Origin of the sequence: Pseudomonas peradeniyensis, from assembly GCF_014268935.2 — a bacterium.
In the GTDB taxonomy this organism is placed as follows: Bacteria; Pseudomonadota; Gammaproteobacteria; order Pseudomonadales; family Pseudomonadaceae; genus Aquipseudomonas; species Aquipseudomonas peradeniyensis.
In genome coordinates, this window is the sequence record NZ_JABWRJ020000001.1 from 1,756,182 (window position 1) to 1,812,627 (window position 56,446).

Genomic DNA, 56,446 nt, shown 5'->3' on the forward strand with positions numbered 1-56,446 from the left:
CGGCGCGGTCACCACCTGCAGGACATTGAGCCGGTAGTACAGGTCCTCGCGAAAGCGCGCCAGCGCGATGGCCTTCTCAAGGTCCACATGGGTTGCCGCCAAAACCCTGACGTCCACGGCGATCGGCTGATTACCCCCTACCCGCTCGATGTGCTTCTCCTGGAGAAAACGCAGCAGGTTGGCCTGCAACTCCAACGGCAGGTCACCGATCTCATCGAGGAACAAGGTGCCGCCATTGGCCGCCTCGATACGCCCCACCTTGCGCTGGTGCGCCCCGGTGAACGCGCCTTTTTCGTGGCCGAACAGCTCGGACTGGATCAGGTGCTCGGGGATGGCGCCGCAGTTGATGGCGATGAACGGTTTGTCGCGCCGCTGCGATTGCCGATGCAGGGTACGCGCCACCAACTCCTTGCCCGTGCCGCTTTCGCCACGGATCAGCACCGGCGACTCGGTCGGCGCCAGCTTGCCCAGCAATTTGCGCAGTTCACGGATCGGCCGGCTCTCGCCCAGCAGTTCGTGTTCAGGCTCATCCACCCGCACCGGGCCCTTGCCGCGCAACCGCGCCATGCCGAAGGCGCGCCCCAGGGTGACCTGTACCCGCGAGACGTCGAACGGCAGGGTGTGGAAATCGAAAAACCATTCGCAGACGAAATCGCCGACATTCTGCAGGCGCAATTCTTCGGCGCTGAGCACGGCAATCCATTCGGTATTGCTGCGCTTGATCAGGTCCTTGACCGCCTCGGGGTGCAGCAGGTGCGAAGCCTGCAGACGCACCAGGCCGACATCGCAGGGCTGCTCCATGGCCGCCTCCAGCGTGCAACTTCGTACATCCCAGCCAACGCTGCGCAGGCCCGGCAAAAGGCGGTGGCAATCGTCGCAGGGGTCGACGATCAGCAAGCGGCGGAGGGATGCGGTATCGAGCATGACCTTTCCTTGGCGCCAGATTATGGTTTTTTAACTGTAAACAGACAGTTGCGACGCCCGAATTAACAGTAGCAATGAACTTGACGCCCCCCACTACCGTTGGTCAGCCCGCCGTGAAAGCCGTACGACCCGCCGGGAATTTTTCAATTCAATTGCCGTCTTAGGCGCGCAGGACAGGTAGGAAAACTTCGCCGATATAAAAAATTTTCAACAGTCATGTGACTTGAACCCTGATCTGGAGCATCAGTACAAATAACCCCGCGCTGTACACTTTTGTGGAATAACACCGCGGCACCTTATTTCGCTGTTTGGGACCATGAGAGAGACCGAACCATGAACGCCCCGCTCCGTGTCAACGAAGCACTGCTGATCGCCGACCACGCCTTCGAACCCTTCCAGTGCGTAGCCTGGGATGCACCCAACGGTACTGGTGAACTGAGCCTGGCAGTGATCGACCGGACCAGCACCCGTATCGGCAGCAAGCAAGTGTCCTCGCGCGTCTATTCCGACCCCGCGCAATGGGCCAGCCTGATCGAGGAAGTGCGCGCCGAACTGTCCGGCAAAGGTTACGACCTGCAACCCTGGTCGATGCCGAAGTAAAAGAGCACGCCGCCACAAGTGCGTGATTGCCACGCACTTGTGCAAGTTTCCCCACTTTCGGGGACAACTTTTTCAATTGCGACATCCTGTCGCAGTTACATCCTTATTTGACCACCGCGAACTGCTCGATATGCCGATAGTCGGCCTGCAGTTGTTCGGCAAGTTGGCGTGCCCGGCCCACGCGCACCGCCGCTGTTTCCATATCCACCAGCAACGTCACGCAAGGTAGCGGCTGCAACGCAGGGCCCTGTTGCAGACGGCCATCGGTCAACACCAGGCAGCGCTGTACCTCATGGGGCAAGCGCTTGCCCCGGGCCAACAACCACTGACGCGCCTCTTCCAGCGCCGCCGGCAACGGTGTACCGCCGCCCGCCCCCAGCGCCTGCAACCAGGGCTGCAACGCCGCCGAGGCTTTCAGGCCATGGCGTTGCCATTGCGGCCGGTTGCCGCTGGCCGTGAGCAAGGCCAGGCGCGCGCGTTGACGGTAAGCCTCATCGAACAAACCGGTCAGCAGCCCCTTGGCCTGGGCCAGCGCCTGATTGCGTCGGGTCGACGCCGAAGCATCGACGATCACCAGCCACAGTTCCGGCGCCTGGGCCTGGCGTTGCTGCCAGCACAGGTCGCGGCGCTGGCGTGGCCGCCCTTTGAGCAAGGTCGCCAGCCAGGCGATGCGCCCGCTATCACTGGTGCGTGGGCGGCCCCGGGAAGTCCCCGTCAAATGACCGACGCGAGGCCTGGCATCCGCCACCCGATCATGGCGCGAGCGGATGCTCAGGGCTTTTTTGCCCAGTTCGGTACCTCACGCCGAGCACCCGTGGCCACCGGCTGGGCGGGCAATGCACCCCAGTCGCCCTGACCGCCCGGCGTATCCTGCGGACTCGCCTGCCCGCCCGCCGAGGTGGCCTGGGGTGGCGGTGCCTCGGTACGACGCCGATGGCGCAAAGCGTACTCGGCAACCGCCTGCACATCCGCCTCCTCGATCACCGCGTTACCCCGCCAGGCGGCATGGGCCCGCGCCGCGCGCAGCCAGACCAGGTCGGCACGCAAGCCGTCCACGCCAGCGGCGAAGCAGCGTTCGGTGATCCAGGCCAGGGCCTGGTCGTCCAGGGCAATCGACGCCAACCGCTCGCGTGCCGAGCGGCAGCGCTCGCGCAACACAGCCTGCTCGTCGGCCCACTGTTCGCAAAACGCCTGTGGATCGCTGTCGAAGGCCAGCCGGCGACGAATGATCTGCTGACGCGCCTCCGGCGCCGGCAAACCCTCCAGAGCCACGTTGAGGCCGAAGCGGTCGAGCAACTGCGGACGCAGTTCGCCCTCCTCCGGGTTCATGGTGCCGATCAGCACGAAACGGGCGGCGTGGCGATGGGAAATACCGTCGCGCTCGATGCGGTTGGTGCCGCTGGCGGCCACGTCGAGCAGCAGGTCCACCAGCGGGTCGGGCAACAGGTTGACTTCATCGACGTACAGCACGCCACCGTCGGCATGGGCCAGAACCCCCGGCGAGAACCGTGCCTGGCCCTGGCCAAGGGCGGCATCCAGGTCGAGGGTGCCGACCAGGCGCTCCTCGGTCGCCCCCAGCGGCAGGGTCACGAACGGGCCGTCGCCAAGCAGGTCGGCCAAGCCCCGGGCCAAGGTGCTCTTGGCCATGCCCCGCGGGCCTTCGATCAGCACACCGCCGATCTTCGGGTCGATCGCCGTCAGGCACAGGGCCAGCTTGAGGTCGTCGGCGCCGACCACGGCGGCCAGGGGGAATTGTACGGGTTCGCTCATGTTCAGCAGTCTTCCTCGCCGGCGAGCAATTGTTGCTCGAGGCTTTCACGATAGTCGCCCGGTTCCTGCCACAACCCGCGCTGCTGGGCTTCCAGCAGGCGCTCGGTAAGGTCGCGCAGGGCTTCGGGGTTGTGCTCGCGCATGAAATCACGAGTGGCCGGGTCGAGCACATAGGCATCGGCCAGGCCCTGGTAATGATGGTCGTCAATCAGGTGGGTGGTGGCGTCGAAGGCGAACAGGTTATCGACCGTGGCCGCCAGCTCGAACGCGCCTTTATAGCCATGGCGCTTGGCGCCGTCGATCCACTTGGGGTTGAGCGCCCGGGCACGGATCACTCGATTGAGTTCTTCCTTGAGGGTGCGCACTCGCGGCCGATCGGCCTGGCTGTGATCGCCGTGGTAGCTGGCTCGCGACGTACCGGCCAGGGTTTCGGCGGCCGCCAGCATGCCGCCCTGGAACTGGTAGTAATCGTTGGAGTCGAGCAGGTCGTGCTCGTGGTTGTCCTGGTTCTGCAGCACCGCCTGCACCTGCGCCAGGCGCTGGGCGAACGCGGCGCGGGCCGGGGTGCCCTCGTCGGCTGCGCCATAGGCGTAGCCGCCATGGTTGAGGTAGACCTCGGCCAGATCGTCGCGGCTGTGCCACAGGCGTCCGTCAATGGCGTTTTGCACTCCGGCCCCGTAGGCGCCGGGCTTGGCGCCGAACACCCGCCAGCCGGCCTGCCGCGCCGCCTGCTCGGGCTCGACGCCAGCGCCGAGCAACGCTTCACGCTCGGCGCGCACCCGCGCGGCCAGGGGGTTCAGGTCGTCCGGTTCGTCCAGCGTCGCCACCGCCTGCACGGCGGCGTCGAACAGGCGGATCAGGTTGCCGAAGGCGTCGCGGAAGAAACCTGACACCCGCAGCGTCACATCCACTCGTGGCCGGTCGAGCAGGCTCAGCGGCAGGATCTCGAAATCATCGACCCGCTGGCTGCCGGTGGCCCACACCGGGCGCACGCCCATCAACGCCATGGCCTGGGCGATATCGTCGCCACCGGTGCGCATGGTCGCCGTGCCCCACACCGACAGCCCCAGCTGGCGCAGGTGATCGCCGTGATCCTGCAGGTGCCGCTCAAGGATCAGGTTGGCCGAGGCGAACCCCAGGCGCCAGGCCGTGGCGGTCGGCAGGTTGCGCACATCGACGGTATAGAAGTTGCGCCCGGTGGGCAGCACGTCAAGACGCCCACGGCTGGGCGCGCCGCTGGGCCCGGCCGGGACGAAACGCCCGGCCAGGGCAGCCAGCAGGCCATCAATCTCGGCAGCGCCGCAGGCATCCAGATCGGGGGCGACCTGCTCGACCAGCGTGTGCAGCACTTCGCGCACCGCGTCCCATTCGAGCCCGTCCTGTAGCGCGAGAGTACCCAGCAGGGCCTGCTCGATCAGTGACAATGCCAGCAACTCCAGGCGCTCGCGGGTATCGCCACAGGTTCGCCAGAGGCTGGCGTCGAGTTGTGCCAACAGGTCCGGGCGTGGCCCATCCCAGGCCTGCCCCAGGTCACAGTCCAGCGGATCGAAGCCCAGCACCAGCGCCTTGGCCAGCACGCGGATCAGGCTGGCGTTACCGCCCTTGCCATCGCCCCGCGCCACCCGCAGCAACGCCAGCAACGTATCGCTGCGCAAACGTCCCTGCGGCGATTGGCCGAACACGTGCAGGCCGTCGCGAATCTGCGATTCCTTCAGGTCGCACAGGTAGGTGTCCAGCCGCGGCAGCCACACCGCCGCGTCCTCCATCTGCCCTTCGAGCTGCAACTCGCGATCGATATGGTGGGTCTTGACCAGTTCGAGGATGTCCCGTTGCAGCTCGCGGGCACGGCGCGGATCGAGTAACTGCGCCTCGTAGTACTCGTCGGCCAGTTGCTCCAGGTGGCGCAGCGGGCCGTAGGTCTCGGCGCGGGTCAGCGGCGGCATCAGGTGGTCGATGATCACCGCCTGGGTGCGGCGCTTGGCCTGGGCGCCCTCGCCCGGGTCGTTGACGATGAACGGGTAGATGTTGGGCAACGGGCCGAGCAAGGCATCCGGCCAGCACTCGGCGGACAGGCCCACGCCCTTGCCCGGCAGCCATTCCAGGTTGCCGTGCTTGCCCACATGGATCACCGCGTCGGCGGCATAGCCGTTGCGCAGCCAGAAGTGGAACGCCAGGTAGCCATGGGGCGGCACCAGGTCCGGGTCGTGGTACACCGCGCTGTGATCCACCTGATAGCCCCGCGCCGGCTGTATGCCGACGAAGGTCAGGCCGTAGCGCAGGCCGGCAACCATCATGCGTCCACTGCGGAACATCGGATCCTGCTCGGGCGGCCCCCAGCGCTCCAGCACGGCGCGCCGGTTGCCCTCGGGCAATGCGGCAAAGGCGCGCTGGTAGTCGGCCAGGGCCAGGCTCTGGGCGCAGGGGCGCTGGTCGAGGTGATCAAGGTCGTTGGTCACACCGCCGAGCAACTGGTGAATCAGCTCGGTACCGCTGTCGGGCAGGCCGGCCACCGGGTAACCCTGCGCTTGCAGGGCCTCGAGGATATTGAGCGCCGCGCCCGGCGTGTCCAGGCCGACGCCATTGCCGATACGCCCGTCGCGGGTCGGGTAGTTGGCCAGCACCAGGGCCACGCGCTTTTCCTGGTTGTCCAGGCGCGCCAGGGTCACCCAGCGCCGTGCCAGTTCGGCGACGAAGTCCATGCGTTCGGGATGGGCCCGGTAGCAGACCACATCGGACTGGCTGCGCTCGCTGCGCCAGGCCAGGTCCTTGAAACTCACCGGCCGGGTGATGATGCGCCCGTCCAGTTCCGGCAGGGCGATGTGCATCGCCAGGTCGCGCGCGCCCAGGCCCTGCTCGCTCTGCTCCCAGCCGGGCTGGTTGTCCTGGGCGCAGATGGCCTGCAGCACCGGTACATCGCGGCGCAGCGGGCGCAGGTTGGGTTGCTCGGGGCTGGACAGGGCGAAACCGGTAGTGTTGATCACCACTTCGGCCTGCACCTCGTCGAGCCAGGCCTCGACCTGGTCCAGGCAGGCGCGCTCCTTCAGGCTGGCCACGGCGATGGGCAATGGGTTCAGCCCGCAGGCCTGCAGGCGCTGGCAGAACACATCGATGAACGCCGTGTTGGCCGCCTGCAGGTGCGAACGGTAGAACAGCAACGGCGCCACCGGATGCTCCGGGTGCCACTCGGCATACCAGTCCTCGAGACGCGCCGTGGCCTTGGCCGGATGGTAAACCGCCGTGCGCGGCAAGGGCTGCGGTTCATCCCACGGGTAATCGCGCCCCAGCCACTGGCTGGCCAGGCAGTTGAACAGGTTCACCGCGTTGGCCTTGCCGCCCTGGCGCAGGAAGTGCCAGAGGCGTTCGGCCTGTTCGCCGCGCACCGTGCCCAGGTCGGTGAGCTCCGGGTCCGGGCGGTCATCGCCGGGCACCAGGATCAGCTCGACCCCACGCCCCGCCAGCTCGACCAGTTGCTCGACACCATAGCGCCAGTAGCCGACGCCGCCATGCAGCGACACCAGGATCACCTTGGCGTGGCGCAGCACCTGGTCGACATACAGGTCGACCGAGGCATGGTTCTGCACCTGCATCGGGTTGGCCAGGCGCACGCTGGGGAAATCGACCGGCAACTGCTCGGCGGTTTCGGCGAGCAGCGCCAGGTGTGAATCACCGCTGCAGAGGATCACCAGGTCGGCGGGGGTCTGGCCGAGGTCGGCGATGCTGTCGTCCGGCACGAAGCCGCCGGGTTGGGTCCGCAGCAGGTGCATGGATCAGGCGCCCAGGACCTGGCGCAGACGCGCTTCCAGCTGTGCGGCGTCCAGCGCCTGGCCGATCAGCACCAGGCGGGTGATTCGTGGTTCATCGCTGCGCCAGGCGCGGTCGAAATGCTTGTCGAAGCGGGTGCCCACGCCCTGGATCAGCAGGCGCATCGGCTTGCCGGGGATGGCGGCGAAGCCCTTGGCGCGCAGGATGCCGAACTCGGTGACCAGCTGGGTCAGGGCGTCGAGCAGCAGGCTCTCGTCGGCCTCGGGCAAATCAATGGAGATCGAGTCGAAGGCGTCGTGGTCATGGTCGTCATGGTCATCGCCGTCGTGATGCGAGTCGTGATGGGTACGACGACCATCGATATGCGCCTCGGATTCGGCGCCCACGCCCAGCAATACTTCCAGCGGCAAGCGACCGCTGCTGGCCTCGATCACCTTGACCGCCGGCGGCAGTTCTTCGGCCACCTCGGCGCGGACCTTGGCCAGGCCCTCGGCGTCGATCAGGTCGGCCTTGTTCAGTACCACCAGGTCGGCGCTGGCCAGCTGGTCGGCGAACAGCTCGTGCAGCGGCGACTCGTGGTCGAGGTTGGGGTCGAGCTTGCGCTGGGCGTCGACCTGGTCCGGATAGGCGGCGAAGGTGCCGGCGGCCACGGCCGGGCTGTCGACCACGGTGATCACCGCGTCGACAGTGCAGGCGTTGCGGATTTCCGGCCACTGGAAGGCCTGTACCAGCGGTTTGGGCAAGGCCAGGCCACTGGTTTCGATAAGAATGTGATCGAGATCGCCGCGACGGGCCACCAGCTCGCGCATCACCGGGAAGAACTCTTCCTGCACGGTGCAACACAGGCAACCGTTGGCCAGCTCGTAGACGCGGCCGTTGGCCTCTTCCTCGGTGCAGCCGATACTGCACTGCTTGAGGATCTCGCCATCGATGCCCAGCTCGCCGAATTCGTTGACGATCACCGCGATGCGGCGGCCCTGGGCGTTGTCGAGCATATGGCGCAGCAAGGTGGTCTTGCCCGAGCCGAGGAAGCCGGTGACGATGGTGACGGGAAGCTTGGCCAGTGTTTTCATGTCGCGATACCCTTGGCAGCAATGGCGCGGGCATGCAGGACGACAGCCACGGCCATGCCGGCCTGGCGCGTTCGCCACCGGATCACCCCGCCCGGTTGAAAGTCGAAAACGTCACGAGGCAGGTCTCCTGGCTTGCACCGCTGCGGCACGCTGGCCGGCGGGTCGGCGCCTTCCCGCGCGCCTGCGCAGTGGCTGTGCCGAACCCTTCAGTGCTTACAGTTGCGGGGGCAGCCGCGGCTTGTACCGCGTTCCCGTCTTAGCTCGGGCCAACGCCCGAGAACCTCGAACCGGCAAGGCTACGCAGTGCCTGCCTGGCGGTCAACCGCTGCGGCGATTGACGCGGGCCCGGCCCCGTGATTTGCTAGTGCATTGCGTTCAGGTGCCCCCGACGGGGGTGAAACGGGAAACCGGTGCGTCGTGCCTCCATTCAAAGGAGCCGACAAGGCCGGTGCTGCCCCCGCAACGGTAAGCGAGAGAAGCGTCCAGACCACTGTGCCAGCCTCAAGGCATGGGAAGGTGACGCCATCGTAGGGTTTGTACGAAAAGTCGCCGAGCGGCGATCAGGCAAGGCGAAAACAGGCGAGGAAGCGGAGTTTGCTGGTTGCAAATGAGCATTCCGAGCCTGTTTTCAACGCAGCATGATCGTCGCGCAGGCACTTTTCGTACAAAGCCTAGGAGTCCTGCTCCACCTCGCCAGCCCGGAGACCGGCCTAACGTGCTCACAGTACACCCCGCGGTGGGCGGGCGTCGTCGTATCACCTGGGCCAGCCGTGCCCGGGGTCGTCGCGCATGCCCGTTGCCACAACAAAAGCAGCAGAGGAACGCGTCATGCCCATCACCAGCGCCAAACACAGTATCGCCACCCCCGTCAGCCTCAGCCAGCGCCTGATCGTCGCGGTCGGCGCCAGCCTGCTGGGCCTGTGCCTGGTGTACTTCGCCGGTTTCTCGCATATCGAGGCGGTGCACAATGCCGCTCACGACACCCGCCACAGCGCCGCCTTCCCTTGCCACTGAGTAAATCCGCATGATTACGCGCATCGCCCGTACTGCGGGTTTCAGCGGCCTGCTCGCGGCCCTGTTGCTGACCCTGCTGCAAAGTTTCTGGGTCGCCCCACTGATTCTCCAGGCGGAAACCTACGAATCCGCCGCCCCGGCCGCCGAACACCATGAGCACGGCGACGCCGCCTCCCACGAACATGAACACAGCGCCGAGGCCTGGGCGCCGGAAGATGGCTGGCAGCGCGTGCTGTCCACCACCGGCGGCAACCTGGTGGTCGCCGTCGGTTTCGCCCTGATCCTGGTCGCCCTCTACAGCCTGCGCGAACCGAACCGCGTAGCCACCGGCGCGCTGTGGGGCCTGGCCGGTTTCGCCGTGTTCTGCCTGGCGCCGACCCTGGGCCTGCCACCTGAGCTGCCCGGCACCGCCGCCGCCGACCTTGGCCAGCGCCAGACCTGGTGGATCGGCACCGCTGCCGCCACCGCCGCCGGCCTGGCATTGCTGGTGTTCGCCCGACACTGGCTGTTCAAGGCACTGGGCGTCGCCCTGCTGGTAATCCCGCACCTGATCGGCGCGCCACAGCCTGCGGTGCATGAAAGCCTGGCGCCGGAAGCCCTCGAGACTCAGTTCAAGATCGCTTCGTGGCTGACCAACGCCGCGTTCTGGCTGGCCCTGGGCCTGCTCAGCGCCTGGCTGTACCGTCGCTCCAGCCAGGCCTGATGCACGACCTGCCTGCCCAGCCGGCGTTGTACGCCGGCTTTGGCTGCCGCCGTGGCTGCCCGGTCGAGACGCTGGCGGTGCTGCTGCGCCAGACGCTCAACCGCCACGCCCTGCCCCTCTCGGCCCTGCGCGGCATTGCCAGCATCGAGCCCAAGGCCCGCGAGCCCGGCCTGCTGGCACTGGCCGAACGCCTCGGGCTGCCGTACATCTGTTTCGATGCCGCGCATTTACTGGTCTTCGAACCACAGCTCAGCCAGCGTTCGCCCACGGCCTACGCGCAGACCGGCTGCTGGGGTGTCGCCGAGAGCGCCGCCCTGGCCCTGGCCGGCGACAACGGCCGCCTGCACGTGCCAAGACAGGTCCTCGGCAGCGCTACCCTGGCCCTGGCCATCGGCGGATAATCCGCCACTCTCTCTACAAGGAATACCCATGACGGTCTATTTCATCGGCGCCGGCCCCGGCGATCCCGAGCTGATCACGGTCAAGGGCCAGCGCCTGATCCGCCAGTGCCCGGTGATCATCTACGCAGGCTCCCTGGTCCCCGCCGCTGTACTGGAAGGTCACCAGGCGCACACCGTGATCAACAGCGCCGAACTCCACCTGGAACAGATCGTCGAGGTGATGCGCCAGGCCCACGCCAAAGGCGAGGATGTGGCCCGGGTGCACAGCGGCGACCCCAGCCTGTACGGCGCCATCGGCGAACAGATCCGCCACTTGCGCGAACTGGACATCGACTACCAGATCGTCCCCGGCGTCACCGCCACCGCCGCCAGTGCCGCGCTGCTCGGTTGCGAGCTGACCTTGCCCGATGTGGCACAGACCGTGATTCTCACCCGCTTCGGCGACAGTTCGCCGATGCCGGCCGGTGAGCAACTGGCCGACCTCGCCCGCCACGGCAGTACCCTGGCCATCCACCTGGGCGTGCGCCATCTGGCCCGCATCGTCGAGGAGCTGCTGCCACACTATGGCGTCGACTGCCCGATCGCGGTGGTCCATCGTGCCACCTGGCCGGACCAGGACTGGGTCAAGGGCACCCTGGCGGATATCGGCAAGCGCGTGGCCGCCAAAGGCTTCCGGCGCACGGCGCTGATCCTGGTCGGCCATGTGCTGGGGGACGCGCCGTTCGCCGACTCGGCCCTGTACCGTGCCGGTCATGCCCACCTCTATCGCCCAGGCTCCTGAAACGATTGCCGACCGGGGCGCGGCGTAGCACACTGGTTTTTCCAACTGGACGGAAACCAAGCCCATGCTCGAACTGCGCCCCAACTGCGAATGCTGCGACACCAACCTGCCCGCCGAAAGTCCGGATGCGCTGATCTGTTCATTCGAATGCACCTTCTGCCGCGCCTGCAACGACCGGCACTTCCACAACCGCTGCCCGAACTGCGGCGGCCAGCTGGTGGCCCGTCCCACCCGCGTCGGCAAGGTGCTGGACAACAATCCCGCCTCGACACAGCGTGTGCACAAGCCGCACGCCCTCTGCACCTGAACCTCGCTTGTAGGACTTTTCTACAGGTTGGTGTGGGTATTTCAACACACCTATACTCGCCTATTACCAAGGCTCCTGAATATCCGTAAGGTGCGCGCTGCCCAGCAAGTCCGCGGCCCAGCGCCTGCAATGCAAGGCTGGAAGCGGGCTGCACTTTGACAGGAGTTACCTGAATGACATCCGTGCTGTTGGTTGATGACCACCACATTGTTCGACTCGCCGTACGCATGCTGCTCGAACGCGAACGCTTCACCGTCGTGGGGGAAACCGGTAAAGGCAAGGAAGCTGCCCGCCTGGCCGAGCAGACCAAGGCGGACGTGGTCATCCTCGATATCGGCCTTCCAGACCTCGACGGCATGGAGGTGATCAAGCGCCTCAAGCTGATCGACCCGCCGCCGCGGATCATGGCCCTCACCGGCCAGCCCGCCGACCTTTATGTGCGCCGCTGCATGGACGCCGGCATCTCGGCTTTCGTCAACAAGGACGAAGATCTCGACGCCCTGGTCTTCGCCCTCAAGGCTCTGGTCAAGGGTTACTCGACCTTCCCGCAGATGGCAGTCAACAGCAATACCCTGGAAAGCGAGACCGAGCGCCTGGCACTGCTGTCCAACCGGGAGATGGAGGTGCTGCGCCGGCTCAGCGCCGGCCAGAGCAACAAGTTGATCGGCGAGCAGATGAACCTCAGCGCCAAGACCATCAGCACCTACCGCGGCCGGATCATGGAGAAACTCAAGGTCGAGTCGCTGGTGGAAATGGTCGACCTGGCCAAACGCAACAACGTGGCCTGAGCCATGCACAAGGGGACATCGCTTTGCCTGCTGCTGGTCGCAATGCTGTCGCTGCCCGCCAACGCCGAAGTGCACAGCGAGCCCCGCCACCTGCTGGCCCGCGCCCTGAGCGCGGCGCCACCGCTGGCGGTGGCCGCTTCCGACCGACAATGGCTCAATGAGCGCGGGCGCCTGGTACTGGGCAGCTCGCACCCGGATTACCCGCCCTTCGACATCAACATCAGCCAGGCCGACTACGAGGGCCTGAGCGCCGACTACGCCGGCCTGATCGCCGAACAACTGGGTGTGCCGATCGAGGTGCGTCGTTTTACCAGCCGCGCCCAGGCCCTCGACGCGCTGCGTGCGGGCGAAATCGACCTGCTGGGCAGCTCCAATGCCTTCGAAGCCAGTGATGCCGAACTGGTCCTGAGCGCGCCCTATGCCGACGACCTGCCAGTGATCGTGTCGCGACAGAACCAGAGCCTGCCCGAGGGTGATGACCTGCAAGGCCTGCGCCTGGCCATGGTCGACCACTACCTGCCCATCCACACGGTGCAGCAGTTCTATCCACGCGCGCAGTTGAAACTTTTCCGTTCCACCCTCGCCGGTGTCGCCGCAGTAGCGCTGGGGCAGGCCGATGTCTACCTGGGCGATGCGATCAGCGCCGACTACGCGATCGCCAAGGGTTTCCAGGAACAGGTCAAGGTCGATCACTTCGTCAAGGCGCCACCCAGCACGTTCGCCTTTGCCCTGGCCCGCGGCAACCAACGCCTGCTGCAACTGGTCAATCTCGCCCTGGGACGCATCGCCGACAGTGAGCGACTGAACATCCTGCGACGCTGGACGGGTGGCAGCACCAGCGTCCTGCTCGACCGCCGTCTTGACGCACTGACGTCCGAGGAGCGTGACTGGATCGCCGGGCACCGGCAGATCAAGGTAATGATCAACACTTCCCTCGCGCCGTTGAGTTTCACCGACGCCCAACAGCAGCCACGGGGCATCGCCCTGGATCTACTGGAGCGCATCGGTTTGCGCACCGGCCTGCGTTTCCAGGTCGTCGAGTCGGAATCGTTCGAGGACATGGTCGAGCAGGTTGCCCAGGGCAAGGCCGACATGATCGGTGCCATCGGTTTCGGCGTGCTCCGTGCCCAGCGCCTGCGCTACAGCCGCCCCTACATGATCAGCCCGCGGGTCCTGGTCACCCGCCAGGACGCGCCAGCGCTGGACGCCGTGCAACCTCTGCAAGGCCAACGCGTGGCCTTGCTGCGCGGCTCGCCCTCGCTCGAAGGGCTTGAACGCCAGTATCCCGACCTGCGCACCGTCGAACTGGAAAACCCCCTGCAACTGATGGAGGCCGTGGCAAACGGCGACGCCGATGTCGCCCTGAGCTCGCAGATCAATGCTACCTACTTCATCAACCAGGTGTTCAACGGCCGGCTCAAGATCGCCGGGCTGCAGGGCAACGAGCCTGCGCTGGCGACCTTCGCGGTAAGCCCGGCGGAACATCAGTTGCAGGCAATCCTCGACAAGGCGTTGCTGAGCATCCCACCCGACGAGTTGGAGCAACTGGTCAATCGCTGGCGTACCAACACCGTGGTCAGCGACAGTCCCTGGCGCAACTACCGCGCCCTGGCCCTGCAGGTCCTGGTGCTGGCCGCCCTCCTACTGACTGGCGTGGTGTTCTGGAACACCTACCTGCGCAAGTTGATTCACCAGCGCAGCGAGGCCCAGCGTGCCCTGCAGGCGCAACTGGCACTCAGTCGCGGCCTGCTCGAACAGTTGCGCCAGGCCAAGGACGATGCCGAACAGGCCAGCCGGGCGAAGAGCACCTTCCTGGCGGTCATGAGCCATGAGATCCGTACGCCGATGAACGCCGTCATCGGCCTGCTGGAAATGGCCCTGGAGGACAGCCGGCACGGTCATAGCGACCGCCAGGCCCTGGAGGCGGCCCACGACTCGGCGATCGGCCTGCTCGAGCTGATCGGCGATGTACTGGACATCTCACGCATCGAGTCCGGCCACATGACCCTGCAACCGGTGGCCATCGACCTGGTCGAGCTGATCCGCTCCACCCTGCGGATCTTCGAGGGCAGCGCCCGCCTCAAGGGGCTTGCCCTGCGTGCGGTGCTGCCTGCCGCCCCGGCCTGGGTGCTGGCCGACCCGCTACGCCTCAAGCAGGTGCTGTCGAACCTGCTGAGCAATGCCATCAAGTTCACCGACCACGGTCAGGTCGACGTGTCGTTGCTGATGACTTCGCTCGATGCCGGCCTGCAGCAGGCCAGCTTGCAGATCAAGGACAGCGGCGTAGGCATCGGTGCCAGCGACCAGGCGCGCCTGTTCACCACCTTTTCCCAGGTCGATGGTCGACAGGCGCGCCAGGGTGCCGGCCTGGGGCTGGTGATCAGCCGCGAGCTGTGCGAACTCATGGGGGGCGAGCTGACCCTGCACAGCATCGAGGGCCTGGGCACCCAGGTCGATGTCCGCCTCACCCTGCCCGGCGCCGAGCCCAACACCGACGCGAAGCCCGTCAACGCGGTGGTCGAAGCCATCAGCGGGCCGCTGCAGGTTCTGGTGGTGGACGACTACCCGGCCAACCTGTTGCTGCTGGACAAGCAGTTGCGCTCGCTGGGCCACCAGGTGAGTCTCGCCGACCAGGGCAAGGCGGCGCTGGCACTCTGGCAGGCGGATCACTTTGACGTGGTGATCACCGACTGCAGCATGCCGGTCATGGATGGCCATGAGCTGGCCCGCGCCATTCGGGCGCAGGAGCGCGAGACTGGCGCATCGGCCTGTCGCATCATCGGCGTAACCGCCAACGCCCAGGCCGAAGAGCGTCAACGCTGCCTGGACAACGGCATGGATGACTGCCTGTTCAAGCCGATCGGCCTGCAGGCGCTCAGGGCCTGCCTGCCACTGGCTGGCGCGCCGCAGCCTGACCAGGCAGGGGAAGCGCCGCGCTCCAGCGGCTTCGACCTGGCCGAGCTGCGTCACCTCACCCAGGACGACAACCAGCTGATCAGGCGCCTGCTGGAGCAACTGGCACGAAGCAGCGCCGAAGACCTGCAAGCACTGCAGGCGCTCGGCGCCAATCCGTTACCCGAGGCCCTGGTGCCGGTGGTCCACCGGGTCAAGGGGGGCGCCAAGATGCTCAAGGTCAGGGGCGTGAAGCAGGACTGCGAGGCCCTGGAGCAGGCCATCGCCCAAGGCGAGCCAGTGGACCGGCTGCTCGCCCGGCTCCAGGCCAGCCTGCACGGCCTGGAGCTGGAACTGCGCCAGAGCCTCAGTGCAATTGAAGGGTCGAACTGATCTGGCTGATGGCGTCCACCACGTGCCGCGACCCCTGCTGGATCTCCATGATCACCGTGCCGGCCTCGTTGGCCAGCTCCACACCAAGCCCCGTACGGGTCAGGCTTGACTGCATGCTGGCCACCGCGGTCAGTGACAGGTCATGATTCTGTCGCACTACCTCGACAATCTCCAGGGTCGCCTTGCTGGTGCGCGCCGCCAGGTTGCGCACCTCGTCGGCGACCACGGCGAAGCCCCGGCCATGCTCGCCGGCGCGGGCCGCCTCGATGGCAGCGTTGAGCGCCAGCAGGTTGGTCTGGTCGGCGATGCCGCGGATGGTCAGGACAATCTGCCCGATCACCTCGGACTGCTTGCTCACCGCGTCGATGGTGCGGGCAGCGTCGTTCAGCTCGGATGAAATCTGCTCGATCACCTCGACCGCCTGCTGCACCACCTGGGTGCCCTTGCGCGCGCAGGCGTCGGTCTGCATCGAACTGGCGTGGGCGGCGTCGGCGGCGGTCTGCTGGGTGCTGATCTGACGGGTGATGTCGCTGGCGAACTTCACCACCTTGTACAACCGGCCCTTGTTGTCGAAGATCGGGTTGTAGGACGCCTCCAGATACACGGTCTGGCCTTGCTTGTTGACGCGTTCGAAGCGGTGCGAATGGTACTCGCCGCGGTTGAGCGAGGCCCAGAAGTCACGGTACTCGGCCGACTCGCGCTCATGGGGCAGGCAGAACAGCCCATGGTGGCGCCCGACCACTTCCTCCAGGCGATAGCCCATGGTGTCGAGGAAGTTCTGGTTGGCCTTGATCACCCGCCCGGCCGGGGTGAACTCGATCACCGCCATGGAGCGGCCGATGGCCTTGAGCAGGCTTTCGCTCTCATGCTCCTCAATCACGTGCCGGGTGATGTCGGAGGCCACCTTGATCACGCTGGTGACCTGCTGGCGCTCGTCGATCACCGGCATGTAGCTGGCCTCCAGCCACACCTCGCGACCGGCCTTGTCCAGGCGCTCGAAGGTGCCGCTGATGGCCTTGCCCTCACCCAGCTCGCGCCAGAGCTGCTGGTACTCGGCGCTCTTGGCGTAGGTCGGGTCGCAGAAGATCCGGTGGTGCTTGCCGCAGATCTCGCCGGCGCTGTAGCCCATGGTCTTGCAGAAATGCTCGTTCGCCTCGAGGATCGTGCCATCCGGCGCGAACTCGATCATCGCCATGGAACGGCTGATCGCGGCCAGCTTCGCCTCCATGCCCGCCAGGGCCTGCCGGGCGCGCTGAATTTCGACCAGATCGGACTTGCGATGGTATTCGAACATGGGCCGGGGCTCCTGTATCCACGGGATGCCCTGAGCATAGATCGGCCCAAGCGCCATGCAAGCGATCTGATATCACTTTTGGATTAGGCATTTGTACCGTCTGTCTGCCCGTGGCCTCGACTCCCGCCCGTCCAGGCCCGGGCTGTCGTCAGAACTGCACGCCGCGGGTCAGGCCGCCATCGACCAGCAGGTTGGTGCCACTGATGAAGCTTGCCGCCGGACTGGCCAGGAACACCGCGGCCCGGGCGACCTCGTCCGGCCGCGCCATGCGTCCGAGCGGGTTGGCCGCCAGGCTGCGGGCAAACGCCTCGGGCTGCTCGCGCTCTATCCGCCCCCAGACGCCATCGGCGAAATACACGTTGCCGGGCGATACGCAGTTGACCCGGATACCCTCGCCGGCATGGCGCGCCGATAGTGTCTTGCCGTAATGATTCAGCGCGGCCTTGAGCACCCCGTACGGCTCGTCGAAGCTGCTCAGTTCACGTCCGGACACGCTGGAGATCAAGACCACCGCCGCCTGCGCCGAGGCCTTGAGCCAGGGAAGCGCCGCCGTCACCATGCCGACCGTGCCCAACAGGTCGGTTTCGAAGGCCTGGCGCCATATCCTGGCCTCGCTGCCGTGGGCCAGGGCACTGACGTTGGGCACGACGATATCGATGCCGCCCATGCGCTCGGCGGCAGCGGCGATCCAACCGTCGACCTGCGCGGCATCGGTGATGTCCACCGCCCTGCCGCAGGCCTGGTCGCCAAGCTCGGCCTCGGCCTGGCGCACCCCGGTCTCGTCCCGTGCGCAGAACGCCACCTGGGCGCCTTCGGCGAGAAAGCACTCGACGATGGCCCGACCGATACCCCGTGTGCCGCCGCTGACCACGACCCTGGCACCTTGCAGTTGCAGATCCATGTACTGATTCCTCTGGCTGGTTGAAGTGCCGGCGAGTGTAGGCACAGCCCCCCGTCAACAGTGGGAACGGGCGCATAAAAGCCTCAAGGTTCGACATTGCCGAACTCGAGCGCCTGCGCCACCTTGCGATTGCAGGCACAATGGGCAGCCATCGAATACCGGGATCGCTTTATGTCCGCCAACAGTCGCCAGATCCAGTCCCTGGAGCGGGCCATGCACCTGCTCGAACTCATCCGCGCCGAAGGCGGTCGGGCGCGCCTGAACGACCTCGCCGAACGCAGTGGCCTGGGCAAGAGCACGATCCATGGGCTGCTGGATACCTTGATGTCGCTGGGCTACGTCACCCGCGAGCAGCGTCACTACGCCCTCGGTCTGCGCCTGCGCCAGCTGGCACAGCCACTGAGCGAGACCGAGCAGCGCCTGCGCCAGGCCTTCACCCCGGCGCTGCGCGCCTTTGCCGACCTGTGTGGGGAGCACTGCTTCCTGGCGGTGCCCGGCGGCACACGTGCCTACCTCACGCTGGCGGCACTGGATGGCCGGGGCCAGGCTTTGCAACTGCCCGCGGACACCCGTCGCGACGGCCTGACCACATCAGCGATCGGCAAGGTACTGCTGGCCCATGACCCTCAGCTGGCCAGGCAACTGCTGCGTACCCAACCGGTCCCGCAAACGCTCGAGCAGGAGCTGCGCCAGGTCGCCAGCCAGGGGTTTGCCCTCGACCTGGCCGCCTCGCGTGAAGACCTGCACTGCTTCGCCCTGCCCCTGCGCCTGCGCGGCCAGGTGGTCGCCGCACTCGGTGCCGGCGGGCCGGCGCAACGCCTGCAGGCGCCGGTAATGCGACGCATGGCGACCCGGGCGATGCGCTCGCTGTTCGACCTGGTGAAGTGCTGACGCACGACAAGGCGCAGCGACCTTCATTCAAAGTCTGCGCGCCAATCCACCCGGCGCAGACGGCCCTTCTATAATCTCCAGGTACCCGCAGCACGATGCTGCCCCTCCAGAGGGATACACATGAAGATCGTGGTCACCAGCATCCTCGTCGACGATCAGGCCAGGGCCCATGCCTTCTACCACCATGTCCTGGGCTTTGAACCCAAGCACGACATCCCCATGGGCAAGCACCGCTGGCTCACCCTCACCTCCCCCAACGATCCCAACGGCGTCGAGCTGCTGCTCGAACCCGACGCCCATCCCGCAGCCAAGACCTACAAGGCCGCGCTCAAACAGGACGGCATTCCCGCCACCTCGTTCGGCGTGCGTGATATCCAGGCCGAGTATGAACGGCTGTGCAAGGCCGGCGTGCAGTTCACCCAGCCGCCCACGGCCATGGGCGCTGTTACCGTGGCCGTGTTCGACGATACCTGCGGCAACCTGATCCAGATCGCCCAGCGGCATTGATCACCCCTGCACCACCGGCAAACGCAGCGTCGCACACAGGCCCCGCGGCGAACCGTTGCGCAACTGCACGCTACCGTCCAGGCGCTGGACGATGGTGCGCACGATCGACAACCCCAGGCCGGCACCATTGGGCGCATCCTTGCTGTAGAAACGTTCGAACACGCGCTCAAGGTCCGCCGCCTCGATACCCGGTCCTTCGTCCTCGATCGCCAGGACCAGCGCCTGGTCCTCGCGACGCAACGTGACATGTACCCGTCCGCCCGACGGCGAATGGTCCACCGCATTGGTCACCAGGTTCTGCAAGGCAATGCCCAACGCGCCGGCATCGCTGTACAGCCGATAATCGGCCCCCTCGGCAATGTCCAATGAAGGCTCCTGGCCGCGCTCGAGCATCCAGGGTGTCAGCTGCGCCAAGGTCTCGACGACCAGCGCGGCCAGGTCGACCGCGGCCCAGTCGCGCTGCGCCAGGCGGGGTTCGAGCCGCGCCAGGGTCAGTAGCTGGTTGACCACCCGGGTCAGGCGATCGACTCCACCGATCAGGAATCCCAGGGCCTTGTCGCGCTCGGCTGCGCTGGTGGCGGCCTGGGCGTTCTGCGCGTGCAGGCGCAGGATCGCCAGCGGCGTACGCATTTCGTGGGCGGCGTCGGCAATGAACCGGTGCTCGCGGCGCAGCAGTTCATCGATCTGCGCCAATAGCCGGTTGATTGCCGCCTGCATGGGCTCCAGCTCCTTGGGCAACGGCACCAGTTGCAGGGGCTCCAGGGACTCGGCATGTCGCCCGCGGATCACCCGGGCCATGTTCTGCAGTGGCTGCAGGCCCCAGCCGATCGCGGCCCAGACCAGCAGGGCCAGGGCAAGGCTGCCGAGCAGGAACGGCATCAGGGTATGGCGCACGATACGGTCGATGAGGTCATAGCGCACATCGTTACGCTCCCCCACCCAGATCAGCCAGCGCTTCTCCGGCACCGGCAGCACGAAGCCGCGCCAGCGCTGCCCCTGTACCTGCATGTCGGCGAACCCCGGCGTGCTCGGTGGCGTGGTGAACGCAGGCGCACTGGGCGTGCGCACCAGCAGGTTGCCGCGATCGTCCCACACCTGGAAGGCCAGTTTGCTCTCATACGGGTGGCCGACCCGATGGCGCCCCGCCTTGCTCAAGGCTTCATCGAATGCCTGGTACAGCGCCTGGCGGTTCTGCTCCTGCACCGGCAGGCTCATAACCCCTTGCAGCAGGCGTGCGTTCTGCGCCAGGTGGGCGTCGTAGACTTCGGTGATCTCGTGACGGCTGTCATGATAGTTGTACAGCGCCAGCAGGCCGCTGCCGACCAGCAGCAACAGCATGACCCGCCACAGGGTTCGCTGGCGCAGCGAACTCATGCACGCCCCTCCACCAGGTAGCCGATGCCACGCACGGTGCGGATCAGGCCATTGAACAGCTTCTTGCGCAACTGGTAGATGTTGACCTCCAGGGTATTGCTCTCGGGTTCTTCATCCCAGCCATAGAGCAACCGGGTCAGGCGCTCGCGGGTGAAGACCTTGCCCGGTTGCGCGAGCAGTTCGTGCAGCAGCAGGTATTCCTTGGGCGTGAGCACCACCGGCTGGCCCTTGTAGCGCACCTGCTGAGTGGCCGGGTCGAGGCTGACCCCGGCATGTTCGATCAGCACCCTGGCGCGGCCGGCGCTGCGCCGCAGCAAGGCGCGCAGTCGGGCCTTGAGTTCGTTGAGATCGAAGGGTTTCACCAGGTAGTCGTCGGCGCCGGCGTCGAGCCCTGCGATGCGGTCCTCGAGCGCGTCGCGGGCCGTGAGGATCAGCACCGGCAGGGTGTTTTCCGTTGCGCGCAGGCGTCGCAGCAGTTCGAGCCCGTCCAGCTGCGGCAGTCCCAGGTCCAGGACCAGCAGGTCAAAGGTCTCGACACCCAGGGCGTGCAGCGCGCTCTGGCCATCCTGCAACCAGTCGAGGGTATAGCCCTCCAGGCGCAAGCCATCGCAGATCCCCTCGCCCAGGGCGGGGTCGTCTTCAACCAGCAGCAGGCGCATGCTCAGTCCTGTTTGTCCTTGATGGCCTTGAGTAAAGCATCGATTTCCCCGCGCCGACCCTGGTCGGCCAGTTCGCGCCCCGGGCGTGGCGCGGCGCGCAGCGCCTTGCCCAGGGCGGCGCTGGCCTCGGCGTAGCGGTTCTGCCGGTACAGGTGGTCGGCCCAGAAGTAGTTGCTGTCGATACCGTCGGGGTTGATTGCCAATGCCTGGCGCAGCATGGCCTCGGCCTTGTCCTTGTCGCCGAACCCCAAAGGCCAGCCCGGTACCCGGTCGTACAACGCGCCAAGGCTGGTGTAGGCCGAGCCTTGCAGGGCCTTGGGGTCCATCGCCAAGGCCTTCTCCAGGCTGGCGCGGGCGGCCTTGACCTTGCCCAGCGCGCCGAGCCCACCCGTGGCACCGGCCCAGCTGCTGTCGACGATACCTTCCCAGATCAGCGGCTCCGCCGAGCCCGGGTACTGACGAACGAAAGCCGCCGCGTCCGCTGCCAGGGCCTCGAAGGCTTTGCTGCGCTGCGCCTCGGGCAGTTGGTACTGGATCTGCGCCCAGCGCTGCTGCACCTCGTTCAGACGCTGGCTGCCGGCCTGGTCCAGAGCCCAGACAACGGGCGAGAAGGCCAGCACACTGGCCAGTAACAGACGTTTCATTTGCCTGACTCCTTGCCCGAGTGGGCGCTGTAGCGACGAATCAGCGGCAGTTGTTTGCGCAGGGCACGATCGACCAGCCCGGGCAGCATGCCGTTCAAACGCACGAAGAGTTTTTCCGGCCAGCCCAGGTACAACTCGCTGCGGTCGGCCTGGACCGCGGCAAGCACGGCCCGGGCCACATCCCCCGGCTGATCCACGCCGACCTTCAACGCCTGGTTGAGCGCCGTCGCGGCACTGCTGTTCATCGCCGTGCGGGTTGCCCGTGGCGCGGCGTACAGCACGTTCACCGAGGTGTCGGCCAATTCGCGGCGCAGGGCCTCGGAGAAGCCGCGCAGGGCGAACTTGCTGGCACAGTAGGCGGCATAGCCGGGGTAGCCGATCGAGCCGTAGGTGGAGCCGACGTTGACCACCAGCGCCCGAGGCTGCAGGCGCAGCAACGGCAGGCAACCACGGGTGAGCTGCACCGCGGCCTTGAGGTTGATGTCCAGCAGTTCGTCGAGGGCGGTCTCGTCGAGCTGGTCAAGCAAGGCGAAGCGATTGATCCCGGCGGCATTGATCAGCACATTGACCCCGTCCATGGCCCGGGCGGCGCTCAGCACCGCCTGGCGACCCTCGGCGCTGCGCAGGTCGGCCGCCTGCCAGCGCAACTGTTGCGGGTAGCGGTTCATCAGCTGCGCCAGCCTGCCCATGTGCCGGCTCACCGCCAGCACCCGCGCGCCGGCGGCGCACAACTGTTCGGCCAGCTCCAGGCCGATGCCGCCACTTGCACCGGTCAGCACCACCACGCATTCAGGCAAGCGCATGGCGCACCTCGGCCTGGCCGGCCCGTGGCAAGCCCTGGAACATTTCGGTGTACAGTCGGTACACCACCTTGGCCGCGTGGATCACCGCCTGCTGGTCGTCGCGGTCCTCCAGGCGGTCCATGAGGCCGCGATAGGTCAGCATGTGGTCCTGGTCGAGGGCGCCATGGGAGCTGAGGTAGCTGAACGCTTTGTCCGGCAGCCCCAGGCTACCCTGGATCCTGCCAGCGGCCTGGGTGGCCAGGGCGATGCTGGTGCCTTCGAGCACATTGACCATGCCGAACAGCCCCACCGGGTTGCCCCGGGCAATCAGGTCGTAGAGGAAGGCCACCATCAGTTCGATCGGCTGTGCCGGCCGGCCGTCACGGGCCTTGGCCGGGTCGGCGCCGCAGGCAGCGATGTCGTCGAGGATCCAGCGCTCGTGGCCGTACTCCTCCTCGATGTACTCGCACACCGCGCCGCGCAGCCACTCCAGGCGCGACGGCAACCGCGCGCCGCAGGCCATCATCAGCGGCACGGTATGGCGAACATGGTGGTAAGCCTGGGTCAGGAAAGCCACATAACCCTCCAGACTGACCACCCCACCCAGGGCATCGCGGATCACCGGGACGCTGAACAAGGCTTCACGCTCCCTCGCAGTCTGCGCTTGCAGGTTTTCGAAAAAGGACATGGCGTACCTCACGGATGCTGAAGGTCGGACAACAGCGATTGGTAATGCCGCAGGATCACGTCGCGGCGGGGACGGCCATTGGCGGTCAGGGTGCCCGCCTCGGCGCTGAAAGGTTCGGACAGACGCCGCCAGGCATGAACCCGGGCATAATCAGGCAGGCCTTCATTGCACTGGCGGACCGCCGTCGCGACCTGCCCATCGCTGGCCTGCGGATCCAGGGGCCAGAGCAGGGCCAGGTTGCCCGGCAGGCCCTCGCCGTGCACGAAGGCCTGGCCGATCACTCCGCCCTGGGTCAGTTCGGCTTCGACCCATTCCGGGTTGACGTTGCGGCCGAAGCTGGTGATGAACTGGTTCTTCTTGCGCCCGGCCAGGTGCAGGTAGCCGTCACGGTCCAGCTGGCCGAGGTCGCCGGTCGGCCACCACTGGCCATCGAACGCAGGCTCGCCGAGGTAACCGAGCAGCGCCGTACCCGCCACCAGCACCTCGCCATCCTCGGCGATGCGCACCTGCACATGGGGCAGCGGCCGTCCGACACTGCCCGGGCGCAGCGCCCCGGGCCGGTTCAGGCACACCACCGATGCGCACTCGGACAACCCGTACCCCTCGTACACCGGCAACCCCACCGCCGCGGCGCGCGACAGCAGACTGTCGGCCACCCGGGCGCCACCCACGGCAACAAAGCGCAACGGGCCGACACGCATCGCCCCCCGTTCGATAGCCGTGACCAACCCCAGCAGCAGCTGCGGAACCAGGATCAGGCTCTCGGCACCGCTCAGGGCGATGGCCCCGAGCAGACGGCTGAAATCCACCTGGCTGGCGCCGCCAATGCCCAGCTGTGCCTGTGGGTAGAGCACGACGCTGGCGCCTGCCAGAAGCGCCGCGTACACCCCCAGGTTCTCCAGCAGCACCGCCAGCGGCAACACCGCCAGGTATCTGCCCGGCGCCGCCGCGCGGCTGGCGACCTCCAGTTCTTGGGCCACCCTGACCAGGGCCGTCGCGCCCAGGCACACGCCCTTGGGCGCCCCGGTGCTGCCGGAGGTGTAGGTGATCTTGGCGGTACCGTCCGGCAGGGGCGGCGACGCGACGCTGTCCCGACTCCAGAATCGCGTGCCCCGGATGAATCCGCAGTCGCTCAATTCCGCCGCCAGGCCCACATCGGCCAGCACCCGTGTCACGCCACCTTGCACCAGGCAATGGCGTCGCTGGGCCGCACTGAAAAAGCCCGGGAGCAGCAGGCACGGACGCTCGGCCAACAGTGCCGCCAGATCCCACAGCAGGGCTTGTGGGCCGTTTTCCAGGGCCAGGGCGAAGGTACCGGGCGGTTGTTCGCGCAGCCAGCCAGCCCGCTGCCGAACCTCGCACAACAGTTGCTCATAGGTGAAACTCTCGCCTGCGCCCTGTACCGCTGGCTGGGCACCGCGGTGTCGGGCATGGAGCTGTAGCGTTTCGAAAAAGCGCTGGATGTCATGCGGCATGACCGGCCTCCTGGCGGATCGTCGGCAGGCCCAGCCGCTCGAACACGCCGGCATGGTCCAATGCCGCATGGCCCTGATCGATGCTGCCGACGAACACCTGCGGGTGATGTACGTAGTAACTGCCCCAATCGCCTGAGTCGTCGTCGATTCGCCGGGGGTCGGCCTGGGCAACCACCGTAGGTTCCAGGCCCAACCGGCGAAAACTGTTGAGCAACGTCGCCGCACCGGTGAACGCCACCCAGCGCAGGCCACGGGCGGCCAGCAACCAGGTCACGGCGATGATCATGATCCGCGCATTGCCGGCGCTGAGTGCGGCCAGGTTGCCCACCTCCACCAGTTGCTCGCGGGGCACCGGGTTTCCTGCCACAGCCGCCACGGCGTGCTCCAGCGGCATATCGAGGTAGCGTTCCAGAAACAGCGGCGCAGCGACGGCCAGGCGCAGGCCGGCGGCGGCTATCAGCCGACCATGGCGGTCATGCAGGCCCAGCAGCTGCGGCAGGTAATGATGGACATCGGCATGGTGGACACAGGCGAATCGTGCATGGATGAACTGCTCTATCGCAGCGCGACCGGATGTTTCCGGGTCGTGCAGCGTGAGCTGCGCCTGGTGATGCGCATGGGTGCCAATGGACAAGGGAAACAGGCTGTTCCAGGTCGGCTCGGTCATGACAGGCCCCCGTAGGTTGCAGTACAGGCAGTATCGAGGGCGAATCTGAAGGCAGCCTGAAGTGACCCCTTCGATAGGTGATGGCGGGCCATGCCAGGACTGCTACATTGCTGACTTCCCCCGGCGCAGCCAGAACAAGGACACCCCATGCGCTACGAATTCAGTGAAGTGCTCAACGACCTGATCGACTATTTCCTGCTTGGCGATGTTCAACTGCTCGAACAGTTCAAGGAAGACCACGACCTGCCTGACGACCTGGCCCGCGCCTTCACCAGCGGCGACAGCGGCGACCTGGCGGTGGCGCAAGGGGTGATCCTGCCGCTGGCCGGGATCGACAACCTGCCCTACCACATCCTGTTCACCCTCGACGAGCGCACGCCGGCACTGCTGGAGCCTGGCAGCCGCCTCAAGCATCGTCGTGCGGGGTATGTGCTGCGGGTCGAGAATCGTGCGCTGATGCTGTTCACCTGGCGCGTCCTCCAGCACTTCACCAACAAGGCCCTGGGCGACCTGCTGGCGCGCTACCAGGAGCCGGGGCGGCCGATCATCGAGCTGGACAACGGCTGGTACACGGTGGAGGTGCTGGCGGGCGCCGTGGTGCGCGACGGGCTGTACGAGCCGGCGATCGAGTTCGTGCTCAAAAAGACATATGCCAAGGCGCAGACCTCGGCGGTGGATGTCGGCTATCGATTTACCTTGCGCGGCTACTTCGACTGACAGACAAGCCCGCTCCCTCGAAGGCAAGGAGCGGGCTTGCGGGCGGTCAGGTGTGGTGGATGTCGCGATCCTTGGTTTCCGGCAGGAAGAAGATCCCCAGCACCGCGGTCATCACCGCGATCACGATCGGGTACCACAGCCCGTAGTAAATATCCCCGGTCGCCGCGACCATGGCGAAGGCCACCGTCGGCAGGAAGCCACCGAACCAGCCGTTGCCGATGTGGTACGGCAGCGACATGGAGGTGTAGCGGATCCGCGCCGGGAACAGCTCCACCAGCCAGGCGGCGATCGGCCCGTAGACCATGGTCACGTAGATCACCAGGATGCTCAGTAACAGCAACACCATCGGGTAGTGGATCTTCGCCGGGTCGGCCTTCTCGGGGTAGCCGGCTTCCTTCAGGGCCGCCGTCAGGGTGGCGGTGAAGGCATCACTTTGGGTCTTCAGGTCCGCCGCGGCCAGGCTGCTGCCCTCGAAGCTCGGGATCACCCGCTCACCGATACGGATCTGCGCCACACTGCCGGGCTCGGCCTTCTCGTTCTCGTACGGAATCGCCCGCTTGGCTAGCAGGCTCTTGGCGATGTCGCAGGAGCTGGTGAATCGGGCCTTGCCCACCGGGTCGAACTGGAACGCGCACTGCCCGGGGTCGGCCACCACTACCACCGGGTTCTGCTCCTGGGCGACGAACACGTCCGGGTTGCCGTACTCGGTCAGCGCCTTGAAGATCGGGAAATAGGTCAGCGCGGCGATGATGCAGCCGGCCATGATGATCTTCTTGCGCCCGATGCGGTCGGACAGGCTGCCGAAGAAGATGAAGAACGGCGTGCCGATCAGCAGCGAGCCGGCGATCAGCAGGTTGGCGGTCTGCGGGTCGATCTTCAACGTCTGCAACAGGAAGAACAGCGCGTAGAACTGCCCGGTGTACCACACCACCGCCTGCCCGGCGGTGCCGCCGAGCAACGCCATGATCACCACCTTGAGATTGTCCCAGCAGGCGAACGACTCGGTCAGCGGCGCCTTCGACGCCTTGCCTTCGGCCTTCATCTTCATGAACACCGGCGACTCGTTGAGCTGCAGGCGGATGTACACCGAGATCGCCAGCAGCAGGATCGACAGCAGGAACGGGATGCGCCAGCCCCAGGCCTCGAACGCCTCGGTGCCCATGGCGGTACGACAGGCCAGGATCACCAGCAGCGACAGGAACAGGCCGAGGGTGGCGGTGGTCTGGATCCATGCGGTGAAGAAGCCGCGCTTGCCCTTGGGCGCATGTTCCGCCACATAGGTGGCGGCGCCGCCGTACTCGCCGCCCAGCGCCAGCCCCTGCAGCAGACGCAGGCTGATGAGGATCACCGGCGCGGCCACGCCGATGGTCGCGTAGCTGGGCAGCAACCCCACCACCGCCGTGGATATACCCATGATCACGATGGTGATGAGGAAGGTGTACTTGCGCCCGATCATGTCGCCCAGGCGGCCGAACACGATGGCGCCGAATGGCCGTACGGCAAAGCCGGCGGCGAAGGCGAGCAAGGCGAAGATGAACGAAGTGGTCTCGTTGACCCCGGCAAAGAAGTGCTTGGCGATGATCGCCGCCAGTGATCCGTAGAGGTAGAAGTCGTACCATTCGAACACGGTGCCCAGGGACGAGGCGAAGATGACTTTGCGCTCCTCCCGGGTAATGCCACGTTGGGGCGCGCTACTGCCCGTGGATGCGCTGTCAAGGACCGCCATGGGTCGCCTCCGTCTGATTGTGGTAGACCGGAGTGCTCCATCAGATCCCAAAGCACGCACCCAGGCCCAAGGGCATTGCAGGCTGCGCGAAGCACGACGAGGCATCGGCCTCGGATCGCGGCAAGTCACCTCAAGCATAATCGGCCTTTGAACGATATCCACTCGCATGAGTGTTTATCGACCAATACGGATAGGACGCCCGGAATGAACAAACGACAGGACAGCGCTTGGCGAGGTCGACTCTGGCTGGCCGATGACCATTGCCTGCTGCTCGGCACGCCAGGGCGCACCAGTGTCCACGCCCACTATGCCCACCAGGTGCTGTTACCACTCGAGGGCGAGGTATGTGCTGAGATCGCTGGCGAACAGTGCAGCGGCAGGTTGCTGGCCATCGAGTCGTTGCAGCCCCACGCCATGCCCGGGCATCAGACACCCTGCATCACCTTGTTCGCCGAACCCCTGGCGTTTTCCCTGCAGACCTTGCTTGACGCCTGCCAGCAGGCGCCCCGTGATATCCCGGGTCTGGCCCAGGCGTTGCGCCTGGCACCGCGCCGCTCGTTGGACCCGCGCCTGACCCGTGCCCTGGAGCGGATCCGGGCGCTGGACGAGCAGCGCCTGCCAGCCACGACACTGGCGCAGGACGCCGCGGTGTCGATCAGTCAGCTGGAGCGCTTGTTCAGCGGCAGCCTAGGCCTGTCGGTACGACGCCTGGTGCTGTGGCAACGCCTGCGCATGGCCCTGCGCCAGGCCCTTGACGGCATGTCCCTGACCGAGGCGGCCATGGCTGCGGGCTTTGCCGACTCGGCACACCTGTCCCGTAATCTGCGTCAGCAGTTCGGTATCCGCGCCAGTGAGGCCCTGCGCCACCTGCGTTCAGATACGCTGACCTAGGGCCTGGCGCAGACTGTGCGGGAGTGGCGCCGGCGGCTGCGCCGTGGCCTTCGGGCGAAACGGCTCACGCAGCTGTGCCAGGTACGCTTGCGGGTAGTCCGGGCGATCACCGATGCCCATGTCGTCATCGGCCAGCCCATAGCCCGGCAGGTGCAGCGCGGTCCCCAGCAGGCGGTCCCACAGCGGGAAGAACAGGGCGAAATTGACGTCACCCAGCGTGCCGTACTTCAGGTGGTGCAGCCGGTGCACGGGCGCCCAGGCGAACAGATGGCGCAGGCCGCCGATGCGCATGTCGACATTGCTGTGTTGCAGCAGCAACTGCACCGAGATACTGAAGGCCAGCAGCGCCGCGATATCCTGCGGCAAGCCCAGCAACAGCAACGGCAGCACACCGCCGAGGGCCTCGGCGAGCTGGTGCAGCGGGTGCTTCATCAGGCCATTGAAGCCGTACAGCCGGGTCACGCTGTGATGCACCGCGTGCAGGCGCCAGAGCAACGCGCTGCGGTGGCTGGCGTAATGCACCAGGGTGATGCCCAGGTCGGCCAGGGGCATGGCAAGCAGCAATTGCCACAGCACTGGCCAATGGCTGGGCCATAGCCCGCTGGCCGGCAGCCAGCCGGCCAGCAGTGGAATCGTGGTGATGCTGGCGACATTCAGGGTTTCGTTGACCAGCGCGTGCAGGCCATCGCGCCCGCCCTCCCCGTCAGCCTCGCTCCAGGCGGGCTTGTAGGGGTATAGCGCTTCGCAGGTGAACGACAGCAGGATGGCCACGCCGAGCAGGGGCAACAGCCAGAGAATGTCGGCGCCGAGGTTGATCAGGTAGACGGCTGTGCCGATGAAACCAAGGAAGAAGCATGGGGCATAGAGGATGCGCATGGAAGGCTCCGGTCATGGATGGAGCCGCCAGTGTTGCCGGGTGCCTGAGCGTGACGCTTGAACGAACGGCGCATTTGCTGTTGTAACAACTGTCTTGGGCCGCTCCTACAGGGGGCCGTCGATCATTACGGAGCGCCTTGGATTCGCGTCGCCAACTGGCGGCGCATCTCGTCATTGGCGCCCTGGGCCTGGGCCAGTATCGCCCGCAACCCTTGAACCTGGGCGTCGCGCTGCTGCAATTGCTCGTCCAGCAACCGGCTCTGTGCCGTTGCCTGGCGCTGCTCGGCCAGCAGACGTTCGTTGTCTCGATGCAGGCGGGTCAGCTCATCCTGGCGGGCGATGGCGCCCTGCTGCAGGGTCTGCAACTGGCCCTGCAACTGGCGCACCTGGGTCTCGCTCCGGCGTTGCTCCTGCTGGCGCTGTTCGAGGCTGACGCGCAGTTGCTCGTCCTTGTCGGCCAGACGTGCCTGCAATTCGCCCTGGGACTGACTTAGACCGGCACTGCGCAGTTGTTCGGCCTGCAGGCTGGCCTGGCTGGCGGCCAGGCGTTCGGACTCGACTTGCAGCGCACCACTCAAGGTCTCGACCTGGCGCAGCGCGCCGGCCAGCTCGCGCTGGGCCAATTGCAGTTCAGCCTGCATCGCCGCGCAGCGTGCTTCGGCCGCGGCCTCGGCAGCGTCGATGCGCGCCTGTCCTTCCTCCTGCAATTGCGCGGCCAGTCGCTCGACCATCCGACCCAGCGGTTCGCTCAGCGCCGTACTGTTGCCCAGCAGCGACACGGGCTGATGATCAAGTTCCTTCAGGTAGCGGTGAATGGTGGTCTTTGACCCGGTATTGCCCAACTCGATACGTATCGCGTCGATACTCGGATTTTCACCGCGGGCCATCAGTGCCTGCCGCGCCTGCTGAACAGCTACCTTGTCGATGCCTATGCGGGCCATTGCTCACTCCACCATTACATACCATGGCATGTACCATGTAATTTGGTGAATACTGCACGTCCCGCGCCGCCTTTTCAAGCGCGTCGGTAGCCGGTCATCCAGCGGCCTGCTCGAGGAAGTCCACCGTCGGCACGAAGAACAATCCACCGGTGACGGCACGGCTGTAGTCCAGCAGGCGGTCATAGTTGCCCGGCGGCTTGCCGACGAACATGTTCTCGAGCATCTGCTCGATCGGTGCCGGCGAACGGGCATAGCCAATGAAATAGGTGCCGAACTCCCCGGCCCCGGGACGGCCGAAGGGCATGTTGTCGCGCAGGATCTTGATCTCCTCGCCGCCCTCTTCCAGGGTCGTCAGCGCGCTGTGCGAGCAACTGGGCTTGCTGGCGGCATCCAGTTCGATATCGGACAGTTTGGTGCGCCCGATGATGCGCTCCTGCGCCTCGGTGGACAGTGCCTCCCAACCGGTCATGTCGTGCAGGTATTTCTGCACCAGCACATAACTGCCCCCGGCAAACGCGGGATCCTCGGCGCCCACCAGGGTGAAGCGCGCCACATCCCGCGGGCCCGGGTTCTCGGTACCGTCGACGAAGCCGATGATGCTGCGCATGTCGAAATAGCGAAAACCCTGCACCTCGTCGACCACCGTGACGGCCTGACCCAGACGCTTGACCAGCAGCGCGGCCAGCTCGAAACACAGGTCCATGTGCTCGGCGCGAATATGCAGGAGAATGTCGCCCGGCGTGGCCACCGCCTTGCGTTCGCCACTGCCGAACTCGCGAAAGGCATGCAGGCCGGCCGGCTGCGCAGTACCGAACAGGCGCGCCCAAGCCGATGCCGAAAAACCGATGACACACGACAGGTTACCGGCCGGTACGCGCTTGCCCACCGAACGCACCAGCCCGGCAAGGTCACCGCACAGTTCGCGTACACGGTCAGCGCTGCCCTCGTCCTCGGTGAGCGTCGCCACCAGGAACATCGCGCTGCGGGTGATCGGGCTGTCGACAGCCTGCGGTTCGATTTCGACAGTGTTCATAGGTATTTTCCCTCCTCGAATAGATCGAACAGGCCAGTACGTTGCCAGCCCGCTCGATGCACGACTACCATCACGGTCGCTTTGGTATAGCACAGCCCGCTTGAACACCCGCCCCTCATAGATGAGATCTATCACCTCATCCAGCCTATCGATTTGACCGCGTCAAATTGCCTCAGCTAACGTGCCGCCCGCTTCGAAGCCGCCCCGCCGCTGTCAAACCCCGATCCACGGCCCAAGCCGTTGTCCTTGCGTTCGAGTTGTTGAAATGTCTGTGAATACCCCCTCCCGGATTACCGAGCTGGTCATAGAAGCCGGCACCCGCAAAGCCCACCTGCCCACCCGCGCCACCCTGATCCTCGGCTTTCTGGCCGGAGCATTCATTTCCCTGGGCTTCCTGCTGGCGATTCACGTCAGCGCCATGATCCCCACGCCATGGGCTTCGTTCGGCACCCTGCTGGGCGCTGCGGTATTTCCCATCGGCCTGATCCTGGTAATCCTGGCCGGGGGCGAACTGCTCACCGGCAACATGATGAGCCTGCCCCTGGCGATGTTCGCCGGGCGTATCCGCCTGTGGGCAGTGGCACGCAACTGGGCCCTGGTGACCCTGGCCAACCTGCTGGGCGCGCTGTTCGTCGCCTACTGCTTCGGCCATCTGCTCGGACTGACCGAGGGGCCGTACCTGGGCAAGACCCTGGCGGGCGCCACTAGCAAGGTCAGCGCCGATTTCCTGCACGCCTTCGTCTCCGGCATCGGCTGCAACTGGCTGGTGTGCCTGGCCGTGTGGCTGTCCTACGCCAGCCGTGAGATGAGCGGCAAGATCCTCGGCATCTGGTTCCCGATCATGGCCTTCGTCGCCATCGGCTTCCAGCACGTGGTCGCCAACATGTTCCTGATCCCGGCGGCGATCTTTGCCGGCTACCTGAGCTGGTGGCAGTTACTGGAAAACCTGGCGGCGGTGTTCCTGGGCAATGCCGTGGGCGGGGCGATCTTCGTCGGCCTGGCCTACTACGTCTCGTTCGGCGCCCCGGCGCAGGAACAGGGCGCGCTGCAGTAGCAGGCTTCAGTCAGCCACGGCCCTCGCGGCCTGGGCCAGACGCTGCACGGCCTGGCGAATCTCGTCCGGATCCAGCGAGGCGAACCCCAGGCGCAGGGCATTCTCGGGTTGGCCGGCGGGTGAAAACTGCCGGCCGGCACGCACCACCAGGTCCAGTCGCAACGCCTCGACCACCAGCCGATCCACGTTTATCGACGGGGCGAACCTCACCCACAGCGCCAACCCGCCCTCCGGCACCTGCACCGCGATGCGCTCGCCAAAGGCTTCGCGCAGGCAGGCCAGCAGCATATCCCGGCGGCGCCGGTACTCCCTGGATACCCGCCGCAGGTGTTTCCTGAGCTCACCGGCTTCGATCAGGTCGGCGAGCATCCGCTGCATCACCGCATCGCCCTGCCCCAGGATCAGCGCTGCGGTGCGGCTCAGCGTCTCGGTCACCGCCGGCGGCGCGACGATGAAGCTGCAACGGAAGGTGCTGCCCAATGACTTGGACAGCGAGCCGACATAGATCACATGGCGCTGCAGGGGATCACTGGCCAGCGGCAGGTAGGGCCGCCCGGCAAAGTGGTATTCGTGGTCGTAGTCCTCCTCGATCACGCAGAAGTCATGGCGCCGCGCCAATTCCAGCAACTGCCGCCGGCGACCGGCGCGCAGACTGACGGTGGTGGGAAACTGGTGGTGGGGCGTGACATACAGAAAGCGCACCGGATGCAGCCGGCACAGCGCCTCGATCTGCTCGCCCCGACAACCCTCCTCGTCCAGGTCCACGGTCTCCAGCCGAGCACCCAGCTGGCGGAATATTTCCCAGGCCGGCGGATAGCTCAGCCGCTCCACCAGCACCACGTCACCGGGCCTGAGCAACACGCTGGCGACCAGGTACAGCGACATCTGCGTGCCCTGGGTGAGGCAGATATACTCGGCCCCCACGTTCAGTCCACGCTCCTGGCGCAGCATGTCCGCCAGCACGCGGCGCAGGTGATGGCCGCTGCCGTCGCTGCCATGGCGCACGGTATTGGTGGCGAAGCTGTGACGCAGGGCCTTGCGGTAGTAACGGTGCAGGACCGCCTGGGGCAACAGGCGATGGTCACAGGCGCCGTTGTCGAAGAACAACGCCCCGGCGCGCTGATGCCACGCCGTCGCCTGTTCGCTCGCCGCGAAATATGCAGTGGCAGGCGCATCGCGCAATTTCGGAGCGAATGGCGGCGCCACCTCGCGCGCCGGCGTCGCCTGCGCGGTGAGCTGCTGGCTGACGAAGGTGCCACGACGCGGCACGCTGTACAGCCAACCCTTGGTCGCCGCTTCTTCGTAGGCAAGGATCACCGTCTTGCGATTGACGTCGAGCAGTTGCGCCATGTCCCGAGTACCCGGCAAGGGAGTTCCGGGAAGCAGGCGGCCATCGCTGATCGCGTTGACCAGTCCCTCGACGATCTTTCGATAGGAGGCCTGCGGCTCGCCCCCTTCCAGGTTGAGCAACGGCCGCCATTTGCGTAACTGGACCATGTGAATTATCCAAAACTGGAGGTTCTCCTGGTCCAAGTCTACCGCAACAATCACCGCTCCCACTGCCACGAGGTCGCCATGCCCAGCCACCATGTCATTGAATTGTCGCCCTCGGGCAGAACCTTCGAGGCCGGCGACGAGCTGCTGCTCGACGCCATGCTCGCCAGCGGCCTGGCCGTGCCCTTCTCGTGCCGTCGCGGCGCCTGTGGTTCGTGCAAGGTCAAGGTCGTCACCGGACGTTATCGCGACAAGCAGCGCGACACAGACACGCCCGCGCCCTCCTACCCCCTGGCCGCCGACGAACTGCTGCTGTGCCAGAGCCACGCCTGCGGCGACATGCGCCTGGCGATTCCCGGCTGGTCACTGGACACACCAACACTGACCTTCAGCGCGCGGGTGCTGGGCAAACGCCCCCTGAGCGCTGATATCACCGAGCTGGTGCTGCAACCCGAACAACCCGTCGAGGTACGTGCCGGCCAGTACGTCAGGTTCCGCCTTGATAACGGTGACAGCCGCTGCTTCTCCATCGCCAACCTGCCGGCCCTGGATCAGGGACGGATGGTGTTTCAGATACGCAGTGTCGCTGGCGGCCTGTTCTCCGAACGCTTGCTGCCGTCACTCGACATAGGCGATGTGCTGATGCTTGAAGGCCCGGTGGGGGCCTGCACCTGGCAACATGAAGATGAACGCCCCGTGGTGCTGTTCGCCAGCGGCACCGGCTATGCCGGCATCAAGCCCCTGCTGCTGACGGCCCTGGCACGCAATGCCGAGGTCACGCTGTATTGGGGTGGCGCCTCACCGGCCGACTTCTACGACCGTGCGTTCCTCGACCAGAGCAGCCAGGCGCACCCTCGTTTTCGCTGGTACCCGGTCCTGGCGACGCAGGCCCGCGTGCAGCAAGTGGCACTGGCCCAGGCACATCACTGGGCCAATACCCAGGTCTATGCCTGTGGCAACGGCACGATGATCCAGCAGGTCCGCGAGCAATGCCTTGGCGCAGGCGTGCAGGCCCATCGCTTCATCGCCGAGGCCTTCGTGCCCAGCGGCGCAGCGCTGCCGTCGACGGCACTGGACCCACAACTGGAGAAAGTCGGCCCGCGCTACTCGCTGGACGGCATGCTCGCCGCCCGCGAACAGACGGTACGGGCCCTGGCCGCCATCGCCAGCCAGCTGGAAGTCGGCATGACCACCGCCCAGGCCTTGGCCATGGCCGAGCGCACCTTGCGCGCCATGGGCGCCTCGCACACCTGGCACCCGACCTATATCCGCTTCGGCGACGACACCGTGCGCACGCCGCGCCAGGGCATCGACCCGCAGCGCAGGCTGCGCGCCAGCGATATCGCCGTGGTCGACCTCGGCCCGGTCTGGGACGGCTACGAGGGCGACTATGGCGACACTTTCGTGTTCGGCGACCACCCCCTGCACCACGCCTGCGTCGAAGCGCTGCACGCAGTGTTCGACGAGACGCGCCTGGCCTGGCGCCGCGGACTGACCGGGCGCGAGCTGTACAACGTTGCCGAGCGCAGCGCCCAGGCCAAGGGCTGGTGTCTGGAGCGCAACCTGGCCGGGCATCGCATCGCCGACTTCCCCCATGTCCTGTACGGGCAGGAGAAACTGGCCGATCTGCAGATCGTGCCGGGGGAGATGGTCTGGGTGCTGGAGATCCAGCTGTGCCATCCCAGCGAACCGGTCGGGGCGTTCTTCGAGGATATCCTCATCGCCCGTTGACCCTGCCTGGCTGAGCGCCAATCGCATCGCTGGATGTTAATGATTTGCATTGAGGTTTTCCCGTGCTGGGTCGGAAAGCCTAGTGAATGCCTTCACTCACTTGCGAATCGAAAGGAATCCAGCATGTCGCAACAGCGTGTCAGCCCGGCGCAGCAGCCGGCTGTGCCCCACTTTGACCTCAATCGCACCTTCGCCGCCGTGCACATGGCCTTGCTGCTCGGCCTGGGCGGCGCGTCCATGAGCGTGACCGCGGCGCAGACCGTGGAACGCGCCGAGGAAGTGGAAAAATCCCGCCAAGGCCAGGCCAGCGGCAGCCTCGAGCTGACCGAAACCCGGGTTGAAGGCAACCTCGACGCCCCGAGCGCATTGCCCCCCGCTTACGCCGGCGGCCAGGTGGCTTCGGGCGGCCGGGTCGGCTTGCTGGGCAACAAGGACTTCATGGAGACACCGTTCAGCACCATCAGCTACACCGAGCAGTACATCCAGGACACCCAGGCGCAAACCGTCACCGACGTGATCGCCGCGACCGACCCCGCAGTGTTCAGCAATGGCCTGAAGGGTACCTACAGCGAGAACTACTCGATCCGCGGCTTCAACTCCAACATCAACGATGTGAGTATCGGTGGCCTGTACGGCATGGCGCCCTACTACCGGATCTCGCCCGAGATGTACGAGCGCATCGAAGTGCTCAAGGGGCCGTCCGCCCTACTCAACGGCATGCCACCGGCCGGCTCGGTGGCCGGCAGCATCAACCTGGTGCCCAAGCGCGCGGGAGCCGAACCGTTGACGCGGATCACCACCACCTACATGTCCGACGCGCAGTTTGGCGGGCACCTCGACGTCGGCCGTCGCTTCGGCGAAGAGCAGCAGTTCGGCGTGCGCTTCAACAGCGTCTATCGCGACGGCGACACCGCGACCGACCATCAGCGCATGAAGGCCGAGCTCAACGCCCTGGGCCTCGACTGGCGCGGCGAGCGGGCGCGCCTGTCCGCCGACCTGTACGAAAGCGAGGACCGGGTCAGGGGCCAGAACCGCGGCATCGGCCTGGCCGCGGGCGTGCCGGTGCCCAGGCCGCCGAAGTCGGAGACCTTGCTCAACCCGGACTGGGGCTTCGTCCAGACCCGCGACAAGGGCGTGATCGTGCGCGGCGAGTACGACCTCAACGACAACCTCATGGCCTATGCCGCGGCCGGCACCAGCAAGACCGACTACGCCTACAGTGGCACCATGCTCGCAGAGGTGTTCAACACCGCCGGGGATATGGAGACGAACATGGGCCAGTTGAAGATCGACCTGAAGAAGACCTCGGGGGAGGCCGGCCTGCGCGGCCATTTCGATACCTTCGGCGTCGGTCACCAGTGGTCGCTCAACGCCACGCACTACTCGGACAAGCAGCACGACTATGGCCGGCGCAACGTCCCGGGTGCCGAGTGGATCAACAATATCTACCACCCGGTCTGGGGACCGGAAGCCGCCAGGAGCTACCCGCCGATCTCCCACACCGAGTCGCGCCTGAGCAGCTACGGCCTGGCCGACACCCTGTCGTTCCTCGACGAGCGTCTGCAACTCACCTTGGGCGTGCGTCGCCAGCAGGTGCTGACCGACAGCTTCGACGTCAGCAGCGGCGCGCACACCACACGCTACAACGAGAGCGCCACGACCCCGGCGGCGGCAGTGCTGGTCAAGGTCACTGACGAGGTGTCGCTGTACGCCAACTACATCGAGGGCCTGAGCAAGGGCGCCATCGCGCCGTTCAACACCGCCAATCGCGGCGAAGTCTTCGCCCCCTACAAGTCCAAGCAGAAGGAAGTCGGCGTCAAGCTCGACCTTGGCGACTTCGCCCACACCCTGAGCCTGTACCAGATCGAACGCCCCAGCAGCTTCACCGACCCGGTAACCAGAGTGTTCTCCTTCGGCGGCGAACAGCGCAACCGCGGGCTCGAGTGGAGCTTCTTCGGCACACCGCTGACCGACCTGCGCCTGATGGGCGGCGTGGCCCGCCTCGATCCCAAGGTGACCAAGGCCGCCAGCGGCTCGGATGAAGGCAAGACCGCCACCGGCCAGCCGAAACTGCAGGGCAAGCTGGGCGTGGAGTGGGACACCCCACTGCTCGATGGCCTGACCCTGACCGCCAACGCCACCGCAGTGTCGAAACAGTACATCAGCAGCGACAACAGCCAGTCGATCCCTGGCTACACCATCTACGACGTCGGTGCCCGCTACCGGTTGCAGGTGGCCGACCATCCTGTGACCTTGCGTAGCACGGTGGAGAACGTGACCAACAAGGCCTACTGGGGCATGCCGCTGCTCACCAGCCTGGGACTGGGTGCGCCGCGTACCGTGCAGGTGTCCGCCAGCATCGACTTCTGATCCTAATCCGCCTTGCCTACCGGCATCGGTTGCCCCGCCAGGACACTGGCGGGCGTGACCACTTGCCCCAGGTCGATGTGACGGAAATCCGGCTTGGCCCCCAGCCGCGCATTGAAACGCACGTTGAAGGTGAACGGGTCGTCGGTCGGCATGTCCAGCGAACGGCCGTAGAGCGCGCTCACGGCCGTGCCGTCATAGCCCATCAGCTTGAGCAGCGTGGGGAACAGGTTGTAATGGCTGGAGGCGTTGCGGTTGGCCTGCAGATGGGCCTGCCAGTCCAGCGTGCGCAGGCCCTCGCCCTGGATCACCACCAATGGCACCAGGCCTTCTTCGGGCACCGGATCGCTGTCGCAATGGGTGTTCAGGCCAGGGTTGCCGCGTTCATGCAGGTCCTGGCCATGGTCTGAGGTGTAGAGCACCACGGCCTGGCTGAGGTCGCCCTCGGCGAACAGCCGGCGGAAGAATTCGCCGACATTCCACAACACGGTGTTCTGGTAGGCGTTGCGATACAGCACCCAGTCCTGCGGGCGGCCATCGAAGCCATCGCGGGTACCGGTATCGGCAATATCGACGTAACGCCCTCGCGGCAAGGCCGGCTGGTACTTGAGGAAGTCGTCCGGGTACTTGTCGTGCACCGGGAAATGGGCGCCGACCTTGTTCACCACGATCAGTTGCGGCCTGCCGTCCTTGAGCAGCGCCACCAGCCGCTCCAGCGCCGCCATGTCGCGCTGCACCACGGGGGTGTCGTCGAACTGGATGAACTGGTCGATATCACGCTTCTCGGTCTCGGTCATCAGGTTCTGCAGGTTGCCGCCGGTGCGCTGGCCATCGATGTACACCGTACCCAGGCCCGCGCGCTTTGCGTACTGCCAGATCGACGGCTGGGTCGAGTTGATCCGCAGGTAATCGCTGCGGGTGCCGCCATAACGCAGGGTGACATTGGTGTCGGCGCTACAGTTGGCGATGGACGCGGCGTAGCCGAAGTTGACAATGGACACGCCGGGCTGGGCCTGGGCCAGGTGGCTGGTGACCCCGGCCGGGGTGTTCAGGTCCAGGTAGTTGCCCGAGATGCTCTCGTCGATCAGCAGCACGATATCCCGGGCCATCGCCGGCCCCGACTGGGCCAGGCTCACCGGCTGGCGCGGCCCGACATGGTCGTGCAGGGTCTCGTAGCCGAACAGGCTGAGGTAGGCCAGCGGCGTGTACATCACCGGCAGCCCGCGGGCGCCCTCGCCGGCGCGCACGAACAGGATGGCGATCAGCACCAGCAGGCCCAGCACCGGCGCCACGGGTGGCAACAGCCACGGTAGCCGAGGGGTCGGCCCCGGACGCAAGCCAAGACCAAACAGCAGCAACAGCGCCCGTGCCGCGGCCAGGGTAATGGCGTAGTGATATTGTTGCAGGGCCTCCTGGACAAAACCGCCGGCATAGACCATGGACACGAATGCGCTATAGGTCAGGTAGGAGTCAGTGATGCGGTTATAAGCATCGAGAAAGATCGCGCTGACCGTGAATACAAGCGCCAGCGACCAGCGCAGCCAGCCGGGGCGGCTGAACGCCGCCAGCAGCAGCGCCAGCGCCAATACCGCGAACACCCCCAGGTACAGCACCAATGGCAGGCCAATACCCAGCGCTTCTATGCGCTCGCGGTAATAGGCATGAAAGCTGCCCAGATAGACGAGCAACAGCAGAAGCTTGATCCATCCGCGCATGTTTCGGCCACTCCGATCATGGAAATCTCCTCAAACCGTAGCAGCTTTGAAACAAACCACAGCGCAAAAAAGTCAAAATTCCGACGACATACCGACACCGTAATCTGGCACCTGCCGCAAGTTGTTGTTGATTCTCTCTATCGTCTGAAACCCGCTTATTTCGGTGCGTCCAACCGTTCATCGGTTCGTCGAACGGCCAATTGCCACTAGCTATGCGCGCTAACACACGGATTGGAAACGGGTTGGTGGCAGATCGCCCGTTTCGCCAGGGGCTGTAAATTCGACGAAACATGCCATTGCTTTGACGCAAATCCACCGGGCTGAGCTATACCCAATTCACATCACTGTTTCATCTCCCTTACTCATCCATTCGAGGCACCGCGCATGGACGTGAGCGTTTTTGGCACCGGTTATGTCGGACTGGTACAGGCAGCAGCCCTGGCGGATGTAGGTCATCGGGTCCTGTGCGTGGATGTCGATACCCACAAGATCAACCAGTTGCGCCAAGGTGTGCCGCCGATCAGCGAGCCGGGGCTGTCGGACCTGCTCGAGGACAACATCAAGGAAGGCCGCCTGCTGTTCAGCACCCAGGCCAGCGATGCGGTCAGCCACGCCGAGCTGATCTTCATCGCCGTCGGCACGCCGCCCGACGAGGACGGCTCGGCCGACCTCAGCCATGTGCTCAACGTCACCCGGCAGATCGCCGCGCTGATGGAGACCGACCATACCCTGATCATCAAGTCCACCGTGCCGGTGGGCACTGCCGACCAGGTCATGGCCCTGGCCCGCGACGAACTGCAGCGCCTGGGCAAGGGCCAGTTGCAGGTGCGCGTGGTGTCCAACCCCGAGTTTCTCAAGGAAGGCAGCGCCCTGGCCGACTGCATGCGTCCGGATCGGATCATCGTCGGCACCCTCGACGAAGTCGCCCATGACCAGCTGGCCGAACTGTACGCGCCGTTCTGCCGCAACCACGAAAAGCTGATGTTCATGGACAACCGCAGCGCCGAGCTGACCAAGTACGCCGCCAACGCCATGCTCGCCACCCGCATCAGCTTCATGAACGAGCTGGCCAACCTCAGCGAACACCTGGGCGCCGATATCGAAGCGGTGCGCCGGGGCATCGGCTCCGACCCGCGCATCGGCTACCACTTCATCTATCCGGGCTGCGGTTTCGGCGGTTCGTGCTTCCCCAAGGACATCAAGGCCCTGCTGCACACCGCCGCCCACAGCGGCATGCCGTTGCGCCTGCTGCAGAGCGTCAATGAAGTCAACGACCAGCAGCGGCGCATCCTTTTCGCCAAGCTCAAGCAGCGCCTGGCGGGCCTGGCCGGCAAGTCCATCGCCCTGTGGGGCCTGGCCTTCAAGCCCAACACCGACGACATGCGCGAGGCCCCCAGCCGCTACCTGATGGAGGCCCTGTGGGCCGAAGGCGCCATCGTGCGTGCCTACGATCCCGAAGCCATGGACGAGTGCCGGCGCCTGTACGGCTATCGTGACGACCTGCACCTGTGCGCCACCCGCGACGACACCCTGCAGGACGCCGATGCCCTGGTGATCTGCACCGAGTGGAAGAACTTCCGCGTGGTCGACTTCTCGATGCTGGCCAGCAAGCTGCGCGAGCGGGTGATCGTCGACGGGCGCAACCTGTACAACCCCGAGCAGGTTGCCGCCCACGGCCTGCACTACAGCGGCATCGGCCTGCGCCAGGTCACCCCGCAGGCAGACGCGCCATGAAGGTGCTGGTCACCGGCGCGGCCGGTTTCATCGGTGCCCACACCTGCCGCCAGCTGTTGCTCGAGGGGCACCAGGTGGTGGGCCTGGACAACTTCAACGACTACTACGAGCCGGCTCTCAAGCACGCCCGCGTGCACTGGGTACGGCAGACGCTCGGTGACTTCCCGCTGCACTGCCTGGACCTGGGCGACCGCGACGGCATGGCCCGACTGTTCGCCAGCGAGCGTCCGGAGGTGGTGGTGCACCTGGCGGCCCAGGCCGGCGTGCGCTACTCGCTGCAGAATCCGCAGGCCTACCTGGACAGCAACCTCGCCGGTTTTCTCAACATTCTCGAAGGTTGCCGCCGCCATCCGGTCAAGCACCTGCTGTACGCCTCGTCCAGCTCGGTGTATGGCGCCAACCAACAGACGCCCTATCGAGTGCAGGATCCGGTGGACCATCCGCTGTCGCTGTATGCCGCCACCAAGAAGGCCAACGAGGCCATGGCCCACAGCTACAGCCACCTTTATGGCATTCCCTGCAGCGGCCTGCGCTTCTTTACCGTGTATGGCCCCTGGGGTCGCCCGGACATGTCGCCGATGCAGTTTGCCAAGGCGATCAGCGAAGGCCGGCCGATCCAGCTGTTCAACCATGGCCGCCACCAGCGCGACTTCACCTACATCGACGACATCGTCGAAAGCCTGGTGCGGCTGATCCCCCTGCCCCCGGTCGCCGACCCGCAGTGGGACGCGCTCGCCCCGGACCCGGCCAGCAGCCACGCGCCCTGGCGCCTGTACAACATCGGCGGGCAGCGCCCGGTGGAGCTGCTCGACTACCTGGCCCTGCTGGAGAAGCACCTGCAGCGCAACGCGGTGATCGAACTGCTGCCGTTGCAGCCGGGCGATGTGCTGGCCACCTGCGCCGACGCCAGCGCCCTGGCCAGGGTCACCGGTTTCACCCCACAGATAGGTCTTGATGAAGGGCTCGGGCGCTTCGTCGCCTGGTTCAAGAGCTACCACTCGCCCGCCGCCAGCGAAGCGGCGCCCACGGGCGAGCAGCCAGATCAGCGGAGGGCGGTATGACAGGACAACCCAAGAGCGCGCAACTGCAGGCGCTGTACCAGGACAAACGCATGGACCCGGCGCACCGGCAGCGCATCGATGCCGCCATCCACATGCAGGGCCGTGGTTGGATGACCGGCCGCGGCGGGGGCCGCCCGTGGACGCTGTCGCGCACCAACCGCGTGCTGTCGTGCCTGGCCGCGCTGACCCTGCTGCTGCTGCTGTCGCCGGTGTTCCTGGTGCTGGCGCTGCTGATCAAGCTGTCCAGCAAGGGCCCGGTGTTCTTCGTGCAAAAGCGCACCGGCTACCGGGGCCGCGCCTTCGGCATGTACAAGTTCCGCACCATGGTGGCCAACGCCGAGGCGCTGAAGGACTCGCTACGCCACCTGAACAAGCACGGCGCCGAATCCATCGATTTCAAGATCGACAAGGACCCGCGCATCACCTCGATAGGCGGCTGGCTGCGCCGCAGCAGCCTGGACGAACTGCCCAACCTGATCAACGTGGTCACCGGCGACATGCGCCTGGTCGGCCCGCGCCCCACCTCGTTCAACGCCTACCGCTACCACGACAACCACCTGGCGCGGCTGTCGATCTACCCGGGCATGACCGGCCTGTGGCAGATCTCCGGACGCAGCAATATCGACTTTGACCAACGCGTAGAACTGGACCTGAGCTACATCAACGAACAGAGCCTGATGCTGGACCTGAAGATCCTGCTCAAGACCCCGTTCAAAGTCTTCACTGGCCACGGAGCAAGCTGAGATGGACGGTTCATCCTCGAGAAGCCTGACGATCGCTACCCCAAGCGAGACCAACCTGACCTCCACCGTGCTCGACCTCGACCAGCGCACCCTGCTGCTGACCGCGGCCAACACCGGCAGCGGCACCAGTACCAGCGCCCTGGCCTTCGCCAGCCAGCTGGCACTGATGAGCGCGGGCAACGTGCTGCTGATCGACGCCAGCCTCAGCCCCGGCGGCCTCAGCCAGCAGCTGGGCCTGGGCAAGCTGCGCGGCTACAGCGATCTGCTGTTCAACCAGGACACCCCGCCGTTGGCCCAGGACTGCATCGTGCGCCTGTCCGACCAGCCCTTCGACGTGCTGCCGGTGGGCACCTGGAAGCGCGGCCGCGACCGCCTCGACCACGAGCAGTTGCGCGTGCTGCTGCACCAGCTGAGCAACCAGTACCGCTTCGTGGTGATCGACGGCGAAGCCATCTACGCCAGCGCCGACAGCCTGGTCATCGGCACCCTGGTCGACGGCGTGATCCTGGTGGTGTGCGCCGAGGAGACCCGCTGGGAGGTCGCCCAGGCCGCCAGCCAGCGCCTGACCCAGGCCGGCGCGCGATTGATAGGCAGCGTGTTCAACAAGCGCAAGTACTACATGCCCAAGTGGCTGTACGAAAATCTCTGAGAGGCCGCACAGGATGAACGCCATGAGATATCCATCGATTGCCCTGTGCGTGCTGGCCCTGGCCGGCTGCGCCAGCCAGGAAGACCGCCAGATGCCGGTGCAGATCCTCACCGCGCCGCCAGCCGAGAGCCAGGCCACCGAAGTCGCCCGCCGCGAGCAGGTACTGCGCCCGCAGGACGTGCTGGAGGTGATCTTCCACGTCAGCAACCGGTCGGCCGGGGTCTACCGCATCCAGTCCGGCGACACCCTGGACCTGAACTTCATGGCCGCCAGCGGCCTGAACGGCAACCAGCTGGTGCAGCCCGACGGCAGCATCACCCTGCCCAGCACCAACGCCGCGGTGCGCGTCGAGGGCATGACCCCCGGCGAGGCCGAGAGCGCCATCCGCCAGGCCTACCAGGACAAGCGGGTGTTCAAGCCCAACCGTGACCAGGTCACCGTGCGGGTGATCAGCCCGATGACCGACGAGGTCAACCTGAAGAACGCCCTCAACCACCCCGGCACCGGCATGAGCCGCGACATCACCGTGGGCAACGACGGGCGTGCCACCTTCCCGGAAATCGGCTCGGTGCCGCTGCAGGGCATGACCGTCAACCAGCTGCGCGACTACCTCAACGAGCGCTACGCCACCCTGCCCGGGCGCATGAGCGTGGACGTACTGCTCAAGTCCACCGCCGCCAACGAGATCTACGTGCTCGGCGAAGTCGGCCAGCCCGGCGCCTTCCAGATCCGCCGCCCGGTATCGGTGCTCGAGGCACTTACCCTGGCCCGCGGCCCGACCCTGAAGGCCAAGCTTGGCTCGGTGGTGATCATGCGCCGTGAGGGCAACACCGTGCACGCAGTCAACTACGACGTCGACCAGGCGCTGTCCGGCGGCACCCAGAAGCTCGCCTACCTGCAGCCCGAGGACATGCTCTACGTGCCCAAGACCAAGCTGGCCAGCGCCGCCGAGTTGTCGCGGCAACTGGCCGACGTGGTGCTGTTCCAGGGCTTCGGCTTCAGCTTCAGCTACCGCGTCGACAACAAAGAAAGCAACGACTGACCGGGGGACGGACCATGACCACGCAACCCAAAGAAAACTATGTGCATGAGTTCTTCCGCATCTTCTTCGCCAACCGCCAGCTGGTGAAAAGGGTGTTCCTGGTGTTCGCGGTGATTGCCGTGCTGTTGCCGCTGGTGCTCAAGCAGAGCTTCGACATCACCGCCGAAGTCATCGTGCAGTCCAAGAAGCTCTCGCAGAGCGACACCACTTCTGCGCTCAGCCAGCAGGCCGACCAGTTCATCCCGCCGTCGCTGGCCGACATGGAGACCGAGAGCAACATCCTGCGCTCGCCGACCCTGATCCGTCAGACCATCGGCGAGCTGCGCAAGGAAGGCCACTACCCGGACGAGCCCGGCCTGCTGCGCCGTACCGTGCTCGACCCGGTGCGCCACGCGGTGTTCGACCCGCTGCACCGGCTGTTCGGCAACACCGTGGCCGATGACCGCGACACCCAGCTCGACACCCTCACCGACCAGGCGGTCAAGGATCTCAAGGTCGAGACCCTGCCCGGCTCCAACGTGATCTCCATCACCTACAGCGCCGACGATCCGAAGCTGGGCACGCTGTTCGTCAGCCGCCTGCTGGAGAACTTCCTGGCCAACCGCCAGGACCTGCAGTCCAACGAGCTGCCCGAGGCGTTCTACGAGCAGAAGAAACTGCACTACCAGGCCCGCCTGGGCGACCTGGAAAGCCAGCGCCTGGGGCTGCTGACCGCCATCGGCTCGTCGGACCCCAAGGAAGAGATCACCTTCCGCCTCAATGCCATCAACACCGAGGAGCAGGCGCTCAACCTGCAGCGTGACCGCCAGCTGCAGAACCAGAAGTGGCTCGACTACCTGCAGAGCAGCCTGGCAGCGGCCAGCAAGGCGAGGATGGCCGACTACGCGTTCCCCTACACCTTCACCACCACGGTCGACAACGTCGCCTTCGAGGACCGCGAGATCAAGCAGCTCGGCGAACAGCTGACCACCCAGCTGGCCCGCTACAACGGCGACGCCACGGTGTTCCAGCCGGGCTCCGACCAGATGGTCATGGCCCGCCAGCAGATCGCCCAGTTGCGCGCGCAGTTCCTCAAGATCGTCGAGAACCGCATCCGTGAACGCCAGCAGGATCTGGCCGTGACCCAGCAGGTGATCGAGCAGAAGACCCAGCGCATTGCCGACTACAGCAAGCGCATCCTCCAGCTGCGCGAGACCCAGAGCAAGACCCGCCAGCTGGACACCGAGATCGATGCCCTGCACAAGGCCTTCTCTACCTACGCCCAGCGTTACGAGGAAAGCCGCGGCCAGGGCCTGCTCGACGGCAGCCAGTCCAACGCGCGGATCCTCAGCGCGCCCTACGAGCCCACCGCGGCGAGCTTCCCGAAACCTGGCCTGATCATTCCGTTCGGCCTGGTCACCGGCCTGCTGCTGGCGATCGCCGTGGTCTACGTCAGGGAGTTCTTCGACCACCGCTTCAAGCATCCGGCGCAGATCAGCCACGAGCTGGGCCTGCCGGTGCTGCTGGTGATCAACGACCAGGCCCCGGCGCTGCCCAACCCGCACAAGAGCTGGTCGCTGCCACGCCTGTGGCACTGGGTGCGCAATTGAACGCCGCGCTGCACGCCGGCCGGCCGATCCTGCACCTGCTCGGCAGTGGCGGGTTCTACGGCGCCGAGCGCATGCTCCTGGACCACTGCCAGGCCACCCCCGGCCAGCATCGGGTGCTGTTCCTCGATGCCCCGGCGGAACTGGTGGCACGCTTTCGCGAGGCAGGCGTCGCATGCGACACCTGCCATGGGCTGGGGGCGGTGCTCAAGATACTCGGCGCGCAGCGCGGCCAACGGCCGTTGGTCAACAGCCACAACTTCAAGGGCCAGCTGTTCGGCTGGATCGGCGCCACCCTGTGGCGCCTGCCGATGGTCAGCACCCAGCATGGTTTCACCCCGCGCAGCCGCAAGCAGCGTTTCTACACCTGGCTGAGCCTGCAACTGTGCCGCACGCCGACGGTGGACACGGTGGTGTGCGTGGCCGAGAGCATCGCCCGCATCCATCGCGATGCCGGCGTGCCCGAGGCCAAGTTGCGGGTGATACCCAACGGGCTGCCCGAGATCTGTGAAGCGGGCGCCAAGGATCGCGTGGGAGCGGCGGTGCGCCGATGCGACTTGCCCCGCGATGGCGATGCTGGACACGACACCGAATCGCGGGGCAAGTCGCATCGGCGCACCGCCGCTCCCACGCCAGGACCTCACCACTGCGATAAAGCCCCCTGGCTCGCCGCCTACGTCGGCCGCCTGTCCAGCGAAAAAGGCCCCGACCTGTTCCTCGACACCCTGATCCCGGTGTGCCAGCGCCACCCACAGGTCCACGCCGTGATGCTCGGTGAAGGCCCCGAGCGTGACACCCTGCAGGCCCGCATCGACGCCGCCGGCCTTACCGGGCGCATCACCTTGCCGGGCTTCCAGCGCGACATGCGCGGCTGGATGAAGCGCCTGGACGCCCTGGTCATCAGCTCACGCACCGAAGGCACGCCGATGATCCTGCTCGAGGCCATGCAGGACGGCGTGCCAGTAGTGGCCTTCGGTGTCGGCGGCATTCCCGACGTCATCGAACACGGGCGCAACGGTCTGTTGGCCGCCCCGCTGGCCAGCGCCGAACTGGGCGAACACCTCGAGGCCCTGCTCGTGGATCCCGCGCAGGCCGCCGAGCTGGTCGCCGGCGCCCGCCGCACGCAACGCGAACGCTACCACCTGCCGACCCTGGCACAACGCTGGGCCCTGGTATATCGGGGCACGGCCGAGGAGGTTGTCGCATGATCATTCCCCTGTCGCTGGTGGCCCTGGTGGCCCTGCTGAGCCTGGGGCTGCTGGCCAGCCCCTACCCGTTCCTGGCCCCCGGCGGCGTGATCGGCCTGGCCGGCGTGCTGGTGCTGTACCGCAAGCCGGCCTGGGGACTGCTGGCGATCGCCACCCTGGTGCCGCTGGAGGGGCTGCTCAAGGACGGCCTGGTGTCCGGCGCCAAACTGGTGGGCATCGGCCTGGTGCTGATCCTCAGCCTGCAGCTGGCGGTGCGCCAGTTGCCCGGCGAGCGCCTGCGCAGCAACCAGTGGCGCCTGCTGCTGCCGTTCATGGCCCTGTACCTGCTGAGCCTGTGGACCAGCGACGACCTGGCGCTGTCGGGCGGTCACCTGCGCGAGTTGCTGGTGGGCCTGGTGGTGTTCGTCATCACCCTGCTGGTCGGCCGCGACCTCAACCTGCCGATGCTGGCCCGGCTGATCACCGTCAGCGTGTGCGTCACCTGCCTGTTCGCGATCTTCTCCACCAAGTACCAGGAACAGGGCCGCGCCTCGGCCATGCTCGACCCCAACGCCTTCGCCCTGCTGATCACCATCGCCATGCCGCTGGGGCTGTGGCTGGCGATCAAGGCCCGGCAGATCCCGATCAAGCTGTTCTGGGTCGGCTGCTGCCTGTTGCTGCTGGTGGGCATGACCAAGACCGAGTCGCGCTCGGGGCTGGTGGTACTGCTGATCAGCCTGGGCATCGTGCTGTACAACTACCGCGAACAGCTGACCTACATCCGCCCGCGCCACCTGGGCTTCGCCATGCTTGGCCTGGCCATCGTCCTGCCCCTGGGCGTGGCGTTGATGCCGGCGGGCTATGCCGAACGCATCCAGTCGCTGATGCTGCTCAAGTCCGGGGTCAACGCGCACCAGGACGAATCGCTGGGCCGACGCGCCTCCTACCTGGTGGTGGGCAAGGAGATGATCAGCCACAGCCCGCTGCTCGGCACCGGCCCCGGCACCTTCCCGCTGCACTACGCCGACACCGGCTTCTCCAAGGCCTTCGCCCCGGTCAACAGCAAGACCACCGACCTCTACCGCCGCGCCCACAACACCTACCTGGAGCTGTTCAGCGAGGTCGGCCTGCCGGCGGGCCTGCTGTTCGTCGGCATGATCTTTCTCGCCCTGCGCAACTTCTGGCAGGCCCGCGCCGCCTTCCGCGCGGCCGGTGATGCGGATCGCGCCGACCTGATGACCCACCTGACCATGAGCATGCTGGCCATCGGCCTGTTCCTGATGTTCCTCAGCGCCCCCAGCCACAAGTACCTGTGGCTGATGCTGGCGCTGTCCAGCGTGCTGCTGGGCCAGGCCCGTGAGCAACAGCCGGTGGAGGTGGCCCGATGAGCCGGGTGAGCATCGTCGTCCCGATGTTCAACGAGGCCCGCCATATCGGCCGCACCCTGGACGCCGCCCGGCGCTCGGCCAGCGCCGCAGGCCTGGCCTGCGAGCTGATCGTGGCGGACAACGGCTCCAGCGACGACGGCCCGCGGATCGCCCGTGAGCACGGCGCCCAGGTGCTGACCCTGCCCGGGGTGGCCATCGGCGCCCTGCGCAACGCCGGCGTGGCCGCCAGCCAGGGCGAATGGCTGGCCTTCCTCGACGCCGACATCGAGGTGCCCGAGCACTGGCTGGACCTGCTGCTGGACCTGCAGCGCCGCGGCGAAGGCGACGTCTTCGCCCTCGACTGCGACACCCCGCGCCACGCCCCGTGGTTCGCCCAGGCCTGGCAACGGCGCACCCTGCGCACCGGGCAGACGGTGCAGGACTGCACCTGGCTGCCCACCCCCAACCTGCTGATGCGCCGCAGCTGGTTCGAGCAGGTCGGCGGTTTCGACGAGCGCCTGCGTACCGGCGAGGACAAGGACTTCACCCTGCGCCTGCACGAGTCCGGCGCCCGCCTGCGCGTGCTGCGTCAACCCGCGGTGCTGCACTGGGGCTATGAAGCCAACTGGCGTGAATGGCTGGGCAAGGAGATGTGGCGCCAGGGCAGCCACCTGCAACTGCTGCGCAGTCATGGCGTGAGCCTGCGCCTGCTGCGCTTCCCGCTGCTTTCGGTGGGGGCCTGGGTGCTGGACGCCATGGCCCTGTCGGCCCTGCTCGACGGTTTCCCCCATGTCGCCCTGTTCTTCCTGCTGGTCAGCGCCCTGCCCGCGCTGTTCCTGAGCCTGCGCCAGAGCCGCCGGCACCGAGACCCGCTGCTCACCCTGCAACTCTGGGGCCTGCACTGGCTGCGCCTGCACCTGGCCGGCGCGGCGTTCATCCTCAGCCTGTTCAACCGCACTGCAAGGAGGCCCGCCCGTGGCTGAGTTCATCTTCTGGCTATGCCTGCTGCTGCCGCTGTACGCCTGGGTCGGCTATCCCCTGCTGCTGACCCTGGCCGCGCCGTTCTTTGCCCGTCGCACGCATTCGCCCTTGCCGGCGCAGCGGGTGAGCGTGGTGATCGCCGCGCACAACGAAGAGCGGCATATCGAAGCCAAGCTCGCCAGCGTGCTCGGCCAGGACTACCCGGCCGCCGAGCTGCAGGTGGTGGTGGCCAGCGACGGCTCCAGCGACCGCACCGTGGCGCTGGCCCGTGCCCTAGGCGACCCGCGGGTGCAAGTGCTGGACCTGCCGCGCCTGGGCAAGGCCGGGGCGCTGAACAGTGCCGTGCAGGTGTGCACGGGCGACCTGCTGGTGTTCACCGACGCCGACAACCAGTGGTCGGCCGACACCCTCGGGCTGCTGCTGGCACCGTTCGCCGACGCGCAGGTTGGCGGCACCGCCGGGCACATGATCATCCCCGACCCGGGCAAGGGCCTGAGCATCGGCGACAGCCTGTACCGGCACTACGAAGCCTGGGTGCGCAAGGTGGAGAACCGCACCGGCTGCATGGTCTCGGCCGACGGTGCCCTGCTGGCCCTGCGCCGGGCGCTGTACCAACCGATTCCCAAGCAGGTCAACGACGACTTCTTCATCAGCACCTGCGCCCCGGCTGCAGGGCTGCGTATCGTCTACGTGCCCGAGGCGGTGGTGCTGGACCAGGGCGTGGACGAGGCCGACAAGCAGTTCCGCCGCCGCCAGCGGGTCACCGTCGGTGGCCTGCTGAGCCTGGCCGCCCGCCGCGAGCTGCTCAACCCGGCGCGTCACGGCCTGTACGCCATCGCCCTGATCAGCCACAAGCTGATCCGCCGCCTGGCCCCGGTGCTACTGCTGCCATTGTTGCTGGCCAACCTGTGGCTGGCCATCGAACCCGGTTTCTACCGCCTGACCCTGGCCCTGCAGCTGCTCGGCTACGCCGCCGCCATCGCCGGCCTGCTCGACGCCCGCCGCCGCCTGCCACGCCCGTTCCGCCTGGCCGCCTTCGTGCTGGTCACCCTCGCCGGCATGAGCGTGGGCCTGTGGCAGTTCCTGCGCGGGCACAGCTACAGCCAATGGAACCCAGACCAGAATCGATGAGCGACGGACATGCCGATCAAGACCCACATCAAGCAGGCCAGTGGCTGGTTCTATTTCAAGTCGCCGCGTGGCCGTGCCGAACTGCGCGGCGCCGGAGTGATCCTCATGCTGCACCGGGTGCTGGCCGATGACGCCAGCGCCGCCCTGCCCCATCGCAACGAGCTGTGCGTCGGCCCCCGGGCCTTCGAAGGGCTGTTGCGCTGGCTGCCCCGGCATTTCGACTGCGTCAGCCTCATGGACCTGCTCAAGAGCCACGAGGAGCCCCGCGGCGATACCCGCCCCAAGGTGGCCCTGACCTTCGACGACGGCTGGCGCGACAATGCCGTCAACGCCTTCCCGCTGCTGCAGCGCCACCAGGTGCCGGCGAGCATCTTCCTGTCCACCGACTACATCGGCAGCCGCCAGCGCTTCTGGTGGGAAAGCGTCGGCGAAACCCTGTGGGGCAGCCACGGCGAGGAGGCCCGCCGGCAACTGATCGAGCGCCTGCGCAAGCTCGGCCGGCCACTGCCTGCGGCCTACTTCATGCACGACCACAGCAAGGCCCGCAGCCTGGTGCTGGCGCGCTACCTGCAGACCCTCAAGAGCCTCAGCCCCCAGGCCCTGCATGTGCTGACCGACGCCTGCCCGCCGGAGTCGCTGCCCCAGGCCATGGACTGGCAGCAGGTGCGCGCCCTGGAGGACTCCGGCCTGGTGCGTTTCGGCCCCCACGGCGCCAGCCATGCCCTGCTGCCGTACCTGGACGACCACCGCCTCAACGAAGAGCTGCAACGCAGCCACGCCGCGCTCAACGAAGGCTGCCGCGAACCGCTGCCGGTGTACTGCTACCCCAACGGCGACCACGACGAGCGCGTGCGCGCGCGGGTCGCCGCGCACCGCTACCCCTACGCCCTGAGCACCCGCCCGGGCATCTGCCAGGGCCACGACGACCCGCTGGCGCTGCCGCGCATAGGCGTCAGCCAGCGCAATGCCAGCCGGCCTTCGCTGCTGGCCTGGCGCATCAGCCGCGGAGAACGCTGATGAACCGCAACAGTTACCTGCGCCACCTGGCGCTGAGCATGGGCACCAAGCTTGCGATGATCGCCCTGCGCCTGCTGCGCAACGTGCTGCTGGCGCGCATCCTCGGGCCCAGCGAGCGCGGCCTGTTCGCCCTGCTCAGCACCCTGCCCGACCTGCTCAGCGCCGCCACCAGCGGCGGCCTGAACAGCGCGGTCGGTTACCAGGCGGCCAAGCAGCGCGACATGGGCCTGCTGCTGACCCAGGTGCTGGTCTATGGCTGCCTGCTGGCCGGGTTGCTGACCCTGGTCTGCGTGTTCCTGGTGCGCGAGTTCGGCACCGACCTGGAAATTACCGTGCAGCTGGGCCTGCTGGCCTGGCTGTTGCTGCTGGCGGTGCCGATGACCGTGCTCAAGAGCGGCCTGCTGACCCTGCACAACGCCAGCGGCGGCGTTGGCGCCTTCAACGCCCTGCGCCTGACCGAGTCGCTGGCGCCGCTGCTGCTGTTCCTCGGGCTGTTCTGGATGTGGCGCGACGAGGCCCTGGAGGCCGCGCTGATCAGCTGGCTGTGCGGCATCGCCCTGGTGTTGGTGCTGGGTTTGTGGTGGCTGCGCCGCCAGCACCCGCTCGCCCTGCGCTGGGATCGCGGCGGCCAGCGCGAGCTGCTGAGCTACAGCGCCAAGAGCCACCCTGACCTATTGTTCCAGCAGGTGATCCTGCGCTCGGACTACCTGTTCATCGGCGCCATGCTCGGCAGCACCGCCCTGGGCCACTACGCCATGGCCAGCGCCGCCGCCGAACTGCTGCTGATCGTCCCCGAGGCGGTGACCACGCCGCTGATGAAACGCCTGCTGCAGCAGGACGCCGGCATGGAACGCCTGACCCCCCTGGCCCTGCGCCTGACCGCCACGGTGATGCTCGGCGCCTGCCTGAGCATGGCGCTGATCGGTCAGTGGCTGATCGTCACCCTGTTCGGCGCCGACTACGCGCCGGCCTATCCGGCGCTGCTGGCCTTGCTGCCGGGCCTGCTCGGCCTGTGCTACGCCAGCATCCTGCGCCTGGACCTGCTGGGCAAGAACCGCCCCGGCACGGTGTCGCTGCTGATGGGCGCGGGCGCCGCGCTGAACCTGGTGCTCAACGTCTTGATGATCCCCGCCTGGGGCATCGTCGGCGCTGCGGCGGCCTCATCCATCGCCTACCTGGCGGTCACCCTGGCCATGCTGGTCCTGTATTGCCGCCTCAGCGGCGTGCCGCTGGGCCAGACCCTGATCATCCTGCCCGCCGACCTGGCTCCGCTGCGCCAGATGCTGCAACGGAGGGCGGCATGAAAGCCCTGCTGCTGTGCACCACGCTGTTGGCGCAGACGGCGCTCGCCGCGCCCGTGCAATGGGGCGAGATCCGCGATGGCAGCCTGTACCTGCTGCCGGCCCGCGCCGACGAACTGCGCATCCAGTGGCGCCCGGCCTGGCAGGCCGACGCCAACCCGGAGCGCCTGTACCTGCTGGACGGCCAGGGGCGCCTGGCAGGCGAACGGCGCATCGAGGCCGCGCAGGTGCGCGGCGAGCAGCGCTGGCCCCTGGCATCGGGTGGCGGCACTTATCGCCTGGAAGTGCCCGGCTACAGTTTCCGCGACTACCGTATCCAACACGATGCCAGCACCCGTGCGCTGTTCGCGCCGGCCAAGGTGCACTTCAGCGCCGAGGTCGGGCCGGGTGTCGAGCTGTACTTCCGGGTCAAGGCCGGCGAACGGGCGGTGCTGGCCGGCAAGCACCACGGCGGCGTCCACGGGCTGTTCGCCGAACGCCTCGGTGACGGTCGCCGCGTGCAGTTGCCGCTCAAACCGTACCGCGCCTACTGGCGCTTCGACCAGCAGCCGCTGCCGGTCAGCAGCCACGACGAGACCTGGCGCCTGGGCCTGCAGGGCAGCGGCAAGGCGGCGTTCTGGCTCGACGGCAGCGCCAACCTGTTCGCCCAGCGTGCTGACGACCTGGGCGACCTGCCCCAGCAACCGGGCCAGGTGCGCCTGGCCCTAGGCAGCAAAGTACTCGGCCCCACGCCAAGGCTAGGGGTGGCCCTGCCCTATGTACTGCCGCCGGCCTCAAGCTTTGCCGCCCTCGACGCCCTGCGTCCCCAGGCCGCCGGTTTCTACAGCTTCGTCGACGTGCTGCAACGCCAACCCGACTTCGAGAACGCCTGGCGCAAGCTCTACCAGGAACGCTTCGGCATCCTCCAGGACATCACCCTGCTGGCCGGCAGCGCCCGGGTCGCCGACCTGCGCAGCGACCGCACCAGCAGCGATGGGCTCGACGCCTGGCTCGAGGCGACCAAGGCCCTGGGCGGCAAGGGCACCCACTACCTGGCCTTTGCCGACGAGCCCAACCTCAACTATCGCGACTACGCCAGCTACCGCGACTTCTTCCAGGCCATGGCCAGGCGCGTGCGCGAGTACCCCGGCGCCCGCGAGGCCGGCGTGCGCATCGCCATGCCGGCCTCCTCGCGCCTGCTCGGCGGGCCCTTCACCGACGACGGCAAGCAACGCCGCGGCATCGACTGGGCACGGCGCCTGCTCGCCGAACAGGGCGCGCAGATCGACGCCCTGGCCTGGCACGAATGGATGGTCCGCGACCTGCTCGCCACCCGCAGCTACCGCAACAGCGTGCGCCAGGCCGCCGAGCTGGTGGGTCTCGATGGTCAGGGCCGGCCACGCAAGGCATTGCTGCTGGACCAGACCAACCTGTCCAGCGGCTCGAGCCTCAGCCCCTACGAACAGAACACCCACTACGCCGGCCTGTGGTGGACCTCGGTGGTGATCAACGCCGCCAGTGACGGCCTGCTCGACATGCTCAACTGGTTCCATGTCGCCGACGAGCCCGAATGGCCCAAGGGCATGCTGCGCGATACCGGCGACCAACGCTACGAACTCAAGCCGGTGGGCCTGGCCCAACAGTTCATCCAGCGCCACTGGCTGGACCAGGTGCTGGCCCTGGACAACGACGCCTTCGAGGTCGACGCCCTGGCCATGGCCCGCCAGCACCAGCGCAGCCTGCTGGGGGTGAACAAGGCCGAGCGCCTGCAACAGGTGGCGCTGGCCCTGGGCGACTGCCCCGCCGGCCAGCTCGAACTGTTCGGCCCCGACAACCAGAGCCGCCGCGCCAGCTTCAGCTGCGCCAATGGCCAGGTCCGTTTTCAATTGCCAGGGCAGACCGTATTCGCCCTGACCTGGAGCGCGTCATGAGACGCACCTCGATCAGCCATGCCCAGGAGGCACCATGACTGCATTCACCAAGATCCAGGACCGCATCAAGCGCAAGGGACTGCGCGACACCCTCGGTAGCGCCTTCCGGCACTATGTCTTCTATCATTGGGAACTGCTGTGGATGGAGCGCGACCTGGTCAGCCCGGTGCCGCCGCACCGGCTCAAACCCTACGCCAGCCTGCGCGTCGAAAGCATCACCGTGCACAACGTGCAGGCCTTCGCCCGGCACTTCGGCGACCGCGTCGAGACCATGCGCGAACTGGCCGCCGAGGGCCACACCGGGTTGATGTTCCTCGACGACGACAACGACGCCGTGGCGTTCATCTGGGGCAGCAGCCGCCACTACCATGACCGCCACTACTACGGCTGCTGGTTCCCGGTCGGGCCGGGCGAGTTCTTCGAGTTCGGCGGCGAGCTGATCCGCAAGTACTGGGGCACCGAGCTGTCGGTGGACCTGCAGCTGGCGCTGTGGAAGGCCATGGCCGCCCAGGGCTGCACCAAGGTGGTGGACGTGTGCGAGCAGCACAACATCCCGGCGCTCAAGCTGCACCTGCGCATGGGCTATCAGGAGCAAGGACGGATCATGAACGTGTACTGCCTGTTCGGCCGCTGGAGGTTCTACCGCGAGAGCCGTTACACCACCTCGCGCCTGGAGCCGCTGCGCAAGCCAGAGGCGCCTGCCTCCTCGGCCACGGCGGGCTGAACCCATGGCCCTGCAGCTCAGATGGTGCGCCTCGCTGCGCAGCGACGACTTCCCCGCCGCCGACTACGAGGCGCTGCGCCGGCGCCTGCCCGGCAGCACGCCGTTCAACCACCTCGGCTGGCTGCGCGCCGCCGAGGCCGCCCTGCTGCCCAGCCAGCGGCTCGGCGTGCTGCTCGGT

General features: G+C 66.6%; 50 protein-coding genes, 1 pseudogene and 2 riboswitches (2 of these 53 only partly in view). Of the genes and pseudogenes, 30 read left to right on the top strand and 21 right to left on the bottom strand.

Annotation, left to right across the window (positions count from 1 at the left end):
• Nucleotides 1-924, bottom strand: the 5' portion of a protein-coding gene (locus HU751_RS07640; RefSeq protein ID WP_050705488.1) for a sigma-54 dependent transcriptional regulator. 402 nt of this gene lie to the left of the window's left edge; the window shows 924 of its 1,326 coding nt (coding positions 1-924); it begins with the start codon at nt 922-924; its stop codon lies beyond the left edge, outside the window.
• A gap of 333 nt (nt 925-1,257) precedes the next feature.
• Between HU751_RS07640 and HU751_RS07645 the strand changes: the two genes are divergently transcribed.
• On the top strand, nt 1,258-1,524 hold the full coding sequence (locus HU751_RS07645; RefSeq protein ID WP_028690802.1) for a hypothetical protein: 267 nt from the start codon (nt 1,258-1,260) through the stop codon (nt 1,522-1,524).
• Between the two features lie 103 nt (nt 1,525-1,627).
• Here HU751_RS07645 and HU751_RS07650 read toward each other — a convergent pair whose 3' ends face one another.
• Genes HU751_RS07650 through cobW form a run of 4 tightly spaced genes read right to left on the bottom strand, consistent with a single transcriptional unit; the run spans nt 1,628 to nt 8,129 of the window.
• Entirely contained in the window at nt 1,628-2,242 is a 615-nt protein-coding gene (locus HU751_RS07650) for a vWA domain-containing protein (RefSeq protein ID WP_225933242.1), read from the bottom strand.
• A gap of 53 nt (nt 2,243-2,295) precedes the next feature.
• Nucleotides 2,296-3,294, bottom strand: coding sequence for a magnesium chelatase ATPase subunit I (locus tag HU751_RS07655; RefSeq protein WP_186734605.1), 999 nt, complete (start codon nt 3,292-3,294; stop codon nt 2,296-2,298).
• 2 nt (nt 3,295-3,296) lie between these two features.
• On the bottom strand, nt 3,297-7,058 hold the full coding sequence (cobN, locus tag HU751_RS07660; protein WP_186734604.1) for a cobaltochelatase subunit CobN: 3,762 nt from the start codon (nt 7,056-7,058) through the stop codon (nt 3,297-3,299).
• Between the two features lie 3 nt (nt 7,059-7,061).
• Complete coding sequence (gene cobW / locus HU751_RS07665; protein ID WP_186734603.1) at nt 7,062-8,129, bottom strand: cobalamin biosynthesis protein CobW; 1,068 nt, start codon at nt 8,127-8,129, stop codon at nt 7,062-7,064.
• 100 nt (nt 8,130-8,229) lie between these two features.
• A riboswitch (cobalamin riboswitch) is annotated at nt 8,230-8,429 on the bottom strand.
• Between the two features lie 59 nt (nt 8,430-8,488).
• Nucleotides 8,489-8,857: riboswitch (cobalamin riboswitch) on the top strand.
• 100 nt (nt 8,858-8,957) lie between these two features.
• Here cobW and HU751_RS07670 point away from each other — a divergent pair.
• The 7 genes from HU751_RS07670 (at nt 8,958) to HU751_RS07700 (ending at nt 15,408) form a co-directional block, all read left to right on the top strand.
• Nucleotides 8,958-9,143: a CbtB domain-containing protein gene (locus HU751_RS07670; RefSeq protein WP_028690797.1), complete on the top strand. Its 186-nt coding sequence runs from the start codon at nt 8,958-8,960 to the stop codon at nt 9,141-9,143.
• A gap of 10 nt (nt 9,144-9,153) precedes the next feature.
• On the top strand, nt 9,154-9,846 hold the full coding sequence (locus tag HU751_RS07675; protein WP_186734602.1) for a CbtA family protein: 693 nt from the start codon (nt 9,154-9,156) through the stop codon (nt 9,844-9,846).
• Complete coding sequence (locus HU751_RS07680) at nt 9,846-10,247, top strand: cobalamin biosynthesis protein (protein ID WP_186734601.1); 402 nt, start codon at nt 9,846-9,848, stop codon at nt 10,245-10,247. Before HU751_RS07675 ends, HU751_RS07680 begins: the two co-directional genes overlap by 1 nt.
• Before the next feature lie 28 nt (nt 10,248-10,275).
• Nucleotides 10,276-11,028: a precorrin-4 C(11)-methyltransferase gene (cobM, locus tag HU751_RS07685; protein WP_186734600.1), complete on the top strand. Its 753-nt coding sequence runs from the start codon at nt 10,276-10,278 to the stop codon at nt 11,026-11,028.
• Nucleotides 11,029-11,092: 64 nt separating this feature from the next.
• Nucleotides 11,093-11,335, top strand: a complete 243-nt coding sequence (locus tag HU751_RS07690) for a DUF1272 domain-containing protein (RefSeq protein ID WP_186734599.1) — start codon at nt 11,093-11,095, stop codon at nt 11,333-11,335.
• A gap of 173 nt (nt 11,336-11,508) precedes the next feature.
• The gene (locus HU751_RS07695; RefSeq protein ID WP_028690792.1) at nt 11,509-12,123 is read left to right on the top strand and encodes a response regulator transcription factor; all 615 of its coding nucleotides are present in this window, start codon (nt 11,509-11,511) and stop codon (nt 12,121-12,123) included.
• Between the two features lie 3 nt (nt 12,124-12,126).
• The gene (locus HU751_RS07700; protein ID WP_186734598.1) at nt 12,127-15,408 is read left to right on the top strand and encodes a transporter substrate-binding domain-containing protein; all 3,282 of its coding nucleotides are present in this window, start codon (nt 12,127-12,129) and stop codon (nt 15,406-15,408) included.
• On the opposite strand, the gene HU751_RS27235 is transcribed toward HU751_RS07700, so the two are convergent.
• The 3 genes and pseudogenes from HU751_RS27235 to HU751_RS07710 form a co-directional block, all read right to left on the bottom strand.
• Complete coding sequence (locus HU751_RS27235; RefSeq protein WP_371349979.1) at nt 15,383-15,877, bottom strand: methyl-accepting chemotaxis protein; 495 nt, start codon at nt 15,875-15,877, stop codon at nt 15,383-15,385. The genes HU751_RS07700 and HU751_RS27235 overlap by 26 nt on opposite strands.
• A 42-nt stretch (nt 15,878-15,919) precedes the next feature.
• Nucleotides 15,920-16,759: pseudogene (locus tag HU751_RS27240) on the bottom strand (PAS domain-containing protein); the annotation flags it as partial.
• A 91-nt stretch (nt 16,760-16,850) separates the two neighbouring features.
• Nucleotides 16,851-17,603: an SDR family NAD(P)-dependent oxidoreductase gene (locus HU751_RS07710; protein ID WP_186734596.1), complete on the bottom strand. Its 753-nt coding sequence runs from the start codon at nt 17,601-17,603 to the stop codon at nt 16,851-16,853.
• A gap of 171 nt (nt 17,604-17,774) precedes the next feature.
• On the opposite strand from HU751_RS07710, the gene HU751_RS07715 reads away from it, so the two are divergent.
• Nucleotides 17,775-18,494, top strand: a complete 720-nt coding sequence (locus HU751_RS07715; protein ID WP_186734595.1) for an IclR family transcriptional regulator — start codon at nt 17,775-17,777, stop codon at nt 18,492-18,494.
• Nucleotides 18,495-18,614: 120 nt separating this feature from the next.
• A complete protein-coding gene (locus HU751_RS07720) occupies nt 18,615-19,001 on the top strand; it encodes a VOC family protein (protein WP_186734594.1) in 387 nt (128 codons plus the stop codon).
• On the opposite strand, the gene HU751_RS07725 is transcribed toward HU751_RS07720, so the two are convergent.
• From HU751_RS07725 to HU751_RS07755, 7 genes are read right to left on the bottom strand one after another with little or no spacing between them, the layout of a single operon-like run.
• The gene (locus HU751_RS07725) at nt 19,002-20,375 is read right to left on the bottom strand and encodes a sensor histidine kinase (RefSeq protein ID WP_186734593.1); all 1,374 of its coding nucleotides are present in this window, start codon (nt 20,373-20,375) and stop codon (nt 19,002-19,004) included. It lies immediately after the preceding gene.
• Entirely contained in the window at nt 20,372-21,034 is a 663-nt protein-coding gene (locus HU751_RS07730; protein WP_186734592.1) for a response regulator, read from the bottom strand. Before HU751_RS07730 ends, HU751_RS07725 begins: the two co-directional genes overlap by 4 nt.
• Nucleotides 21,035-21,036: 2 nt before the next feature.
• Entirely contained in the window at nt 21,037-21,678 is a 642-nt protein-coding gene (locus tag HU751_RS07735; RefSeq protein ID WP_186734591.1) for a tetratricopeptide repeat protein, read from the bottom strand.
• Nucleotides 21,675-22,481, bottom strand: a complete 807-nt coding sequence (locus HU751_RS07740) for an SDR family oxidoreductase (protein WP_186734590.1) — start codon at nt 22,479-22,481, stop codon at nt 21,675-21,677. Before HU751_RS07740 ends, HU751_RS07735 begins: the two co-directional genes overlap by 4 nt.
• Nucleotides 22,468-23,148, bottom strand: a complete 681-nt coding sequence (locus tag HU751_RS07745; protein ID WP_186734589.1) for an iron-containing redox enzyme family protein — start codon at nt 23,146-23,148, stop codon at nt 22,468-22,470. Before HU751_RS07745 ends, HU751_RS07740 begins: the two co-directional genes overlap by 14 nt.
• 8 nt (nt 23,149-23,156) lie before the next feature.
• Complete coding sequence (locus tag HU751_RS07750) at nt 23,157-24,623, bottom strand: AMP-binding protein (protein WP_186734588.1); 1,467 nt, start codon at nt 24,621-24,623, stop codon at nt 23,157-23,159.
• Nucleotides 24,613-25,290, bottom strand: a complete 678-nt coding sequence (locus tag HU751_RS07755; RefSeq protein ID WP_186734587.1) for a thermostable hemolysin — start codon at nt 25,288-25,290, stop codon at nt 24,613-24,615. Before HU751_RS07755 ends, HU751_RS07750 begins: the two co-directional genes overlap by 11 nt.
• Nucleotides 25,291-25,437: 147 nt before the next feature.
• Here HU751_RS07755 and HU751_RS07760 point away from each other — a divergent pair, with 147 nt between their 5' ends.
• Nucleotides 25,438-26,007 (top strand): hypothetical protein, encoded by a 570-nt coding sequence (locus HU751_RS07760; RefSeq protein WP_186734586.1) that lies wholly within the window; start codon nt 25,438-25,440, stop codon nt 26,005-26,007.
• Nucleotides 26,008-26,053: 46 nt separating this feature from the next.
• Here the strand turns inward: HU751_RS07760 and HU751_RS07765 are convergent, their stop codons facing one another.
• Nucleotides 26,054-27,733: an MFS transporter gene (locus HU751_RS07765; protein WP_186734585.1), complete on the bottom strand. Its 1,680-nt coding sequence runs from the start codon at nt 27,731-27,733 to the stop codon at nt 26,054-26,056.
• Between the two features lie 204 nt (nt 27,734-27,937).
• On the opposite strand from HU751_RS07765, the gene HU751_RS07770 reads away from it, so the two are divergent.
• Nucleotides 27,938-28,624, top strand: a complete 687-nt coding sequence (locus HU751_RS07770) for a helix-turn-helix domain-containing protein (RefSeq protein ID WP_186734584.1) — start codon at nt 27,938-27,940, stop codon at nt 28,622-28,624.
• On the opposite strand, the gene HU751_RS07775 is transcribed toward HU751_RS07770, so the two are convergent.
• The 3 genes from HU751_RS07775 to HU751_RS07785 all read right to left on the bottom strand — a co-directional run bounded on the left by HU751_RS07775 (nt 28,607) and on the right by HU751_RS07785 (nt 31,474).
• Nucleotides 28,607-29,500 (bottom strand): sterol desaturase family protein, encoded by an 894-nt coding sequence (locus tag HU751_RS07775; protein WP_186734583.1) that lies wholly within the window; start codon nt 29,498-29,500, stop codon nt 28,607-28,609. The two genes, HU751_RS07770 and HU751_RS07775, sit on opposite strands and share 18 nt — an antisense overlap.
• A gap of 125 nt (nt 29,501-29,625) precedes the next feature.
• A complete protein-coding gene (locus HU751_RS07780) occupies nt 29,626-30,441 on the bottom strand; it encodes a DNA-binding protein (RefSeq protein ID WP_186734582.1) in 816 nt (271 codons plus the stop codon).
• 94 nt (nt 30,442-30,535) lie between these two features.
• The gene (locus HU751_RS07785; RefSeq protein WP_186734581.1) at nt 30,536-31,474 is read right to left on the bottom strand and encodes a Dyp-type peroxidase; all 939 of its coding nucleotides are present in this window, start codon (nt 31,472-31,474) and stop codon (nt 30,536-30,538) included.
• 265 nt (nt 31,475-31,739) lie between these two features.
• On the opposite strand from HU751_RS07785, the gene HU751_RS07790 reads away from it, so the two are divergent.
• Entirely contained in the window at nt 31,740-32,528 is a 789-nt protein-coding gene (locus HU751_RS07790) for a formate/nitrite transporter family protein (protein WP_186734580.1), read from the top strand.
• 6 nt (nt 32,529-32,534) lie between these two features.
• On the opposite strand, the gene pdxR is transcribed toward HU751_RS07790, so the two are convergent.
• Nucleotides 32,535-34,025: a MocR-like pyridoxine biosynthesis transcription factor PdxR gene (gene pdxR, locus HU751_RS07795; RefSeq protein WP_186734579.1), complete on the bottom strand. Its 1,491-nt coding sequence runs from the start codon at nt 34,023-34,025 to the stop codon at nt 32,535-32,537.
• On the opposite strand from pdxR, the gene HU751_RS07800 reads away from it, so the two are divergent.
• Both HU751_RS07800 and HU751_RS07805 read left to right on the top strand, forming a co-directional pair.
• Nucleotides 34,026-35,753 carry a M24 family metallopeptidase gene (locus HU751_RS07800; protein ID WP_186734578.1) on the top strand — a complete coding sequence of 576 codons (1,728 nt, stop codon included), beginning with the start codon at nt 34,026-34,028 and terminating at the stop codon, nt 35,751-35,753.
• A 123-nt stretch (nt 35,754-35,876) separates the two neighbouring features.
• Entirely contained in the window at nt 35,877-38,123 is a 2,247-nt protein-coding gene (locus HU751_RS07805; protein WP_225933244.1) for a TonB-dependent receptor, read from the top strand.
• Between the two features lie 2 nt (nt 38,124-38,125).
• Here HU751_RS07805 and HU751_RS07810 read toward each other — a convergent pair whose 3' ends face one another.
• The gene (locus HU751_RS07810) at nt 38,126-39,835 is read right to left on the bottom strand and encodes a sulfatase-like hydrolase/transferase (RefSeq protein WP_186734577.1); all 1,710 of its coding nucleotides are present in this window, start codon (nt 39,833-39,835) and stop codon (nt 38,126-38,128) included.
• A 384-nt stretch (nt 39,836-40,219) separates the two neighbouring features.
• On the opposite strand from HU751_RS07810, the gene HU751_RS07815 reads away from it, so the two are divergent.
• The 15 genes in view from HU751_RS07815 to HU751_RS07885 are tightly spaced (at most 34 nt apart) and all read left to right on the top strand, a layout consistent with a single transcriptional unit that may run on beyond the window.
• Nucleotides 40,220-41,569, top strand: coding sequence for a UDP-glucose dehydrogenase family protein (locus tag HU751_RS07815; protein WP_186734576.1), 1,350 nt, complete (start codon nt 40,220-40,222; stop codon nt 41,567-41,569).
• A complete protein-coding gene (locus HU751_RS07820) occupies nt 41,566-42,630 on the top strand; it encodes an NAD-dependent epimerase (RefSeq protein ID WP_186734575.1) in 1,065 nt (354 codons plus the stop codon). The genes HU751_RS07815 and HU751_RS07820 overlap by 4 nt, the downstream gene beginning before the upstream one ends.
• Complete coding sequence (locus HU751_RS07825) at nt 42,627-43,373, top strand: sugar transferase (protein WP_186734574.1); 747 nt, start codon at nt 42,627-42,629, stop codon at nt 43,371-43,373. Before HU751_RS07820 ends, HU751_RS07825 begins: the two co-directional genes overlap by 4 nt.
• 1 nt (nt 43,374) lies before the next feature.
• The gene (locus tag HU751_RS07830) at nt 43,375-44,022 is read left to right on the top strand and encodes a CpsD/CapB family tyrosine-protein kinase (RefSeq protein ID WP_050705462.1); all 648 of its coding nucleotides are present in this window, start codon (nt 43,375-43,377) and stop codon (nt 44,020-44,022) included.
• Between the two features lie 22 nt (nt 44,023-44,044).
• Nucleotides 44,045-45,064: a polysaccharide biosynthesis/export family protein gene (locus HU751_RS07835; protein ID WP_050705461.1), complete on the top strand. Its 1,020-nt coding sequence runs from the start codon at nt 44,045-44,047 to the stop codon at nt 45,062-45,064.
• Between the two features lie 14 nt (nt 45,065-45,078).
• A complete protein-coding gene (locus HU751_RS07840) occupies nt 45,079-46,653 on the top strand; it encodes a GumC family protein (RefSeq protein ID WP_186734573.1) in 1,575 nt (524 codons plus the stop codon).
• Nucleotides 46,650-47,858, top strand: a complete 1,209-nt coding sequence (locus HU751_RS07845) for a glycosyltransferase family 4 protein (RefSeq protein WP_225933245.1) — start codon at nt 46,650-46,652, stop codon at nt 47,856-47,858. The genes HU751_RS07840 and HU751_RS07845 overlap by 4 nt, the downstream gene beginning before the upstream one ends.
• The gene (locus HU751_RS07850; protein ID WP_186735663.1) at nt 47,855-49,225 is read left to right on the top strand and encodes an O-antigen ligase family protein; all 1,371 of its coding nucleotides are present in this window, start codon (nt 47,855-47,857) and stop codon (nt 49,223-49,225) included. The genes HU751_RS07845 and HU751_RS07850 overlap by 4 nt, the downstream gene beginning before the upstream one ends.
• A complete protein-coding gene (locus tag HU751_RS07855; protein WP_186735662.1) occupies nt 49,222-50,187 on the top strand; it encodes a glycosyltransferase family 2 protein in 966 nt (321 codons plus the stop codon). Before HU751_RS07850 ends, HU751_RS07855 begins: the two co-directional genes overlap by 4 nt.
• Nucleotides 50,180-51,316 carry a glycosyltransferase family 2 protein gene (locus HU751_RS07860; RefSeq protein WP_186735661.1) on the top strand — a complete coding sequence of 379 codons (1,137 nt, stop codon included), beginning with the start codon at nt 50,180-50,182 and terminating at the stop codon, nt 51,314-51,316. Before HU751_RS07855 ends, HU751_RS07860 begins: the two co-directional genes overlap by 8 nt.
• Before the next feature lie 9 nt (nt 51,317-51,325).
• Entirely contained in the window at nt 51,326-52,333 is a 1,008-nt protein-coding gene (locus HU751_RS07865; RefSeq protein WP_186735660.1) for a polysaccharide deacetylase family protein, read from the top strand.
• Nucleotides 52,333-53,637, top strand: coding sequence for an oligosaccharide flippase family protein (locus HU751_RS07870; protein ID WP_186735659.1), 1,305 nt, complete (start codon nt 52,333-52,335; stop codon nt 53,635-53,637). The genes HU751_RS07865 and HU751_RS07870 overlap by 1 nt, the downstream gene beginning before the upstream one ends.
• The gene (locus HU751_RS07875) at nt 53,634-55,544 is read left to right on the top strand and encodes a hypothetical protein (RefSeq protein WP_186735658.1); all 1,911 of its coding nucleotides are present in this window, start codon (nt 53,634-53,636) and stop codon (nt 55,542-55,544) included. Before HU751_RS07870 ends, HU751_RS07875 begins: the two co-directional genes overlap by 4 nt.
• A gap of 34 nt (nt 55,545-55,578) precedes the next feature.
• Nucleotides 55,579-56,268 carry a GNAT family N-acetyltransferase gene (locus HU751_RS07880; protein ID WP_186735656.1) on the top strand — a complete coding sequence of 230 codons (690 nt, stop codon included), beginning with the start codon at nt 55,579-55,581 and terminating at the stop codon, nt 56,266-56,268.
• Between the two features lie 4 nt (nt 56,269-56,272).
• A protein-coding gene (locus HU751_RS07885; protein ID WP_186735654.1) for a GNAT family N-acetyltransferase crosses the window boundary here: on the top strand, nt 56,273-56,446 show its start. It continues 999 nt past the right edge of the window; only the first 174 of its 1,173 coding nucleotides appear in the window; the start codon lies at nt 56,273-56,275; the stop codon falls past the right edge of the window.

What these genes read in the sequence shown, in the direction of transcription:
- cobW (WP_186734603.1), bottom strand. Translation starts at nt 8,129, where the DNA reads ATGAAAACACTGGCCAAGCTTCCCGTCACCATCGTCACCGGCTTCCTC.
- HU751_RS07655 (WP_186734605.1), bottom strand. Translation starts at nt 3,294, where the DNA reads ATGAGCGAACCCGTACAATTCCCCCTGGCCGCCGTGGTCGGCGCCGAC.
- HU751_RS27235 (WP_371349979.1), bottom strand. Translation starts at nt 15,877, where the DNA reads ATGCAGACCGACGCCTGCGCGCGCAAGGGCACCCAGGTGGTGCAGCAG.
- HU751_RS07735 (WP_186734591.1), bottom strand. Translation starts at nt 21,678, where the DNA reads ATGAAACGTCTGTTACTGGCCAGTGTGCTGGCCTTCTCGCCCGTTGTC.
- HU751_RS07740 (WP_186734590.1), bottom strand. Translation starts at nt 22,481, where the DNA reads ATGCGCTTGCCTGAATGCGTGGTGGTGCTGACCGGTGCAAGTGGCGGC.
- HU751_RS07710 (WP_186734596.1), bottom strand. Translation starts at nt 17,603, where the DNA reads ATGGATCTGCAACTGCAAGGTGCCAGGGTCGTGGTCAGCGGCGGCACA.
- HU751_RS07750 (WP_186734588.1), bottom strand. Translation starts at nt 24,623, where the DNA reads ATGCCGCATGACATCCAGCGCTTTTTCGAAACGCTACAGCTCCATGCC.
- HU751_RS07680 (WP_186734601.1), top strand. Translation starts at nt 9,846, where the DNA reads ATGCACGACCTGCCTGCCCAGCCGGCGTTGTACGCCGGCTTTGGCTGC.
- HU751_RS07810 (WP_186734577.1), bottom strand. Translation starts at nt 39,835, where the DNA reads ATGCGCGGATGGATCAAGCTTCTGCTGTTGCTCGTCTATCTGGGCAGC.
- HU751_RS07775 (WP_186734583.1), bottom strand. Translation starts at nt 29,500, where the DNA reads ATGCGCATCCTCTATGCCCCATGCTTCTTCCTTGGTTTCATCGGCACA.
- HU751_RS07745 (WP_186734589.1), bottom strand. Translation starts at nt 23,148, where the DNA reads ATGTCCTTTTTCGAAAACCTGCAAGCGCAGACTGCGAGGGAGCGTGAA.
- HU751_RS07820 (WP_186734575.1), top strand. Translation starts at nt 41,566, where the DNA reads ATGAAGGTGCTGGTCACCGGCGCGGCCGGTTTCATCGGTGCCCACACC.
- HU751_RS07690 (WP_186734599.1), top strand. Translation starts at nt 11,093, where the DNA reads ATGCTCGAACTGCGCCCCAACTGCGAATGCTGCGACACCAACCTGCCC.
- HU751_RS07785 (WP_186734581.1), bottom strand. Translation starts at nt 31,474, where the DNA reads ATGAACACTGTCGAAATCGAACCGCAGGCTGTCGACAGCCCGATCACC.
- HU751_RS07765 (WP_186734585.1), bottom strand. Translation starts at nt 27,733, where the DNA reads ATGGCGGTCCTTGACAGCGCATCCACGGGCAGTAGCGCGCCCCAACGT.
- HU751_RS07730 (WP_186734592.1), bottom strand. Translation starts at nt 21,034, where the DNA reads ATGCGCCTGCTGCTGGTTGAAGACGACCCCGCCCTGGGCGAGGGGATC.
- HU751_RS07720 (WP_186734594.1), top strand. Translation starts at nt 18,615, where the DNA reads ATGAAGATCGTGGTCACCAGCATCCTCGTCGACGATCAGGCCAGGGCC.
- pdxR (WP_186734579.1), bottom strand. Translation starts at nt 34,025, where the DNA reads ATGGTCCAGTTACGCAAATGGCGGCCGTTGCTCAACCTGGAAGGGGGC.
- HU751_RS07645 (WP_028690802.1), top strand. Translation starts at nt 1,258, where the DNA reads ATGAACGCCCCGCTCCGTGTCAACGAAGCACTGCTGATCGCCGACCAC.
- HU751_RS07700 (WP_186734598.1), top strand. Translation starts at nt 12,127, where the DNA reads ATGCACAAGGGGACATCGCTTTGCCTGCTGCTGGTCGCAATGCTGTCG.
- HU751_RS07880 (WP_186735656.1), top strand. Translation starts at nt 55,579, where the DNA reads ATGACTGCATTCACCAAGATCCAGGACCGCATCAAGCGCAAGGGACTG.
- HU751_RS07875 (WP_186735658.1), top strand. Translation starts at nt 53,634, where the DNA reads ATGAAAGCCCTGCTGCTGTGCACCACGCTGTTGGCGCAGACGGCGCTC.
- HU751_RS07870 (WP_186735659.1), top strand. Translation starts at nt 52,333, where the DNA reads ATGAACCGCAACAGTTACCTGCGCCACCTGGCGCTGAGCATGGGCACC.
- HU751_RS07830 (WP_050705462.1), top strand. Translation starts at nt 43,375, where the DNA reads ATGGACGGTTCATCCTCGAGAAGCCTGACGATCGCTACCCCAAGCGAG.
- HU751_RS07780 (WP_186734582.1), bottom strand. Translation starts at nt 30,441, where the DNA reads ATGGCCCGCATAGGCATCGACAAGGTAGCTGTTCAGCAGGCGCGGCAG.
- HU751_RS07695 (WP_028690792.1), top strand. Translation starts at nt 11,509, where the DNA reads ATGACATCCGTGCTGTTGGTTGATGACCACCACATTGTTCGACTCGCC.
- HU751_RS07815 (WP_186734576.1), top strand. Translation starts at nt 40,220, where the DNA reads ATGGACGTGAGCGTTTTTGGCACCGGTTATGTCGGACTGGTACAGGCA.
- HU751_RS07715 (WP_186734595.1), top strand. Translation starts at nt 17,775, where the DNA reads ATGTCCGCCAACAGTCGCCAGATCCAGTCCCTGGAGCGGGCCATGCAC.
- HU751_RS07725 (WP_186734593.1), bottom strand. Translation starts at nt 20,375, where the DNA reads ATGAGTTCGCTGCGCCAGCGAACCCTGTGGCGGGTCATGCTGTTGCTG.
- cobN (WP_186734604.1), bottom strand. Translation starts at nt 7,058, where the DNA reads ATGCACCTGCTGCGGACCCAACCCGGCGGCTTCGTGCCGGACGACAGC.
- HU751_RS07855 (WP_186735662.1), top strand. Translation starts at nt 49,222, where the DNA reads ATGAGCCGGGTGAGCATCGTCGTCCCGATGTTCAACGAGGCCCGCCAT.
- cobM (WP_186734600.1), top strand. Translation starts at nt 10,276, where the DNA reads ATGACGGTCTATTTCATCGGCGCCGGCCCCGGCGATCCCGAGCTGATC.
- HU751_RS07760 (WP_186734586.1), top strand. Translation starts at nt 25,438, where the DNA reads ATGCGCTACGAATTCAGTGAAGTGCTCAACGACCTGATCGACTATTTC.
- HU751_RS07850 (WP_186735663.1), top strand. Translation starts at nt 47,855, where the DNA reads ATGATCATTCCCCTGTCGCTGGTGGCCCTGGTGGCCCTGCTGAGCCTG.
- HU751_RS07755 (WP_186734587.1), bottom strand. Translation starts at nt 25,290, where the DNA reads ATGACCGAGCCGACCTGGAACAGCCTGTTTCCCTTGTCCATTGGCACC.
- HU751_RS07865 (WP_186735660.1), top strand. Translation starts at nt 51,326, where the DNA reads ATGCCGATCAAGACCCACATCAAGCAGGCCAGTGGCTGGTTCTATTTC.
- HU751_RS07675 (WP_186734602.1), top strand. Translation starts at nt 9,154, where the DNA reads ATGATTACGCGCATCGCCCGTACTGCGGGTTTCAGCGGCCTGCTCGCG.
- HU751_RS07835 (WP_050705461.1), top strand. Translation starts at nt 44,045, where the DNA reads ATGAGATATCCATCGATTGCCCTGTGCGTGCTGGCCCTGGCCGGCTGC.
- HU751_RS07840 (WP_186734573.1), top strand. Translation starts at nt 45,079, where the DNA reads ATGACCACGCAACCCAAAGAAAACTATGTGCATGAGTTCTTCCGCATC.
- HU751_RS07825 (WP_186734574.1), top strand. Translation starts at nt 42,627, where the DNA reads ATGACAGGACAACCCAAGAGCGCGCAACTGCAGGCGCTGTACCAGGAC.
- HU751_RS07790 (WP_186734580.1), top strand. Translation starts at nt 31,740, where the DNA reads ATGTCTGTGAATACCCCCTCCCGGATTACCGAGCTGGTCATAGAAGCC.
- HU751_RS07805 (WP_225933244.1), top strand. Translation starts at nt 35,877, where the DNA reads ATGTCGCAACAGCGTGTCAGCCCGGCGCAGCAGCCGGCTGTGCCCCAC.
- HU751_RS07670 (WP_028690797.1), top strand. Translation starts at nt 8,958, where the DNA reads ATGCCCATCACCAGCGCCAAACACAGTATCGCCACCCCCGTCAGCCTC.
- HU751_RS07770 (WP_186734584.1), top strand. Translation starts at nt 27,938, where the DNA reads ATGAACAAACGACAGGACAGCGCTTGGCGAGGTCGACTCTGGCTGGCC.